Annotated in this window: 51 protein-coding genes and 1 riboswitch (2 of these 52 running past the window's edge); of the genes, 14 read left to right on the plus strand and 37 right to left on the minus strand. The window is 66.2% G+C overall.

Annotated elements, in window-relative coordinates; translation table 11 throughout:
- On the minus strand, window positions 1–285 hold the 5' portion of the coding sequence (locus tag AC07PT_RS03645) for a M20 family metallopeptidase (RefSeq protein ID WP_494655807.1). Its footprint begins 1,191 nt before the window's first position; the window shows 285 of its 1,476 coding nt (coding positions 1–285); it begins with the start codon at window positions 283–285; the stop codon falls past the left edge of the window.
- A 120-nt stretch (window positions 286–405) separates the two neighbouring features.
- Window positions 406–1,446 carry a helix-turn-helix domain-containing protein gene (locus AC07PT_RS03650; protein WP_494655808.1) on the minus strand — a complete coding sequence of 347 codons (1,041 nt, stop codon included), beginning with the start codon at window positions 1,444–1,446 and terminating at the stop codon, window positions 406–408.
- A gap of 208 nt (window positions 1,447–1,654) precedes the next feature.
- On the opposite strand from AC07PT_RS03650, the gene eat reads away from it, so the two are divergent.
- From eat to AC07PT_RS03670, 4 genes are read left to right on the plus strand one after another with little or no spacing between them, the layout of a single operon-like run.
- Window positions 1,655–3,046: an ethanolamine permease gene (eat, locus tag AC07PT_RS03655; protein ID WP_492348545.1), complete on the plus strand. Its 1,392-nt coding sequence runs from the start codon at window positions 1,655–1,657 to the stop codon at window positions 3,044–3,046.
- A gap of 22 nt (window positions 3,047–3,068) precedes the next feature.
- Window positions 3,069–4,469, plus strand: a complete 1,401-nt coding sequence (locus AC07PT_RS03660; RefSeq protein WP_494655809.1) for an ethanolamine ammonia-lyase subunit EutB — start codon at window positions 3,069–3,071, stop codon at window positions 4,467–4,469.
- A complete protein-coding gene (gene eutC, locus AC07PT_RS03665; protein WP_494655810.1) occupies window positions 4,466–5,335 on the plus strand; it encodes an ethanolamine ammonia-lyase subunit EutC in 870 nt (289 codons plus the stop codon). The genes AC07PT_RS03660 and eutC overlap by 4 nt, the downstream gene beginning before the upstream one ends.
- Entirely contained in the window at window positions 5,332–6,630 is a 1,299-nt protein-coding gene (locus tag AC07PT_RS03670) for an HAD family hydrolase (RefSeq protein ID WP_494655811.1), read from the plus strand. The genes eutC and AC07PT_RS03670 overlap by 4 nt, the downstream gene beginning before the upstream one ends.
- Before the next feature lie 6 nt (window positions 6,631–6,636).
- Here AC07PT_RS03670 and AC07PT_RS03675 read toward each other — a convergent pair whose 3' ends face one another.
- The 12 genes from AC07PT_RS03675 to AC07PT_RS03730 form a co-directional block, all read right to left on the minus strand.
- On the minus strand, window positions 6,637–8,097 hold the full coding sequence (locus AC07PT_RS03675) for a methyl-accepting chemotaxis protein (RefSeq protein WP_494655812.1): 1,461 nt from the start codon (window positions 8,095–8,097) through the stop codon (window positions 6,637–6,639).
- 141 nt (window positions 8,098–8,238) lie between these two features.
- A complete protein-coding gene (locus tag AC07PT_RS03680) occupies window positions 8,239–10,179 on the minus strand; it encodes a methyl-accepting chemotaxis protein (protein ID WP_494655813.1) in 1,941 nt (646 codons plus the stop codon).
- A 155-nt stretch (window positions 10,180–10,334) separates the two neighbouring features.
- Window positions 10,335–11,165: a 2-oxo-tetronate isomerase gene (gene otnI, locus AC07PT_RS03685; protein WP_494655814.1), complete on the minus strand. Its 831-nt coding sequence runs from the start codon at window positions 11,163–11,165 to the stop codon at window positions 10,335–10,337.
- Between the two features lie 26 nt (window positions 11,166–11,191).
- The gene (locus tag AC07PT_RS03690) at window positions 11,192–11,878 is read right to left on the minus strand and encodes a class II aldolase/adducin family protein (RefSeq protein ID WP_494655815.1); all 687 of its coding nucleotides are present in this window, start codon (window positions 11,876–11,878) and stop codon (window positions 11,192–11,194) included.
- Between the two features lie 14 nt (window positions 11,879–11,892).
- Complete coding sequence (otnK, locus tag AC07PT_RS03695) at window positions 11,893–13,161, minus strand: 3-oxo-tetronate kinase (protein ID WP_494655816.1); 1,269 nt, start codon at window positions 13,159–13,161, stop codon at window positions 11,893–11,895.
- Between the two features lie 5 nt (window positions 13,162–13,166).
- Window positions 13,167–14,180 (minus strand): D-erythronate dehydrogenase, encoded by a 1,014-nt coding sequence (gene denD, locus AC07PT_RS03700; protein WP_494655817.1) that lies wholly within the window; start codon window positions 14,178–14,180, stop codon window positions 13,167–13,169.
- Window positions 14,181–14,225: 45 nt separating this feature from the next.
- Complete coding sequence (ltnD, locus tag AC07PT_RS03705; RefSeq protein ID WP_494655818.1) at window positions 14,226–15,206, minus strand: L-threonate dehydrogenase; 981 nt, start codon at window positions 15,204–15,206, stop codon at window positions 14,226–14,228.
- On the minus strand, window positions 15,173–16,486 hold the full coding sequence (locus tag AC07PT_RS03710; RefSeq protein ID WP_494655819.1) for an MFS transporter: 1,314 nt from the start codon (window positions 16,484–16,486) through the stop codon (window positions 15,173–15,175). The genes ltnD and AC07PT_RS03710 overlap by 34 nt, the downstream gene beginning before the upstream one ends.
- 130 nt (window positions 16,487–16,616) lie before the next feature.
- On the minus strand, window positions 16,617–17,393 hold the full coding sequence (locus tag AC07PT_RS03715) for a FadR/GntR family transcriptional regulator (RefSeq protein ID WP_492348557.1): 777 nt from the start codon (window positions 17,391–17,393) through the stop codon (window positions 16,617–16,619).
- A 105-nt stretch (window positions 17,394–17,498) separates the two neighbouring features.
- On the minus strand, window positions 17,499–18,083 hold the full coding sequence (metW, locus tag AC07PT_RS03720; protein WP_494655820.1) for a methionine biosynthesis protein MetW: 585 nt from the start codon (window positions 18,081–18,083) through the stop codon (window positions 17,499–17,501).
- Window positions 18,080–19,216, minus strand: coding sequence for a homoserine O-succinyltransferase MetX (gene metX, locus AC07PT_RS03725; RefSeq protein WP_492348559.1), 1,137 nt, complete (start codon window positions 19,214–19,216; stop codon window positions 18,080–18,082). Before metX ends, metW begins: the two co-directional genes overlap by 4 nt.
- Window positions 19,217–19,388: 172 nt before the next feature.
- Window positions 19,389–19,955 (minus strand): TMEM165/GDT1 family protein, encoded by a 567-nt coding sequence (locus AC07PT_RS03730; RefSeq protein ID WP_492348560.1) that lies wholly within the window; start codon window positions 19,953–19,955, stop codon window positions 19,389–19,391.
- A gap of 7 nt (window positions 19,956–19,962) precedes the next feature.
- Window positions 19,963–20,167, minus strand: a riboswitch (yybP-ykoY riboswitch).
- 190 nt (window positions 20,168–20,357) lie between these two features.
- On the opposite strand from AC07PT_RS03730, the gene AC07PT_RS03735 reads away from it, so the two are divergent.
- A complete protein-coding gene (locus AC07PT_RS03735) occupies window positions 20,358–21,560 on the plus strand; it encodes an ammonium transporter (RefSeq protein WP_494655821.1) in 1,203 nt (400 codons plus the stop codon).
- A 61-nt stretch (window positions 21,561–21,621) separates the two neighbouring features.
- Here AC07PT_RS03735 and AC07PT_RS03740 read toward each other — a convergent pair whose 3' ends face one another.
- Genes AC07PT_RS03740 through AC07PT_RS03755 form a run of 4 tightly spaced genes read right to left on the minus strand, consistent with a single transcriptional unit; the run spans window position 21,622 to window position 24,103 of the window.
- The gene (locus tag AC07PT_RS03740; RefSeq protein WP_492348562.1) at window positions 21,622–22,074 is read right to left on the minus strand and encodes a DoxX family protein; all 453 of its coding nucleotides are present in this window, start codon (window positions 22,072–22,074) and stop codon (window positions 21,622–21,624) included.
- Window positions 22,075–22,097: 23 nt separating this feature from the next.
- Window positions 22,098–22,886, minus strand: coding sequence for an HvfC/BufC family peptide modification chaperone (locus AC07PT_RS03745; RefSeq protein ID WP_494655822.1), 789 nt, complete (start codon window positions 22,884–22,886; stop codon window positions 22,098–22,100).
- Window positions 22,883–23,785 (minus strand): MbnB/TglH/ChrH family RiPP precursor modification enzyme, encoded by a 903-nt coding sequence (locus AC07PT_RS03750; protein WP_494655823.1) that lies wholly within the window; start codon window positions 23,783–23,785, stop codon window positions 22,883–22,885. The genes AC07PT_RS03745 and AC07PT_RS03750 overlap by 4 nt, the downstream gene beginning before the upstream one ends.
- A gap of 30 nt (window positions 23,786–23,815) precedes the next feature.
- Window positions 23,816–24,103, minus strand: coding sequence for a BufA1 family periplasmic bufferin-type metallophore (locus tag AC07PT_RS03755; protein WP_494655824.1), 288 nt, complete (start codon window positions 24,101–24,103; stop codon window positions 23,816–23,818).
- Between the two features lie 179 nt (window positions 24,104–24,282).
- On the opposite strand from AC07PT_RS03755, the gene AC07PT_RS03760 reads away from it, so the two are divergent.
- The 3 genes from AC07PT_RS03760 (at window position 24,283) to rbp (ending at window position 25,804) form a co-directional block, all read left to right on the plus strand.
- Window positions 24,283–24,849: a sigma-70 family RNA polymerase sigma factor gene (locus AC07PT_RS03760; RefSeq protein WP_492348566.1), complete on the plus strand. Its 567-nt coding sequence runs from the start codon at window positions 24,283–24,285 to the stop codon at window positions 24,847–24,849.
- Window positions 24,846–25,076 (plus strand): zf-HC2 domain-containing protein, encoded by a 231-nt coding sequence (locus AC07PT_RS03765; protein ID WP_492348567.1) that lies wholly within the window; start codon window positions 24,846–24,848, stop codon window positions 25,074–25,076. Before AC07PT_RS03760 ends, AC07PT_RS03765 begins: the two co-directional genes overlap by 4 nt.
- A gap of 236 nt (window positions 25,077–25,312) precedes the next feature.
- Entirely contained in the window at window positions 25,313–25,804 is a 492-nt protein-coding gene (gene rbp, locus AC07PT_RS03770) for an RNA-binding regulator (RefSeq protein ID WP_492348568.1), read from the plus strand.
- A gap of 134 nt (window positions 25,805–25,938) precedes the next feature.
- On the opposite strand, the gene AC07PT_RS03775 is transcribed toward rbp, so the two are convergent.
- From AC07PT_RS03775 to AC07PT_RS03790, 4 genes are all read right to left on the minus strand, one after another.
- Entirely contained in the window at window positions 25,939–26,730 is a 792-nt protein-coding gene (locus AC07PT_RS03775) for an SDR family oxidoreductase (protein WP_492348569.1), read from the minus strand.
- Between the two features lie 7 nt (window positions 26,731–26,737).
- Window positions 26,738–27,400 (minus strand): LPS export ABC transporter periplasmic protein LptC, encoded by a 663-nt coding sequence (gene lptC, locus AC07PT_RS03780; protein WP_492348570.1) that lies wholly within the window; start codon window positions 27,398–27,400, stop codon window positions 26,738–26,740.
- Complete coding sequence (locus tag AC07PT_RS03785; RefSeq protein WP_492348641.1) at window positions 27,397–27,951, minus strand: KdsC family phosphatase; 555 nt, start codon at window positions 27,949–27,951, stop codon at window positions 27,397–27,399. The genes lptC and AC07PT_RS03785 overlap by 4 nt, the downstream gene beginning before the upstream one ends.
- A gap of 68 nt (window positions 27,952–28,019) precedes the next feature.
- Window positions 28,020–28,997 carry a KpsF/GutQ family sugar-phosphate isomerase gene (locus AC07PT_RS03790; RefSeq protein WP_492348571.1) on the minus strand — a complete coding sequence of 326 codons (978 nt, stop codon included), beginning with the start codon at window positions 28,995–28,997 and terminating at the stop codon, window positions 28,020–28,022.
- Window positions 28,998–29,056: 59 nt separating this feature from the next.
- Here AC07PT_RS03790 and AC07PT_RS03795 point away from each other — a divergent pair, with 59 nt between their 5' ends.
- Window positions 29,057–31,042 (plus strand): monovalent cation:proton antiporter family protein, encoded by a 1,986-nt coding sequence (locus tag AC07PT_RS03795; protein ID WP_492348572.1) that lies wholly within the window; start codon window positions 29,057–29,059, stop codon window positions 31,040–31,042.
- A gap of 39 nt (window positions 31,043–31,081) precedes the next feature.
- Here the strand turns inward: AC07PT_RS03795 and nosR are convergent, their stop codons facing one another.
- From nosR to AC07PT_RS03825, 6 genes are all read right to left on the minus strand, one after another.
- On the minus strand, window positions 31,082–32,389 hold the full coding sequence (gene nosR, locus AC07PT_RS03800; RefSeq protein WP_494655825.1) for a response regulator c-di-GMP phosphodiesterase, NosR family: 1,308 nt from the start codon (window positions 32,387–32,389) through the stop codon (window positions 31,082–31,084).
- A gap of 8 nt (window positions 32,390–32,397) precedes the next feature.
- Entirely contained in the window at window positions 32,398–33,345 is a 948-nt protein-coding gene (locus AC07PT_RS03805; protein WP_492348574.1) for an ATP-binding protein, read from the minus strand.
- Window positions 33,342–34,217 carry an HDOD domain-containing protein gene (locus AC07PT_RS03810; RefSeq protein WP_494655826.1) on the minus strand — a complete coding sequence of 292 codons (876 nt, stop codon included), beginning with the start codon at window positions 34,215–34,217 and terminating at the stop codon, window positions 33,342–33,344. The genes AC07PT_RS03805 and AC07PT_RS03810 overlap by 4 nt, the downstream gene beginning before the upstream one ends.
- The gene (locus AC07PT_RS03815; protein ID WP_492348576.1) at window positions 34,214–34,420 is read right to left on the minus strand and encodes a hypothetical protein; all 207 of its coding nucleotides are present in this window, start codon (window positions 34,418–34,420) and stop codon (window positions 34,214–34,216) included. Before AC07PT_RS03815 ends, AC07PT_RS03810 begins: the two co-directional genes overlap by 4 nt.
- Before the next feature lie 6 nt (window positions 34,421–34,426).
- On the minus strand, window positions 34,427–37,345 hold the full coding sequence (locus AC07PT_RS03820) for an EAL domain-containing protein (protein ID WP_494655827.1): 2,919 nt from the start codon (window positions 37,343–37,345) through the stop codon (window positions 34,427–34,429).
- Window positions 37,346–37,462: 117 nt separating this feature from the next.
- A complete protein-coding gene (locus tag AC07PT_RS03825) occupies window positions 37,463–40,840 on the minus strand; it encodes an EAL domain-containing protein (protein ID WP_494655828.1) in 3,378 nt (1,125 codons plus the stop codon).
- Between the two features lie 173 nt (window positions 40,841–41,013).
- Between AC07PT_RS03825 and AC07PT_RS03830 the strand changes: the two genes are divergently transcribed.
- Complete coding sequence (locus AC07PT_RS03830) at window positions 41,014–41,580, plus strand: adenine phosphoribosyltransferase (protein WP_492348579.1); 567 nt, start codon at window positions 41,014–41,016, stop codon at window positions 41,578–41,580.
- A gap of 25 nt (window positions 41,581–41,605) precedes the next feature.
- Here the strand turns inward: AC07PT_RS03830 and AC07PT_RS03835 are convergent, their stop codons facing one another.
- The 8 genes from AC07PT_RS03835 to rpmH all read right to left on the minus strand — a co-directional run bounded on the left by AC07PT_RS03835 (window position 41,606) and on the right by rpmH (window position 48,733).
- On the minus strand, window positions 41,606–42,340 hold the full coding sequence (locus AC07PT_RS03835; protein WP_492348580.1) for a hypothetical protein: 735 nt from the start codon (window positions 42,338–42,340) through the stop codon (window positions 41,606–41,608).
- Between the two features lie 71 nt (window positions 42,341–42,411).
- Window positions 42,412–42,903 carry a Crp/Fnr family transcriptional regulator gene (locus AC07PT_RS03840; protein WP_492348581.1) on the minus strand — a complete coding sequence of 164 codons (492 nt, stop codon included), beginning with the start codon at window positions 42,901–42,903 and terminating at the stop codon, window positions 42,412–42,414.
- Between the two features lie 77 nt (window positions 42,904–42,980).
- Entirely contained in the window at window positions 42,981–44,489 is a 1,509-nt protein-coding gene (locus AC07PT_RS03845; RefSeq protein WP_492348582.1) for a glycosyltransferase family 2 protein, read from the minus strand.
- Window positions 44,490–44,615: 126 nt separating this feature from the next.
- Window positions 44,616–46,028, minus strand: a complete 1,413-nt coding sequence (gene mnmE / locus AC07PT_RS03850; RefSeq protein ID WP_494655829.1) for a tRNA uridine-5-carboxymethylaminomethyl(34) synthesis GTPase MnmE — start codon at window positions 46,026–46,028, stop codon at window positions 44,616–44,618.
- Window positions 46,029–46,105: 77 nt separating this feature from the next.
- Window positions 46,106–47,767, minus strand: coding sequence for a membrane protein insertase YidC (gene yidC, locus AC07PT_RS03855; RefSeq protein ID WP_494655830.1), 1,662 nt, complete (start codon window positions 47,765–47,767; stop codon window positions 46,106–46,108).
- The gene (gene yidD, locus AC07PT_RS03860) at window positions 47,764–48,060 is read right to left on the minus strand and encodes a membrane protein insertion efficiency factor YidD (protein ID WP_492348642.1); all 297 of its coding nucleotides are present in this window, start codon (window positions 48,058–48,060) and stop codon (window positions 47,764–47,766) included. Before yidD ends, yidC begins: the two co-directional genes overlap by 4 nt.
- On the minus strand, window positions 48,060–48,563 hold the full coding sequence (locus AC07PT_RS03865) for a ribonuclease P protein component (RefSeq protein WP_494655831.1): 504 nt from the start codon (window positions 48,561–48,563) through the stop codon (window positions 48,060–48,062). Before AC07PT_RS03865 ends, yidD begins: the two co-directional genes overlap by 1 nt.
- Before the next feature lie 35 nt (window positions 48,564–48,598).
- Window positions 48,599–48,733 (minus strand): 50S ribosomal protein L34, encoded by a 135-nt coding sequence (gene rpmH, locus AC07PT_RS03870; protein WP_006299042.1) that lies wholly within the window; start codon window positions 48,731–48,733, stop codon window positions 48,599–48,601.
- A 352-nt stretch (window positions 48,734–49,085) separates the two neighbouring features.
- On the opposite strand from rpmH, the gene dnaA reads away from it, so the two are divergent.
- The 3 genes from dnaA (at window position 49,086) to gyrB (ending at window position 54,545) form a co-directional block, all read left to right on the plus strand.
- Window positions 49,086–50,507 carry a chromosomal replication initiator protein DnaA gene (dnaA, locus tag AC07PT_RS03875; protein WP_492348586.1) on the plus strand — a complete coding sequence of 474 codons (1,422 nt, stop codon included), beginning with the start codon at window positions 49,086–49,088 and terminating at the stop codon, window positions 50,505–50,507.
- Window positions 50,508–50,701: 194 nt separating this feature from the next.
- Entirely contained in the window at window positions 50,702–51,808 is a 1,107-nt protein-coding gene (gene dnaN, locus AC07PT_RS03880) for a DNA polymerase III subunit beta (protein ID WP_492348587.1), read from the plus strand.
- Window positions 51,809–51,926: 118 nt separating this feature from the next.
- Complete coding sequence (gene gyrB, locus AC07PT_RS03885) at window positions 51,927–54,545, plus strand: DNA topoisomerase (ATP-hydrolyzing) subunit B (protein WP_492348588.1); 2,619 nt, start codon at window positions 51,927–51,929, stop codon at window positions 54,543–54,545.
- A 127-nt stretch (window positions 54,546–54,672) separates the two neighbouring features.
- On the opposite strand, the gene AC07PT_RS03890 is transcribed toward gyrB, so the two are convergent.
- On the minus strand, window positions 54,673–55,302 hold the full coding sequence (locus tag AC07PT_RS03890) for a LysE family translocator (protein WP_494655832.1): 630 nt from the start codon (window positions 55,300–55,302) through the stop codon (window positions 54,673–54,675).
- A 275-nt stretch (window positions 55,303–55,577) separates the two neighbouring features.
- Here AC07PT_RS03890 and egtB point away from each other — a divergent pair, with 275 nt between their 5' ends.
- A protein-coding gene (egtB, locus tag AC07PT_RS03895; RefSeq protein WP_494655833.1) for an ergothioneine biosynthesis protein EgtB crosses the window boundary here: on the plus strand, window positions 55,578–56,493 show its 5' portion. It continues 374 nt past the right edge of the window; 916 of the gene's 1,290 nt are visible here — the first part of the coding sequence; the start codon lies at window positions 55,578–55,580; its stop codon lies beyond the right edge, outside the window.

A 56,493-nucleotide genomic window follows, 5' to 3' on the forward strand; every position in this document is an offset into this window, starting at 1 on the left:
CTGGGTGGCGGCCACCTCGAAGAACAGCACCGGGGTGCGGCCTTCCAGGCGGATGATCTCCAGCGTGAGGCCTTCGACCTTCTGTGCCTCGACCCATTGCGCGGCATTGCGCAGCACGGTGTCGAGCAGGCCTTGCTGGGCCCAGTCGGCGGCAAAGGCCGGCGACTTGGCGGGAATGGCGATGTAGTCGGTGATCTGGCGCACCAGATCGCTGTCCCAACGCTGGCTGACCTCGGCCAGGGCCTGCTCGGGCTGGAAGACGGAAGAAGGAACACGGGCGTTCATGGGGCTCTCCTGGTTGCACGGTGCGCACGGCGCGAAGCCCGCGGCATGAGGCCGGGACCAGCACAGCGCCTTGATTTTGCCTCAGACCCAGCCGCCCCGCCGGGGCTTAGCTCAGGGCACTCAGCACGCCGCGCCGCGGCGCCGGGTTTCAGAGGGGAGCTCGCCGAACAAGGCCTTGTAGTCCTGCGAGAAGTGGCCCATGTGTGAAAACCCCCAGCAGGCCGCCACGGTCTGCACCGAGGCGTCGGCCGGCCCGGCCCGCAAGGCGCGCCGGCAGGCATTGAGGCGCACGGCCTTGAGGAACTCGGCCGGCGATTCGCCGAGCACGGCCTGGAAATGGTTTTGCAGCGTGCGCCGCGTCAGGTGCAGGCGCTGGCACAGCTCGTCCACGCCCAGGGCCTCGTGGCTGGGTTGCCGGGCCAGCTCGCGGGCGGCCATCACCAGGGCAAAGCGCCGCTGGGCTGCCGCTGGCCGGGGCGCGGCGCCCTCGGCCCCCGGACCAGCGCACAGCAGATGCAGCAACTGCTCAAGCCCGGCCTGCAGGGCCAGTCGGCCCCAGGGCAGGTCGACCTCGCCCGCCTGTCCGAGCTGCAGCAGTTGCTCAAAGGTCTGGCACAGGGCGGCATGCCGCTCTTCGCTCAGGGCGATGGCCTGGGCCGGGTGGGCCAGCCCCCGGGCCGCAGGGCCCAGACCGGCGGCCTCGGCCTGGGCTTGCAGCCAGTCCTGGTCGAGCACCACGCCATAGATGCCGAAATCGGGCGGGGTGCGCAGCTCGAAGCCCTCGCTGGCCCGCGCCCGCAACAAGGCACGCCCCTGGTCGGTGCGCTGGGCCTGCCCACAAAAGTGCAGGGGCTGCCGGCAATGGCGGTCGGCCAGGCCAAACCACACCGAGCCGGACCAGGGCGCGCATTGCTGGCTGGTCTGCCGCGAGGTGTGCTCATGGAACACCTGCAACCGCGGGCCATCCACCCACAGCTCACGCACCCGGCCCGAGAAACGCCCGCCCGAAAGCTGGTCGTACTGCTGCTGCCAGGCCGAAAGGAGGCCGGCGTGCTCGTCCACGTCGTCGCTGGTGCGCACGCGGTACTGCGGCAGGCCCATCGGCCCGCGGGTGGCCGGCGGCGAAAAGGCACGACCGGTAGAGGCCGAAGCAGGGAGCATGGGCAGTCGAACAGCAAAAAGTGATGGGGCCTCCAGTGCAGCAAGAAAAATGCCCGCGGGCAAGCTGCAGTGCAGCACCGGCGCGGGGCGGCACTGTCCCGAATCGGAAAAAATGCGCGCCGCTCCGGGCGGTTTTCCGATTCGGGATAGGACGCTGGCGTCGTCTTTGCTGCAATGGCAGGCAACGACCACCCACCGAGGCCCCACCATGAAACCAGCCGCTGCCGCCCCCACCGCCCACTTGAAAAAAGTGCTCGGCACCTTCCAGCTTTGGGGCATTGCCGTGGGCCTGGTGATCTCGGGCGAATATTTCGGCTGGAGCTACGGCTGGGCCAGCGCCGGTACGCTGGGCTTTCTGGTGGCCACGCTGCTGGTGGCCACCATGTACACCACCTTCATCTTCAGCTTCACCGAGCTGTCCACCGCCATCCCGCACGCGGGTGGCCCCTTTGCCTATGCGCGCCGAGCCTTCGGACCGCTGGGCGGCTTTGTGGCCGGCTTTGCGACCCTGATCGAGTTCGTGTTCGCGCCACCCGCCATTGCGCTGGCGATCGGGGCCTACCTGAACGTGCAGTTTCCGGCCATCGACCCGAAGTGGATTGCGCTGGGCGCCTATGTGGTGTTCATCGCCCTGAACTGGGTGGGGGTGGGCATTGCGGCGGCCTTCGAACTGGTGGTGACGCTGCTGGCCATCTTCGAGCTGCTGGTGTTCATGGGCGTGGTGAGCCCAGGCTGGTCCTGGGCCCAGTTTGCCGCGCTGGGCTGGGCCGGCTCGGACGTGCTCAACGGCACCGCCGTGGCGGGCATCTTTGCCTCGATCCCGTTTGCGATCTGGTTCTTCCTGGCCATCGAGGGTGCGGCCATGGCGGCCGAAGAGGCACGCGACCCGCAGCGCACCATTCCGCGCGCCTACATCGCGGGCATCCTGACCCTGGTGAGCCTGGCCTTCGGGGTCATGATCATGGCCGGCGGGGTGGGCGACTGGCGCAGCCTGGCCAACATCAACGACCCGCTGCCCCAGGCCATGAAGGCCGTGCTGGGAGCCCACAGCGGCTGGCTGCACATGATGGTGTGGATCGGCCTGTTCGGGCTGGTGGCCTCGTTCCATGGCATTTTGATGGGTTACTCGCGCCAGATCTTCGCCCTGGCCCGCGCCGGTTACCTGCCGCGCACCTTCGCGGTGCTCAGCCCGCGCTTCCAGACCCCGCACCGGGCCTTGCTGGCCGGAGGCGCCGTGGGCGTGGCCGCGATCTTCAGCGACAACTGGATCGAGTTCGGCGGCCAGACCCTGACGGCCAACATCGTCACCATGTCGGTGTTCGGCGCCATCGTGATGTACATCCTCTCGATGGCCGCCCTGCTGCGCCTGCGCCGCACCGAGCCCGACATGCCACGCAGCTACCGCGCACCGTTCTACCCCTGGTTCCCGCTGCTGGCATTGGGCCTGGGCCTGATCTGCCTGGGCGCCATGGTGTGGTTCAACCCGGTGCTGGCCGGCCTGTTTGCCGCCCTGATGGGCCTGGCCTGGCTGTATTACATGGCCACCGCCCAGCACCGCGCCGACGCGGCCCCCGACGCCCTGCTGGACACCGGCCGCTGAGCCACCTGCCGGAGCCATTGCCATGCGCTACCACACCACCCTGGGCGGCCAGGGCTTCTTTTTCGAGGACCTGCGCCAGGTGATGGCCATGGCCAGCCCGGCACGCTCTGGCGACTACCTGGCCGGCCTGGGTGCCGCCACCGCGCAGCAACGCATGGCCGCCCGCCATGTGCTGGCCGAACTGCCGCTGACGGTGTTCCTCAGCGAAGCCCTGGTGCCCTATGAAAGCGACAACATCACGCGGCTGATCATGGACCAGCACGATGCCCGGGCTTTCGCGCCGGTGGCCCACCTGACGGTGGGCGACTTCCGCAACTGGCTGCTGGGCCCGGCTGCCGACACCGCCACACTCAGCGCACTGGCGCCCGGCCTGACACCGGAGATGGTGGCCGCGGTGAGCAAGCTCATGCGCAACCAGGACCTGATCGCGGTGGCGCGAAAGACCCGGGTGGTGACGCACTTTCGCAACACGCTGGGCCTGCCGGGCCGGCTGGCCGTGCGGCTGCAACCCAACCACCCGACCGACGACCTGCGCGGGGTGGCCGCCTCGGTGCTGGACGGGCTGATGATGGGTGCGGGCGATGCGGTGATCGGCATCAACCCGGTGTCGGACAGCCTGCCCACGCTGGCCCGGCTGTGCCATGGCTTTGACGAGCTGATCCAGCGCCTGGCGATCCCCACGCAGGCCTGTGTGCTGACCCATGTGACGAACACGCTGCAGCTGATCGAGGGTGGGGTGCCGGTGGACCTGGTGTTCCAGTCGATCGGCGGGACCGAGCTGACCAACCGCAGCTTCGGCGTGAGCCCCGAACTGCTGGACGAGGCCTGCGCCGCTGCCCGCTCGCTGCAACGCGGGACGCTGGGCCAGAACGTGATGTATTTCGAGACCGGCCAGGGCAGCGCCCTGTCGGCCAATGCCCATGGCGGGGTGGACCAGCAGACTTGCGAGGCCCGCGCCTATGCGCTGGCGCGGCGCTACCAGCCCTTGCTGGTGAACACGGTGGTGGGCTTCATCGGGCCCGAGTACCTGTACGACGGCAAGCAGATCATCCGCGCGGGCCTGGAGGATCACTTCTGCGGCAAGCTGCTGGGCCTGCCCATGGGTTGCGACATCTGCTACACCAACCATGCCGAAGCCGACCAGGACGACATGGACACGCTGAGCGTGTTGCTGGCCAGCGCCGGGCTGAACTTTCTGATCGGAGTGCCCGGGGCGGACGATGTGATGCTCAACTACCAGAGCACCTCGTTCCACGATGCGCTGTTCCTGCGCGAGACCCTGGGCCTGCGGCGGGCCCCCGAATTCGAAGCCTGGCTGCAAGCCCAGCAGATCACCGACGCGGCCGGGCAGTTGCTGAACCCGGCCCAGGGCCATCCCTTGCTGAGCCACTTGGGCAGCCTGGGCCTGGAGGGCGGCGCATGACCCCCCCGGCACAAGCCCCCATGGATCCTACGGCACCGGATCAGTCCGAGGGCGTGACCCCCATGCCCTGGACCGCCTGGCGCCGCAGCACACCGGCGCGCATCGCGCTGGGCCGGGCGGGGGTGGCCATCCCGACCGACGAGACCCTGCGCTTCGGCCTGGCCCACGCCATGGCGCGCGACGCCATCCACACACCACTGGACACCCACGCCCTGCAGACCGCCCTGGAGCAAGCCGGCCACGCCGTGCTGCAGGTGCGCAGCCAGGCCGGCGACCGAACCCAATACCTGCGCCGCCCCGATCTGGGCCGCCGCCTGGACCCGGCCGACGCACAGCGCCTGCGTGCCCTGGCCGTCACCGGGGGCCCGCCGCCCGAGGTGTGCGTGGTGGTGGGCGATGGCCTGTCTTCGCTGGCGGTGCAGCGCCATGCCGCCCCGTTGCTGGCGGCCTTGCTGCCGCACCTGGCGCCGGGCTGGCGCCTGGCGCCGGTGGTGCTGGTGCAACAGGCCCGGGTGGCCGTGGCCGACGAGGTGGGCGAGGCCCTGGGTGCCCGCCTGAGCGTGATCCTGATCGGCGAACGCCCCGGCCTGAGCTCGCCCGACAGCCTGGGCATCTACCTGACCCATGGGCCCCGGGTGGGCCGCCACGACGCCCAGCGCAACTGCATTTCCAACGTGCGCCCAGAGGGCCTGGCCTACCCGCAGGCCGCGCACAAGCTGGCCTGGCTGATCCGCCAGGCGCTGCAGCGCGGCTTGAGCGGCGTGGACTTGAAGGACGAGAGCGAGGCCGAGGCCTGGCTGCCCGGCACCACGCCGCCCACCGATTCACTTGTCAGCGTTCCCCCCTCATCCCAGGAGAAAACATGAAGACCCCTGCCTTGCTCCGCCTCGCCCCCCTGACTCTGGCCCTGAGCCTGCTGGCCGCCCTGGCCAGCACCGGCTGCAGCAGCCCCCCGACCGCCGTCCAGGCCGCCGCCCAGACCCTGGCCCCCGGACAGTGGGAGAGCTTCAACCGCCAGCAGATCAACGATTTGATCGCGCGCCTGGGCAAGACCAGCGCCGGCTACAACCCGGCCAAGCCGCCCTATGTGGTGTTCGACTGGGACAACACCAGCGTGTTCCTGGACATCGAAGAGGCCGCGCTGATCTACCAGCTCGAAAACCTGCGCTTTGGCGCCAGCCCCGAGCAGCTGGAAGTGGCCTTGCGCCGAAACATCCCGGCCACCCCCTTCAAACCCGCCAACAACAACGCGGCGGGTCAGTTGGTGAGCATTGAGACCATCGTGCCGGACATCCTGGACAGCTACCGCTGGCTGTACACCCACTACAGCGGACTGAAGGGCCAGCAGCCCCTGGCTGAAGTGAAGCGCAGCCCGCACTACCAGGCCTTCCTGACCAAGGTGCGCTACCTGTACGAGGCCATCGGCGACACCTTCGACCACGACACCGCCTACCCCTGGGTGACCTATCTGTTTGCCGGCATGACCGAGGCCCAGGTGCGCCAGCTGACAGTGGACACCGTGCAGTGGCAGCAGACCCAGCCGGTCGAGAAGGTGAAGTGGAGCACCCCGGCCGAGCTGCCGGGCCGCGCCGGGCTGGTGTCGGTGAGCTGGAAGAACGGCCTGCGCCTGGTGCCCGAAATGCAAGACCTGTACGGGCGCTTCAAGGCCGCCGGCTTTGACGTGTGGGTGTGCTCGGCCTCCTTTGTGGACGTGATCAAGGAGATCTCGTCCAACCCGGCCTTCGGCTACCAGGTGAAGGAAGGCCATGTGCTGGCCATGGAGCTGGAGCGTGACGCCCAGGGTCGCATCCTGCCCGATTACCGCCATGGCTATGACCAGACCCAGGGCCCGGGCAAGACGCGCAGCATCCAGCGCTTTCTGGTCAGCCGCTACGGCTACGGGCCCGCGTTCATCGCGGGCGACAGCGAGGGCGACCAAAACATGATGGCCGACTTCAGCGAGACCCAGAAGGTGCTGATCGTGAACCGCCTGCGCGCCCCCAAGAGCGCCATCGGCCAGTTCTCGGCGATGGCGGTGCAGAACTACGGCAAGCCCGACACACGCTACCTGCTGCAGGGCCGCGACGACAACACCGGCCGCTTCGTGCCCAGCCAGTTGCACACCCCGCTGGGGGCGACGGTCGCCAAGGCGCTGAAGTAACGCCGATCAGCGCCCGAGCAGCGGCTGAGAGGATTGGAAAATGACCACCGCCTGCGCCAGCCGCTCCGCCTGATCGGTGAGGCTGGCGGCGGCCGCGGCCGACTGCTCGACCAGCGCGGCATTCTGCTGGGTCATCTGATCGAGCCCACCCACGGCGGTGTGCACCTGGCTCAAGCCCTGGGACTGTTCACCGGCCACCAACGAGATGTCGGCAATGATGTGCTTGACGCGCTGCACCGAGGCCATGATGTCGTCCATGGTGCGGCCCGCGACATGCACCTGCTGGGTACCGGCCTCGACTTTCTCGGCCGATTGACTGATCAGCGATTTGATCTCACGGGCGGCCTCGGCGCTGCGCTTGGCCAGGTTGCGCACCTCGCTGGCCACCACCGCGAAGCCGCGGCCCTGCTCGCCGGCCCGTGCCGCCTCGACCGCGGCATTGAGTGCGAGCAGATTGGTTTGAAACGCAATGCTGTCGATCACGCCCGTGATGTCGGCGATTCGGCTGGAACTGGCGTGGATCGCCTCCATCGTGCTGACCAGACGGCGTACCGCCTCGCCGCCACGCTCGGCCACCTGGGCGGCGGAACCCGACAGGTCGTTGGCCTGCCGCGCTGACTCGGCCGAGTGCTGCACCGTGACGGTCAGCTCCCCAAGGCTGGAAGCAGCCTGAGCCAGGTGGCTGGCCGTCTGCTCGGTGCGGTGGCTGAGATCGAGGTTGCCAATCGAGATCTCCCGGCTGGCCGCCTCGATGCTGCTGGTTGACGCATGCACCTGGGAGACCGCGTTGTGCACACGCTGCAGTGCCTGTTGCAAGACCTGGGCGGCCGGGGTTTGGAAGACCAGACCGGAGACATCGAGTCGAAGCCGGTCGCCGTCCCGGACCTGCGCCACCAGCCGGGCCAGTTCGGCCCCCTCCAGGCCGGCACGGCGCATGGCCACCGCGAACACCACCTCGAGAGAGGTCTGGATCACCACGTAGACGGCATGCAGCACGACACGGGCGAAATCGGGCTGGGTCACGCAGTAGACGCCGAAACCCGCCGCCTGCAGACGGTCAAAGAGCACGTGATGCACGGCAAAGAGCAACGCCGCCAGAACGATGGGGCGCCAGTCGCGGTACACCAGCAACAGCGCCAGCGTCACAAACACTCCGAAGTGGTATTCGACCTGCCCCTGGGCCAGTTGGATGTGCAACATGACCAGCGCGGCCAACCCGACGGTGAGCAGCAAGCGCGACAACAGGGTGGCCGGGGCCAGGGCCGACCCCATGACACCCACCAGCAACAAGGGCAGGGCCACGCTCAGTGCCAGCCACAGCGTGCCATGGGCCCAGCCCAGCACCAGCGCAGCCACCGCGCTCAAGGCCATGGCCGCCAGGATCATGCGGTCCGGCCAGCGTGGCTGGGCGCCACTGGAGGGGTCGATTCGACGGAGATCAGCGGACCGTTCGAGTTCGTTGCTCATGGAAACAACCTTTGAGGACGTTTGTGAATGTGACCGAATGGATCACATTGTGACTATTTAGTCTCGAACGGTGGTGATAAGCCGCCCAACGGTTGTTGGCTTGTCAACGGTGCCAGGGTTTGCCCCCAGGCAGGCTGGGGCTCACCCCAGATGGAAGGCCTGGATGGCCTCGGACAGGCGCGTGGCCTGGTCGCGCAGGCTGGCGGCGGCGGCGGCCGACTGCTCCACCAAGGCCGCGTTCTGCTGGGTCATCTGATCGAGCTGGTTGACCGCCCCATTGACCTGGCCGATGCCGTTGGACTGCTCGACCGCGGCCGACGAGATCTCGCCCACGATGTCGCCGACCCGGTGCACCGAACTGACGATGTCGCTCATGGTGGTGCCGGCGCTGCCGACCAGTTGGGCCCCGGATTCGACGGCCTCGACCGAGTTGCCGATCAGGGACTTGATCTCGCGCGCAGCCTGGGCGCTGCGCTGGGCCAGGGTGCGCACCTCGCCGGCCACCACCGCAAAGCCCCGCCCCTGCTCACCGGCGCGCGCGGCCTCGACCGCGGCATTGAGCGCCAGGATGTTGGTCTGGAAAGCGATGCCGTCGATGACGCCGATGATGTCGGCGATCTTGCGCGAGCTGTGGTGGATGGCGTCCATGGTCTTGACCACCTCGCCCACCACCGCACCGCCTCGGGCCGCCACCTCGGCGGCGGAGGCCGCCAGTTGGTTAGCCTGGCGGGCGGCATCGGTGGAGTGTTGTACGGTGGCGGTGATCTGCTCCATGCTCTGCGCGGTCGACTGCAGGCTGCTGGCCGTCTGCTCGGTGCGCATGCTCAGGTCCTGGTTGCCGTTGGCAATCTCGACGCTGGCGTTGGTGATGCCCTCGACGGCCGAGCGCACCTGCAGCAACAGGCGCAGATAGAGCTGGCGCATGGCGTCGACCTCGCGCACCAGGGCGCCGATCTCGTCCTGCCGCTCACTGCTGAAACTGCGGGTCAACTCGCCCTGCGCCACAGTGGTGACCGCCGCCGTGAGTTCGCGCAGGGGCTGGCTGACACGCCGGCGCAGCAGCCAGAACAGGCCGCCCCCCAGCCCCAGCACGGCCAGGGCGATCACGCCCCAAACCCAGCCCATGGTGGCACGGTGACCCGCCATGGCCTCGCGATCGGAGACCTCGGCCACCACCCACCAACCGTGGGTCTTGACGATCTGGCGCACAGCCCACGGGTTGACCAGATCAACACCGCGCAGCGGAACCGCATCGTCGAGCACCACCTCACTGCTGTCGGCCTGGCGCAGCCGATCCAGAAAGGAGCCCGCCTGGGCCACCACTTCGAGCACCCGCTTGCCCGAGGCCTGGGGATGTGCCAGGAAGCGGGCCTCCTCGCTCGCCTTGCCCGGGTCAATCACGTAAATGCCACCGCTGTCGAAGAAGCGGGTTTCCTGGGCCTGTTTGAACACCGCGTCCTCGAAGATCGAGATGTCATTGCCCACGAACAGGGCGCCCACCACCTTGCCGGCGTCGTCCTTGACCGGCTCGTAGTGCGTCATGTAGGGCTTGCCGAACAGCACGGCACGGCCGGTGTAGGACTGACCGGACTGCAGACGGGCATAGGCCGGGTGCTTGCGGTCCAGCAAGGTCCCCATGGCACGTTCTCCGTCGGGCTTTTTCAGCGAGGTGGTGATGCGCAGGAAGTCATCCCCCTTGCGCGCAAAGACGGTGGCCACCCCCCCGGTGTCCTTGGTGAACTTGTCGACCTGACTGAAGTCGTTGTTAAGCGCAATCCCGTAGCTCTGCAGTTCACCGTTCTCCTCATTGAGGCTCATGGTGGGCTGGAAAGCCAGCTTGAAGGACTTGAAGGAGCGGCGCACCAGTTCGCGGGCGGTGGCGTCTTGCGACTCCAGCACCTGCACCACGTTGTCGGCCTTGTCGGCCGCCAGAGCCTGCACCTGCTGGCGGGCCGTGCGTGCGGTGATGGTGCTGATGGCCAGACTGGCCGCCACCAGCACCCCGGTCAACATGACAATCGCCAGCAAGGAGACCTCGCGGGCCACGGATCGTTGAGCGCTGGAAGACGTGAGTTTGGCCATGGGGATTCCCTGTTCCAGGTCAGTGGGCTGATGCGAAGTCTGTTACCCGGTCGAAGCATTCTGAAACACCGGAACCAACCCAGACACTGAGGGAATCCCGTAGCAATTCACAGATCGGGCGATCACAATGATCAGATCGCCCACCTGCCACGGGTTCAGGCCGTGGCGCGGCGCAACCAGCCCAGGCCCTCGGAGGTACCGCCCGGGGTGGCGCCGCGGGCCGGGCGGTATTCGCAGCCCACCCAGCCCTGGTAGCCCAGCTCGTCAATGACGCTGAACAGGTAGTCGAAGTTGAGTTCGCCCAGATCGGGTTCGTGGCGTTGCGGCACGCCCGCGATCTGCAGGTGGCCGACGCGGCCGGTGGGCAGGTACTGGCGCAGCTTCATGGCCACGTCGCCTTCGACGATCTGCAGGTGGTACAGGTCCATCTGCACCTTGAGGTTGGGTGCGCCCACCTCGGCGATCACGGCGTGGGCATCGTCCTGGCGGCTGAGGAAGAAGCCGGGCATGTCGCGCTGGTTGATGGGCTCGATCAGCACGTCGCGGCCCTCGCGCGCGGCTTCGGCCGCGGCCCAGCGCAGGTTGGCGACGTAGGTGGCCTGGTGCAGGGCACGGTCGGCGCCGGCAGGCAACATGCCGGCCATCAGGTGGATGCGCGGGCAGTCGAGCACGCGGGCGTACTGCAGCGCCAATGCGATGCCGGCGCGGAACTCGGCCTCGCGGCCCGGCAGCGAGGCCGTGCCACGGTCGCCAGCCACCTCCCAGGCCTGGGCGATGCTGGCCGCATCGGTGCCGCCGGGCGGGGCGTTGAACAAGGCCTGCGTGAGGCCATGGGCCTTCAGCTGGGCCAGGATGTCTTCGGCGGCAAAGGCGTAGGGGAACAGGTACTCGACCGCCTTGAAGCCGTCACGGGCGGCGGCGCCGAAGCGCTCCAGAAAGGGCAGCTCGGGGTAGAGCATCGACAGGTTGGCGGCAAAGCGGGGCATGGGCGGGATCTCCGGACAGGAACAAGTTACCAACGCGCACCGAATGTGGTGCGCAATTCATCAATCTGCGAGGCACTCAGGGGGCCCGGGCGGCCGGCACTGAGCAGCCACAGTCGGGCGGTCTCCTCCAGCTCTTCGAGCGTGGCCATGGCGGCCTCGGGGCTGTCGTGCCACACATTGGGGCCCAGGCGCTCCAGCATCACGGCGCGGATGGGCGCACCCTGCTCACCTTGACGGACGATGGCCTGGGCCACGGCCTGGGCCGCCTCGGGGGCACCGGGTCGGTGGTACGGAATCAGGGGCACGTGGCCGACCTTCATCACGAAGTAGGGCGTGAGGGCCGGCAACAGCTCCAGGCCTGTGAAAGGCGCCACGGCGGGCAGGCCAGGCTGCAGGCTCAGGGCCACGCAATGGGTGCTGTGGGTGTGGATGACGCAGCGGGTGCCCGGGTCGAATCGGGTGGCGGCGTCATAGATCTGCCGGTGCAGCACGAGGGTTTTGCTGCCCCGGTCGCCCGACAACTGCTGGCCCTGGGCGTCGAGTCGGGCCAGGCGGGCCGGGTCGAGCGTGCCCAGGCTGGCGTCGGTGGGGGTGATGAGGTAGCCGTCGTCCAGCCGCACGCTGATGTTGCCGGCGGTGGCATGCACGTAGCCACGCTCGAACAGGCTGCGGCCGACGCGGCAGATGGCCTCGCGGGCCTGGTTCTCGTTCATGGGCGGGCTCCGGTTCAGAGCAGGGCGAAGGCCTTGCTGAAGAAATCAAGCGAGCCGAAGTTGCCCGACTTGAGCGTGAGGTGCAGCCCCCCCTCGCCAGCCACCGGCGAAGCGGCATGGCACCAGGGCACGCCCGGGTCGATCTGCGGGCCGATCTGCATCTGGGCGATCTCGAGCGCCTGCACGCAGGCGCCCGAGGTCTCGCCCCCGGCCACCACCAACTGGCGCACGCCCAGGGCCACCAAGCCACGGGCGATGGCGGCCACGGCGTGCTCGACCATGGCGCCGGCCTCGGCCACGCCCAGTTGGCCCTGCACGGCCTTGACGGCAGCGGGCTCGGCGGTGGAGTACACCAGCACCGGGCCGCTGGCCAGCAGGGGGGCGGCCCAGGCCAGGGCCTGGCCGACCACGTCTTCACCGGCGGCCAACTGAATCGGGTCGAGGGCCAGCGCAGGGCGGCCGCTGGCGATGAAATGCGCCACCTGCTGGTTGGTGGCCACCGAGCAGCTGCCCGAGACCACGGCCTGCAGGCCTTGCGCGGCCGGCAGGGCCGCAGCCTGCGGCGAAGGGGCCAAGCCGAAGTTGTGCGGCAGGGCAATCGCCACGCCGGAACCTGCCGTGAGCAGGGGCAGATCGGCCAGGGCCGGGCCCATGCGCAGCAGGTCGTCGTTGGAGATGGCATCGACCACGGCCACGCCCACGCCTTCGGCGCGCAGGGCAGCGATGCGCTCACGCACGGCCTCTGCACCCCGGGCCACCACGGCATAGTCGATCAGGCCGACCCGGCGTTGGGTCTGGGCCTGCATGACGCGCACCAGGTTGGCGTCGGTCATGGGGGTGAGCGGGTGGTTCTGCATGCCGCTCTCGTTGAGCAGGCCGTCACCGGCAAACAGGTAGCCCTTGAACACCGTGCGCTTGTTGTCGGGGAAGGCCGGGGTGGCGATGGTGAAATCGGTGCCCAGCGCATCCATCAGGGCCTCGGTGACGGGGCCGATGTTGCCCTCAGGGGTGCTGTCGAAGGTGGAGCAGTACTTGAAATAGATCTGGCGCGCGCCCTGGGCCTGCAGCCATTGCAGCGCGGCCAGCGATTGGGCCACGGCCTCGGACGGGGCGATGGTGCGTGACTTGAGGGCCACGACCACGGCGTCCACCTCGGCGGCCAGGGGCCCGGTGGGCACGCCGATGGTCTGCACCACGCGCATGCCGGCGCGCACCAGGTTGTTGGCCAGGTCGGTGGCGCCGGTGAAGTCGTCGGCGATGCAGCCGAGGGCGATCTTGTTCATGGGGTTCAGGCCTTCAGGGGCAAGGTCACGGCGCCAGGGTTTTCGCGCACGTAGTCTCGGATGATGGTTTCGAAATCGGCGTCGGGCAGCAGGCCCAGGGCCTGGGCCCGGCGCGCCGCGATGCGGCTGGGCCAGCTGGTGACGATGGCGGCTACGCGCGCGTCGGGCAGCCAGTCGATCAGGGCGGTGGCGGCCGGGCCGGCCACGCGCTCCAGGGCCTGGGCCATCTCACCCACGGTGGTGGTGATGGCCGGCAGGTTGAGGGCCACACGGGGGCCCCACTCGGCATCGCTGGCCTGGGCCGCGCGCAGCAGCCCGGCGATGGTGCGCCCGGGCGACGACAAGGCCACCGGGGTGTCGGGCGACACCGGGCAGTTGGCGCGCTGACCGGCCAGGGGCTCGCGGATCATGCCGCTCAGGAAGCTGGAGGCCGCACCATTGGGGCGGCCAGGGCGCACGCTGACGGTCATCAGACGCACGTTGCGGGCACGGATGAAGCCCTTGCGACCAAAGTCGGCCACCAGTTGCTCGCCAACAAACTTCTGCACGCCATAGCTGCCTTGGGGTGTGGGCAGGGTGAGGTCTTCGATGACCTCGGGCAGGGGCAGCTCGGGCGAGCTGCCGAACACCGCCACCGAGCTGGAGAACACCAGCGTGGGCACGGTCTTCAAGGCACGGCAGGCCTGCAGCAGGCCGAGGGTCGCGTCAAGGTTGCTGCGCAAGCCCAGATCCATGTCGGCCTCGCACTCGCCACTGACGGCCGCGGCCAGGTGGTAGACCAGCGCGGTGTCGGCCGCGGGCAGCAGGCCGGCGGCCAGTTGCTCGTTGAGGTCGCCACCCAGGTAGGCAATGCGCGGGTCGACGGCCAGGTCGGCCGGCGGCGGCATGCGGTCGGCCAGGGTGATGCGGGTGATCGCGGCCGCGGGGGCGCCCGCCAGGCTGAACGGGCCGGCAGCCAGCAGGGTGCGGGCCAGGCGGGCGCCGAGGAAGCCGCAGCCGCCGGTGATGAGGATGTGCATGAGGGGTACTCCGAAGCAAGCAGGGGGTGAAGGCTCAGCCGATTGTCATTCGGCGCCCGGCAACTGGATGCCCGGGAAAATCTTGATGACCGCACTGTCGTCCTCACGACCGTAACCCGCGGTAGAGGCCTGCATGAACATCTGGTGCGCGGTGCTGGACAGAGGCAGCGGGAATTTGCTGGCGCGCGCGGTGTCGAGCACCAGGCCCAGGTCCTTGACGAAGATGTCGACCGCCGACAAGGGGGTGTAGTCGGCCGCCAGCACATGCGCCATGCGGTTTTCGAACATCCAGCTGTTGCCGGCGCTGTTCGTGATCACCTCGTACAAGGCCTTGGCCTCGACGCCTTCGCGCAGGCCCAGGGCCATGGCCTCGGCGGCGGCGGCGATGTGCACGCCGGCCAGCAGCTGGTTGATGATCTTGACCTTGCTGCCGGCGCCGGCGCGCTCGCCCAGGCGGTAGACCTTGGCGGCCATGGCATCGAGCAGGGGGCCAACCTTGTCGTAGACGGCCGGCCGGCCGGCGGTCATCATGGTCATCTGAGCACTGGCGGCCTTGGCGGCACCGCCCGAAATGGGCGCATCGAGGTAGCCCAGGCCCAGGGCCTCCAGCCGGCCTTCCAGGGCGGCCGACCAGTTGGGGTCGACGGTGGAGCACATCACGAACACGGCGCCGGGCGACATGGCGGCGGCGCAGCCGCCTTGTCCGTCAGCGCCGAACAGCACGGCCTCGGTCTGGGCCGCGTTGACCACCACCGAGACCACCACGTCGGCCCCTTGCGCCGCCTCGGCCGGCGAGGCGCAGGCCCGGCCACCCTGGGCTGCAAAGGCGTCGGCCACCTCGCGGCGCACGTCAAACACCTGCAAGTCGTGGCCGGCACGGCGCAATGATGCGGCCATGCCGCTGCCCATGGCGCCCAGGCCGATGAATCCGATGGTGCTCATGTGAAGGTTCCTTTTTGACTTGTCTGGAAGGGGTGAAAAGAGGGGCTGGCTCAGCGGTTGACCAACTGCCTGGGTGTGAGCCACACCAGCACGGCGCCCACCACCAGTGAGGCTGCCAGCACGTACATGCCGATGGCGGTGCTGCCGGTCAGGTCTTTCAGATAGCCGATCAGGTAGGGGCTGGCAAAGCCGGCCAGGTTGCCGACCGAATTGATGGCGGCGATGCCGGCAGCGGCAGCCGTGCCCGATAAAAAGGCCGTGGGCAAGGACCAGAACAAGGGGGCGCAGGTCAGCACGCCAGCCGCGGCCAACGACAGGAAGACCAGCGAGACCACGGTGTTGTCGGCAAACGAGGCCGCCACGGCAAAGCCCACCGCGCCCATCAGGGCCGGGATGATCAGGTGCCAGCGGCGTTCGCGCAGGCGGTCGGCGCTGCGGCCGAACAGGTTCATGGCCACGATGGCGCACAGGAAAGGGATGGCGCTGAGCAGGCCGATGTTGAAGTTGCCTTTGACGCCGGTGGCCTTGACCAGGGTGGGCAGCCAGAAGGTGAGGGCGTACTGGCCCATCACGAAGGCGAAGTAGATGGCAGCCATCCACCAGATGCGGGCGTCGGTGAAGACGGCGGCCACGGTGTGCGGGCCCTTGCTGCCATGGGCCTGATCGAGGTCGATCTCATGCTGGATCAGGCGCTTTTGCTCTGGGCTGAGCCATTGGGCCTCGGCCACGTTGTTGTCCAGGTAGGCCAGCACGGCCAGGCCGATCACCAGGGCGGGCACGGCCTCGATGACAAACATCCACTGCCAGCCACTGAGGGCGGCCGTCTGGTGGAAGGACTCCATGATCCAGCCCGACAGCGGGTTGCCGAAGATGCCAGCCACGGGAATCGCCGACATGAACACGGCCACGATCTTGGCGCGGCGGTGCGCCGGGTACCACAGCGTGAGGTACAGGATCACGCCAGGGTAGAAGCCCGCCTCGGCCAGGCCGAGCAAAAAGCGCAGCACATAGAACTGGGTGGGGGTCTTGACGAACAGGAAGGCCGCCGAAAGCAGGCCCCAGGTGATCATGATGCGGGCAATCCAGATGCGCGCACCCACCTTGCTCATGAGGATGTTGCTGGGCACCTCGAACAGAAAGTAGCCCAGAAAGAAGATGCCGGCGCCCAGGCCGAACACGGTTTCGCTGAAGCCCAGGTCCTGTGCCATCTGGAGCTTGGCAAAGCCCACGTTGACGCGGTCCAGGTAGGCCACGACATAGCACAGCATCAGAAAGGGCACCAGGCGCCAGAACACTTTGGCGTAAGTCTGGCGTTCGAGATCGGGCGGCACAGCGTGGGCGCCAGCCAGGGTTTGGGCGGTCATGAGGGTTGTCTTCCGTGGTTGGAACGCCGGGCTGCAGCGGGCAGGATCACCCCTCGGCGTTATTCATATGGTTATCATACAAATTTAAGCGAGGCTCGAAGACAAGGGTTTTCCCTGGGACGTCAGGCCCTCAGGCCGGCGGTGTCAGCGCCTTGATCAAGGGCTGGGCCAGGGCCTCGCCCTGCTGTTGCCAGAAGGCGGGGTCGGCCTGCTCGATGCGGCGGATGGCGTTGTCCATGTGGCCTGCCGCGGCGGCGCGGGCGGCCTGGGGGTCGCCGGCCTCGATGGCACGCCAGATGCGCTGATGCTCCTCGGCCACCTCGCGGACAAAGTCGGCGCGGCGGGCCTCATTGGCCCGGGTGACCTGGGTGGCCCCCCGCAGGAACTGGCTCAGGTATTCCAGCGTCCCGATCAGAAAAGGGTTGCGCGCGGCATCGGCGATGGCGCGGTGAAACAGCACGTCTTCATTGACGCCATCGCCCCCGGATTGGACCGCGGCATCCAGGGCCTCGATGGCCTGGCGCACGCGCAGCACATCGCCCGGGGTGCGGCGTTCGGCGGCCAGGCCGGCCACCTCGGCCTCGAGGGCCCGGCGCACTTCGGCCATCTGAACCACCGCGCTCTTGGAGACGGCATGGCGTGCATCAAAGTTGAGGGGTTGAAAGGACTTTTCGCGCACATAAACGCCGCTGCCCTGACGCGAATCGACCAGGCCCAGTGATTTGAGGCGCGACACGGCCTCGCGCACCACGGTGCGGCTGACCGCGAACTGAGCCACCAGCACGGCCTCGGTGGGCAGCTTGGCCCCCACCACCAGCCGCCCGGCCCGGATCTCGGCCGCCAGTGCCTCGGCCACCTGGTCGGACAGGCGAGCGCCGGGGGTGATGGTCTGGAACTGGGGGGTCATGGGCAGGGCGCGTTGGCGCGCAGGGAAGAAAATTGATCGTACAACTTTAGCCCAGGCCTGAGGCCTTGCGGGCTGCGGTTTACCCGGCCAGAAAACGGCCTCGCATCAGGCCCGCACGAACTTGAAAACAGCGGTTCCGGCCCGCGCATTGGGCAGCCAGCGCACTTCGCGCCCTTGCTGCAGGCCGAAGCCGTCGACGATGCGCAGCGCGTTCTTGTGCGCCAGGTCGATGAAGTCGGCAAAGGTGCCGACGCGGATGTTGGGCGTGTCGTACCACTGGTAGGGCAGGCGCTTGGTGACGGGCATGCGCCCGCGCAGCACGCTCAGGCGGTTGGGCCAGTGTGCAAAGTTGGGGAAGGCCACGATGCCGGTCTTGCCCACGCGGGCGGTCTCGCGCAGCATCACCTCGGCGTTGCGCAGGTGTTGCAGGGTGTCGATCTGCAGCACCACATCGAATGAGGCGTCGTCGAACATCGACAGACCTTCGTCGAGGTTGAGCTGGATCACATTGACACCGCGCTTGACGCAGGCCAGCACGTTGGCGTCGTCGATCTCGATGCCATAGCCGGTGCAGCCGCGCTCGCGCTGCAGCACATCGAGCAGGGCGCCGTCCCCGCAGCCCAGATCAAGCACGCGGGCGCCGCGGGGCACCAGGGCGGCAATGCTTTGGAGGTTGTGGGCGTCGCTCATGCCGGCACCTTGTGGTTGAAATAGGCGCGCACCACATCCAGGTAGCGCGGGTCTTCGAGCAAAAAGGCATCGTGGCCGTGCGGCGCATCGATCTCGGCATAGCTGACGTCGCGGCGGTTGTCGAGCAGGCCCTTGACGATCTCGCGGCTGCGCTGGGGCGAAAAACGCCAGTCGGTGGTGAAGCTGACCAGCAGAAAGCGGCATTGCGCCTGGGCCAGGGCCGCGCTGAGGCTGCCGCCATGGGCGCGGGCCGGGTCGAAATAGTCGAGCGCCCGGGTGATCAGCAAGTAGGTGTTGGCGTCAAAGTATTCGCTGAACTTGTCACCCTGGTAGCGCAGGTAGCTTTCAATCTGGAACTCGACATCCTGGGTCGAATATCGGTAACCGGTGGCGCTGTCGACCACGGCCTCGCGCAGCTGGCGACCGAACTTCTCGTTCATGACGTCGTCGCTCAGGTAGGTGATGTGACCGATCATGCGGGCGATGCGCAAGCCACGCTTGGGCACCACGTTGTGCTCGTAAAAGTGACCGCCATGGAAATCGGGGTCGGTGACGATGGCGCGGCGCGCCACCTCGTTGAAGGCGATGTTCTCGGCGTTCAGGTTGGGCGCGCTGGCCACCACCACGGCATGGCGCATGCGCTCGGGGTATTGCAGGGTCCAACTGAGGGCCTGCATGCCGCCCAGACTGCCGCCCATGACCGCCGCCAGTTGCTGAATGCCCAGGGCATCGAGCAGCCGCGCCTGGGCATTGACCCAGTCTTCCACCGTGACCACGGGGAAATCAGCGCCGTAGACGCGGCCGGTGTCGGGGTGGATGTGCATGGGCCCGGTGCTGCCAAAGCACGAACCCAGGTTGTTGACGCCGATCACGAAGTAGCGGTTGGTGTCCACCGGCTTGCCGGGGCCGATCATGTTGTCCCACCAGCCCTCGGACTTGGGCTGGCCTTCGTACACCCCCGCCACGTGGTGCGAGGCATTGAGGGCGTGGCAGATCAGCACGGCATTGGAGCGCTCGGCATTGAGCGTGCCGTAGGTCTCGTAGGCGAGGGTGTAATCCCGTATCGAGGCACCGCTTTGCAGAGGCAGCGGCGCCTCGAAGGTCATGAACTGAGGTGTGGCTAGAAAACTCATGGCAACAAAAAACCCGGTTCGCCAAAAACGAGACCGGGTTGAGCCTATCTGTCTTTAGCTGAATTTCGAAACACGGTGGTTTCGGCGCCCGCAAGCTGGAATCAAATCGGCGCCCTGTGAACAGGTGCCCGAAGTATAGCAAGGACCCTTGCCCGGCAGCGCCCCCCCGACATCAAGCCGGGGCGAACAGGGCGAGCAGCCCCAGCACAGCAAAGATCAGCGCCGACACCAGGTGCACCACCCGGAGCGGCACCCGCCGCGTGAGGCGGTCGCCCAGCCAGACCACCGGGGCGTTGGCCAGCATCATGCCCAGGGTGGTACCGGCCACCACCGCGGCCCAGGCCTGGTATTGCGCGGCCAACATCACCGTGGCGATCTGGGTCTTGTCCCCCATCTCGGCCAGAAAGAAGGCCACCACGGTGGTGCCGAAAATGCCCAGGCGGGGCGAGGCACCACCGGTGTCGTCATCGTCGAGCTTGTCAGGGATCAGCATCCACACCGCCATGGCAATGAACGAGGCACCCAGGATCCAGCGCAGCCATTGGGGCCCGAGCACGGTGGTGACCCAGGTGCCGACGGCGCCAGCCAGGCCATGGTTGACCACGGTGGCCACGAGGATGCCCAGCACGATCGGCCAGGGCTTGCGGAAACGGGCGGCGAGGACCAGCGACAGCAACTGCGTCTTGTCGCCCATTTCAGCGAGGGCGACGATGCCGGTGGAGACAAGAAAGGCTTCCATGGGGAAAAAGAACTCCGGCCGGACAAAACCCATGACTGCGCTGCACCCCCCGGCCAAAAACGGGGGCTGCGCAGTCAAAGGTCTCGCCAGGTCCGCAAACCGTTTGCGCCATGGGCACTCACCTGGATGGCGGCGCACAAGTCTGTTGACGCAAACCCCTCTCGCAGGCCTTTGATGGCCCGGAAGGGAGGCTACTCCCCCTTGAACAGGGCGCCAGTGTACCCAATCCGCAAGGCCCGCTGCGGGGTGTGGCGATGCACCGAATCGGGATGACCCTGTCTGGTGCGCACCATCATCAGGCAATCATCACCGTTATGGCGCATTTATTGCTTTCTCCTGGTGCGCATTCGCATGCAAAGCATCGAATGCACCATTTCAGTTCATTTTCTCCACGAGGACACTATGGAAGCACTAAAACAGGGCGCTGACGCCTTGTTCATTCTGCTGGGCGCCGTGATGGTTCTGGCCATGCACGCCGGCTTTGCCTTTCTTGAGCTGGGCACGGTCCGGCAGAAAAACCAGGTCAATGCCCTGGTGAAGATCCTGGTGGATTTCTCGATTTCGACCGTGGTGTATTTCGGGGTGGGCTATGGCGTGGCCTACGGCACCCATTTCTTTGTGGGCGCCGAGGAACTGGCCGCGAAGAACGGCTATGAGCTGGTGAAGTTCTTTTTCCTGCTGACCTTTGCCGCCGCCATTCCGGCCATCATCTCGGGCGGCATTGCCGAGCGGGCCCGCTTCTGGCCTCAGCTGATCGCCACCGCCGTGATCGTGGGCTTCATCTACCCCTTCTTTGAAGGCATCGCCTGGAACCAGCACTTTGGCGTGCAGGCCTGGATCAAGACCCTGACGGGCGAGGAGTTCCACGATTTCGCCGGCTCGGTGGTGGTGCATGCCGTGGGCGGCTGGATCGCCCTGCCGGCGGTGGTTCTGCTGGGCTCGCGCGCCAACCGCTACCGCAAGGACGGCGCGATCTCGGCCCACCCGCCCTCGAACATCCCGTTTCTGGCGCTGGGCGCCTGGATTCTGGTGGTGGGGTGGTTCGGCTTCAACGTGATGAGCGCGCAGACCCTGGACAAGATCTCGGGCCTGGTGGCCGTGAACTCGCTGATGGCCATGGTAGGTGGCACCTTGGCCGCCCTGGTGATGGGCAGAAACGACCCGGGCTTTGTCCACAACGGCCCGCTGGCTGGCCTGGTGGCGGTGTGCGCCGGCTCGGACCTGATGCACCCACTTGGGGCATTGGTGGTGGGCGCCGTGGCCGGCACGATCTTCGTGCTGATGTTCACCCTGACCCAAAACAAATGGAAGATCGATGACGTGCTGGGCGTGTGGCCACTGCATGGCCTGTGCGGCACTTGGGGCGGCGTGGCCGCCGGCCTGTTCGGCAGCAAGGCATTCGGTGGCCTGGGCGGCGTGAGCCTGAACGCCCAGTTGATCGGCACCGCCATGGGGGTGATGTGGGCCGCGGTGGGCGGCCTGGTGGTTTATGGACTGCTCAAGGTCACGCTGGGGCTGCGCCTGTCGCAGGAAGAGGAGTTCGAGGGCGCCGACCTGTCGATCCACAAGATCCGCTCCACCCCGGACCGCGAAGTCAGCTGGTAATGGGCCGAACGCCGGGTGGTCCGAGCCAGAGCGCGCCCCCGGGGCGCGTTTTGGGGGGTGCTCAGCGTTGAAACCAGCGTGCCAGGAGCCCATCGAGGGTCCAGCGGCCGGTGCCGAAGATGGCCAGCGCCGCCAGCAGGCTGGCCCAGAACACATGGCCTTGCAGCGCCTCGGACGAAATCTCGGACAGGGACAGCACGGCCACGGCGTTCACCACCAGCAAGCCCAGCGCCGGAATGCGCCCACCCAAACCCAGAACCAGCAACACCGGCAACCCCACCTCGCCCAGGGTGCCCATCACCGCCGCCCAGGCCGGTGGCAGCAAGGGCACGTGGTACTCGTCCTGGAACAGGGCCAGGGTGATCTCCCAATCACGCAGCTTGGTCAGACCGGATAGAAAAAACACCCGCGCCACATAGAGACGTGCCAACAGGGCCGCCAGGGGCTGCAGGGCATCCAGCCCGCGCACCAGCAAGGCATAGGGCTTCAGGATCAGGGGGCAGGTCGGGGTCATGACAATCTCCTAGGAATCGTTGTTCAGTGGGGGTGGGCGTCGCCCACGGCCAGCACCAGGCCTTGGGTGACGGCCTCTTGCAGCCAGGCCCCCAGGTCCATGCCCGGCGGTTGCAACTCCAGCCAGTGCAGGGCCGCGCCCAGGCTGGGCTGGGTGTGCAGCGCCTGCAGCCAGGCGGCTTCGGTGGCGTCGATCAGGCGCACGCGGGGTCGCCAGCCCTGGCGCCAGAAAACGGCCAGCTCACGCTCACCGGCCTGCAGACGGTGACCGGCGGCCTGCAACGCCTGGGCCGATGGCTCACAGCCCCCCTCAACACCGCCGTGTGCCAGCAGGACGGAGATCACCGCAGACTCGAAAGCCAGCACCTGCGTGCCTGCGGGCATCTCCAGGCGCAGTTGATCGGGGTCTTCCTGCACCAGGCGCGCCAGCGTGGTGGGCTGGGGCAGCGGGTCGGGTGCGGTGACCAGTTGGTGCAACACCCACTCGGCCCGTGCCAACTCAGGCAACCAGGCCGGCAGCTCGTGCTCGGGGCCCAGGTGGCCCAGCCAGGCGGGTAGATCTGCGCCCCAATGGGCCAGATCGCCGAGCACGGGCGGGCAATCCAGCCAATGGTCGCGGGCCAGGGCGGCCAGGGTGGCTTCGCCTACACATTGGCGCAGCACGGGGTAGGCGGCGGCCAGGGCGCGCTCGGCCACGGCCCGCGCGTTGCGCTGGTAGGCGGGCAGACCGGCTTCACCCGCAGGTGGCGCCGCCGTCGGCGACCACAGCGCGGCCAGCAAGGCCGACTGCTGCTCGAGCAGGGTCTGGCTCATGGGGCACACTCCGCCAAGGCGTCGGCAGCCAGCCGGGCCTGATCCATCAGCACGGCCCAGGGCGGCAGATCGGTGTCCCATTCAACCAGGGTGGGGCGCGGGCCCCAGCGCGACACGGCATGCCGGTAAAGCGCCCAGACGGGCTCGCTGATGAGGCTGCCATGGTCGTCGATCAACCATTCACCGGTGTCGGCGTGGCCGGCCAGGTGAATTTCGGCCACGCACTCGGCGGGCACCGCATCCAGCCAGGCCCGCGAGACATCGAGCAAAGCCTCCACCGGCTCGGGCACCTGGGCGCCGTGCTGGCGACGCCAGGCATTGCGGGCATTGACGTGCAGGTTGTTCACATCGACCAACAGCCCGCAGCCGGTTCGGCGGGCCAGTTCAACGAGGAACTGCACCTCGGAAAAATCATGGTCGGCCCAACTCAGGTAGGCCGACAGGTTCTCGACCGCCAGCGGGCGGCGCAGCCGGTCCTGCACCTGCTGCACATGGCTGGCCATCAGCTTGAGGGCTTCGGTGGTCCAGGGCACGGGCAGCAGGTCGGCGGCGTGCACCGCCTGGCCCCGCAGCAAACCACGCGAAAAGCTGGCATGGTCACTCACGCGCACCGGATCGACCCGCGCCACCAACTCGGCCAGTTGGTCCAGGTGCCAGGGATCCAGCCCAACGGCCGAGCCCAGCGACAGGCCCACCCCATGCAGGCTGATGGCGTGCTGCTCGCGGGCCTGCATCAACACCCCGAGGGCGGCGCCCCCGGTGCCGAAGAAGTTCTCGGAGTGCACCTCCAGAAAGCCCGGGGCGGGCGCGCCTTGCAGCAGCTCGGCATAGTGGGGCTGGCGCCAGCCCAGCCCCACCCAGGGCATGGGCGAACGCAGGGCTTGCGAGGGCTCGGACATGGATAGCTCCTGCTCAGGCAACACTCAACCTCAGCCCTTCTTGCCGGCAGCCATCTTGGCTTCGTCGGCGGTCAGACCGGACATCTGCTTGCACGTGCCCTTGGCCACGTACTTCCAGTCGGCCTTGGACATGTCCTCCTTGGCCTGGCCGGCACACGAATGGCTGCCACTGAGGTTGGCACAGTCGTTCTGGCCCGCCTTGGCAATGCCGAAGCACTTTTCCTTGGCCGTGTCTTGCGCCAGCACGGGGCTGGAGGCCAGCAGGGCCGAGGACAACAAAGAAGCGGCAGCGGCGGCAAACAAAGCACGTTGGTTCATGGAAATCTCCTGGTGTGACGTTGAAAAAATTGACTTGCAACCGGGGCCCGGTCGGGCCATTCAGATCACCGGTTGAGGGTGAGTCGGCCTGGCTCGGTCATTCTTACAAGCTTGGTGAAATATTTTTTTGCAATACTTTCCAGACAACGCAATCGGCGCCCTTTCAATACACTTGACCCATGAGTTTTGAACATCAGTTGGCCGCACACCGGCCCTACCTGCTCAAATTTGCGCGACTGCAATTGCGCAATGAGACCTGGGCTGAGGACGCGGTTTCAGAGACGGTCCTCGCCGCCCTGAACCGACCGCAGGCTTTTCAGCAGCAGTCGCAATTGAAGACCTGGCTGGTGGGCATCCTGAAACACAAGGTGGTCGATCAGATGCGTCAGCGCGCCCGCGAGGTGGTGCTGGATATCAATGACGACGAGGGCGACGAACTGGAAGCCCTGAGCTTCACCGCCAATGGCCACTTTGCCCAAACACCGATGGACTGGGGCAATCCCGAACAGCAATTGCAATCCCGCCAATTCATCGAGGTGCTTGAAACCTGCTCCGAACGCCTGCCTGCCGCCATGGGGCGGGTATTTCTGATGCGCGAATGGCTGGAACTCTCGTGCGAAGAAATCTGCCTGGAACTCAAGCTCAGCCCCAACCACCTGTATGTGCAATTGCACCGGGCCCGCTTGCGATTGCGCGAATGCCTTGAAATCAATTGGTTCGGCCTGCCCCGGGGGGCCAAGCCATGATCTTGAGGCGCAACTGCAAAGAAGTGGCCGCCTTGCTGCTGGCCCGCGAAGACCGCCGACTGGGCCTGGAGGAAAAGCTGGCACTGCGCCTGCACCTGGCCGCCTGCGAAGCCTGCCCTTTGTTTGCCAAGCAGGTGCTGACGATGCGCAGCGCCTTCACCCAGTGGCGCCACCAGGCGGACGCGGGCGAAGGCGATGCCCCACACCCGCCAGACGACCCACCCTGATGCAGAAATGACACGTCGCCTGCGGTGCTGATATTGGAATGGAATTGAATTTGTTTTTTCGATTCATTTCCAGCAAAAAAACAAAAAACACTTGCATTTTTCAATACACCATGGTTTTAATACAGAAGCATGGCTTCGATTCCATGCAAGCTTGCGGTGATCGGTCAGGTTCGCGTCCGAAGTGTGCGTTTTCGGGACTCCATCGCTTTGTTAATGTGTTTTTGAGGAGTCCCTTGATGGGCAACAAACTGTACGTCGGCAACCTGCCTTACTCGGTGCGCGACAACGACCTGGAACAGGCTTTTGGCCAATTTGGTGCTGTGACCAGCGCCAAGGTCATGATGGAGCGTGACACCGGCCGCTCGAAGGGTTTCGGCTTTGTGGAAATGGCGAGCGACGCCGAAGCACAATCCGCCATCAACGGCATGAACGGTCAATCCCTCGGTGGCCGCAGCGTGGTGGTCAACGAAGCCCGCCCGATGGAGCCCCGTCCCCCGCGTAGCGGTGGCGGCTTCGGCGGCGGCGGCGGTGGTGGTGGCGGCTACGGTGGTGGCGGCCGCAGCGGCGGCGGTGGTGGCGGCTTCGGCGGCGGCCGCAGCGGTGGTGGTGGCGGCGAAGGCGGCTTCCGCAGCCCCTACGGCGCTGGCCCGCGTGGTGGCAACGGCGGTGGCCGTGGCGGCTACGGCGGTGGTGGCGGCGGCGGCTACGGCGGCGGCAACAGCTACTGATCGGTTTTGAACCGCATGCACCTGGGCGTTCAACCAGGCAAGCAAAAGGCTCCTCAGGGAGCCTTTTTCATTGGGGGCGCCCAATACCGGGCCTCAGCAGCCCCAGAAATACCCTTGCATTGAACGGTTTACGCTCAGCCTTGCGATGGCTGCCGGTGCTTGCGAGGGCGCCCGGCCAGCAGGCGATCAAACCAGGCATTGGGCAGAATGCGCAGCAACGCGGCCACCCATCCCATCTGCCACGGAATGACGCGGTAGCGCACGCCCCCGATGATGGCTCGGTAGGCGCGCTCGGCAAACGCCTCGGGGGTCATGAGAAACGGCATGCCATAGCGGTTCTGGCGGGTCAGCGGGGTGTCGACATAGCCGGGGCAAATCGTGACCACCTTGACGCCAAACGGGCGCATCTCGCCACGCAGGCTCTCGCAGTAACTGATCACGCCGGCCTTGCTGGCGCAATACCCACCATGGCCAGGCAGACCACGGATGCCCGCCACGCTGCCCACCCCGACCAGGATGCCCTTGCGGCGCTGGACCATGCCTGCCACAAAGGGGTGGAAGGTGGCGGCCAGACCGATGTTGTTGGTGGCAAAAATGCGGGCCAGCACCGCCAGATCCTCGCGCTCCGCGGTGTCCACCCCCACACTGATGCCGGCATTGGCCACCACCACATCGGGCAGGCCCTGTTGCTGCAAGCAGGCCTGGCCCGCCGCCACGATCTCGTCGGTGACCGACACATCGGCGGCGTAGAGCGCATAGGCATCTGAGGGCAGCCCTTGTTGCTCGGCCCAGGCCTGCATCTCGGCATGGCGCCGCGCTACCAGGGCCAGGCGCCAGCCGGCTTGGTGAAAACGCAAGGCCAAGGCCTGTCCGATGCCACTGGAGGCACCGGTGATGAACACCAGGGGTCGCTGTTGCGGGCTCATGCGGGTCTCAGCGCCGGGGTTTGACCGCCACACCGGGCACCAGCGTACCGTGCACATGACCGCGCAGTTCAAGGGTACGGGCCAGGTTGTCGAAGTCCATGGCATCTCCTGTGAAGCGATCGTCGCCACGGATCAGCACCACCGGCAGGTGGCTGCGCACTTTCTCGGTGTCGGTGAAGGCGTGCAGGAATTCGCTGCGGAACTCCATGCGCGGGGCCACCCGCCCGCCAGGGTCGGTGAAAGGCTCGCGCACCACCACGGCATTGCCGAACAACTGCACCTCGGTGCTGTCGCTGTTGCTCAGGGCGCGCTTGGCGGTGGCCACGGTGACCTGCCCCTCGGCGCTGTACGAGCGCAGATGGACCTGATCAATTTCCAGGGTATCGGTATCAGGGTAATGGCGGGCCTCGGTGCCACGCACCTCGCTTTTCAGGCGGCCCTGCGGATCAAAGGTTTTGACGGCAAAGTCGCGCATGAAATAGTCAGGCTCGTGACGCGGCGCCTGCTGGGGGCCAGCCGGGGCAAACACCGGGGTGGTGCGCACCAGCCAGTAGGTGCCCAGGGCCAGCACGCCCATGAGGATCACCGGCAGGTAGATGGACAGGTGATCGAGCAGCAGGCGCACCAAGCCCAGGGCCGGCTTGCGCCGAGGCAGGGTGGCGCTGCTCATGAGGCGGCATCCTGCAGCAGGCCTGCGTAGCGGCCGCTGGCCACCAACAACAGGTCGCAGAACTCACGCCCAGCCCCTTCGCCACCGCGCAGCCGGGTGACATACCGGGCACAGGCCAGGGCTTCGGGATGGGCATTGGCCGGCGCGGCGGCCAAGGCGCAGCGGCGCAACACAGGCAGGTCGGGCCAGTCGTCACCGATGGCGGCAGCTTGCGACCAATCCAAGCCCAGGGCCTGCAGGGTCTGCTCGGCGGCCGGCCGCTTGTCTTCTGTGCCGTAGTGCACATGGGTGATGCCCAGGGCCTGCAGGCGCCGGCGCAGCGGCTGTGAATCGCGGCCAGTGATGACCACCGGGGTGATGCCGGCCCGCGGCAGCAGCTTCAGGCCATGGCCGTCGAGGGTGCTGAAGCGCTTGAGCGTCTCGCCCGCCTCGCTGAAGTACAGGCCGCCATCGGTGAGCACGCCGTCGACATCGAAAAAAGCCACCTTGATCCCCTGGGCGGCCAGCAGCAGCTCGGGATCGAAACGCAGGGCGGGGCTCAGGGGCGCCAGGGTGGCCAAAGAGGCGGGGGAGGATGCGGGGGCAGAAGCGCGGACAGAGGGGTTCACGGCAGGCTTTCTCAGATGACCTTGGCGCGCATCAGGTCGCCAATGTGCACGATGCCCACCAGGACATCACCGGGTTCGCAGACCAGCACGCTGGTGATGCTGTGCTGCTCCATCAGGCTGGCCGCATCCACGGCCAGGGCATCGCTGCGGATGCGGCGCGGGCGGGGGTGCATGACCTCGCGGGCCACAACCCCACGCAGATCAACGCCCTGTTCGATGAGGCGGCGCAGATCACCATCGGTGAAGATGCCCACGACAGCACCGGCCTCGTCGACCACGGCCGAGGCCCCCAGGCCCTTGCCGCTCATCTCACGCATCAAGGCCAGGAATGGGGCATCGGGTCGGACGCGGGGCACGGCATCGCCGCGGCGCATGACGTCACTCACATGGGTGAGCAGTCTGCGGCCCAGAGCCCCGCCGGGATGAGAACGTGCAAAGTCTTCCGCGCCAAAGCCCCGGGCTTCCAGCAAGGCCACAGCCAGGGCATCGCCCAGGGCCATCTGGGCGGTGGTGCTCGCGGTGGGCGCCAGGTTGAGGGGGCAGGCTTCGGTTTCAACACCGCTGTCGATCACCAGATCGGCATGCCGCGCCAGCGAAGACTGGGCGCCACCGGTCATGCCGATCAGCAAGGCGCCCAGGCGCTTGACCACAGGCAGGATGGCATCCAGTTCGGCCGACTCGCCGCTGTTGGAAATGGCCAGCACCACATCGGCCGCCGTGATCATGCCCAGGTCGCCGTGGCTGGCCTCGGCCGGGTGCACAAACAGGGCCGGGGTGCCGGTGGAGGCCAGGGTGGCGGCTATCTTGCGGCCCACGTGGCCGCTCTTGCCCATGCCGGTGACCACCACGCGCCCCTGCGTGGCCAGGATGCGCCGGACCACCTCCACAAAAGCGGCTCCGGTGCGGGCCTTGAGGCCTTGGACTGCAGCGGCCTCGATGTCGAAGGTTTGCAAGGCGCGGCTCAGCACCTGTTGGGGATCAAATGTCATGACGGCGATTTTATCGACCGCACCATGCCCGCAGCGTCTGTGGGCTAGTATCGAACGCTATGACTTCACTGGAACTCACGCTGCTTTACCTGCTGGCCGCCGTGCTGGGCGTGGTCGGCTGCCGCAGCTTGAAGCTGCCGCCGATGCTGGGCTACCTGATCGCGGGGGTTCTGATCGGGCCCCACGCGCTGGCCCTGGCCCAGAACTCGGAAGGGGTGCGCCACCTGGGCGAGTTCGGAGTGGTGTTCCTGATGTTCGCGATCGGGCTGGAATTCAGCCTGCCCAAGCTGCGCGCCATGCGCCGCCATGTGTTCGGCCTGGGCCTGCTGCAGGTGTTGCTGACCCTCGGCCTGGGCACCCTGGGCTCGCTGTTTCTGGCAGCGCTGGCGCCGACGCTGTGGAAAATGGGCTGGCAGACCGCCCTGGCCTTGTCCGGGGCCATGGCCATGAGCAGCACGGCCATCGTGGTCAAGCTGATGGCCGAACGCCTGGAGCTGGAGAGCGAGCACGGCAAGCGCGTGATGGGTGTGCTGTTGTTCCAGGACTTGGCCGTGGTGCCCTTGCTGGTGCTGATCCCGGCCCTGAGCAGCCCGCCCAACCAGCTGCTGGCCGAGCTGGGGGTGGCCATGCTGAAGGCCGGTGCCCTGGTGGCCCTGCTGCTGGTGGGGGGCCAGCGCGTGATGCGTTGGTGGCTCACCCTGGTGGCGCGGCGCAAAAGCGATGAGCTGTTCATGCTCAACCTGCTGCTGATCACCCTGGGTCTGGCTTGGCTCACCGAAACTGCCGGGCTGAGCCTGGCACTGGGCGCCTTCATTGCCGGCATGCTGGTGTCCGAGACCGAATACAAGCACCAGGTGGAGATCGACATCCGGCCCTTTCACGACGTGCTGTTGGGGCTGTTCTTCATCACCATCGGCATGATGCTGGATTGGCACATCGTGCTCGAACGCTGGGGGCTGGTGCTGGTGCTGCTGTTGCTGCCGGTGCTGCTCAAGCTCACGCTGGTGGCGGTGCTGGCCCGCACCCTGGGCGCCACGGCCGGGGTGTCGCTGCGCACCGGCCTGTACCTGGCGCAGGCCGGCGAGTTCGGATTCGTGCTGCTGTCGCTGGCCCTGGAGCACAAGCTGCTGTCGCCCGATCTGACCAACCCGATCCTGGCAGCCATGGTGCTGTCGATGCTGGCCACGCCCTTCCTGATCATGTACAGCAACCGGATCGTGATGAAGCTGGTGGCCAGCGAGTGGCTGCAACAGTCGCTGCAGATGACCACCATCGCCCGCAAGTCGATCAACACCAGCAAGCACGTGATCATCTGCGGTTACGGGCGGTGCGGCCAGAACCTGGCGCGCATGCTGGAGCGTGAAGGCATTCCCTACATGGCCCTTGACCTTGACCCCGACCGGGTGCGCAAGGCGGCTGCGGCCGGTGACTCGGTGGTGTTCGGAGATGCAGCGCGGCTGCAGGCCCTGATGGCCGCCGGCCTGGCCCGGGCCAGCGCGGTGGTGGTGACCTACCTGGAGGTGCCCAGCGCCCTCAAGGTGCTGGCCAATGCCCGCTCTCACGCGGCGCATGTGCCGGTGATCGTGCGCACCCAGGACGACCATGATCTGGAAAAGCTGCAGGCTGCCGGGGCCACCGAGGTGGTACCCGAGGCGATCGAGGGCTCGCTGATGCTGGCCAGCCACGCATTGGCCCTGGTGGGGGTGCCCATGCGCCGGGTGATCCGCGTGGTGCAGGATCAGCGCGATGCGCGCTACAACCTGCTACGGGGCTACTTCCACGGCGCCGATGACGACACCGGGCTGGAGCGTGACCAGGAACGACTGCATACCGTGACCCTGCCTGAGGCGACCCGCCAGGCCGGTCGCCAGCTGGGCCAACTGGCCTTGCTGGCCATGGGGGTTCGGGTGCTCAGCCTGCGCCGGCACGGGGGTCAACTGGCGCCGATAGCGGACGACACGCCCCTGCTGCCGGGCGACACGCTGGTGCTGTCGGGCCGCCCCGAGCCCCTGGCCCTGGCCGAAGAAAAGCTGTTGCGGGGCTGAAAACGCATTCACGCATTGACGTGTTGAGGCGCAACAGCCTCAGGCCGCCTCGCGCACCATCAGATCGAGCGGCCGGCCCTCGGATTGTTCATAGCGACGGATGCGGTCGACCAGGCCTTGGGTCAGCTTCTGGCCCGCCGCAAGCAAGACCACCCCTTCGGGGGTGGTCAGGTCCTTGCCCAGCACCATGCCCGGCGCCAGGCCATCGGTCGCGATGGCCTGAAGCTTGGTCGTGCGCGGTGTTTCGACCTGCGTGACTTGCAGGATCACGTCGACCACCTCGGGGTCGAACTGGACACCCCGGGCCCGCTGCATCAGGGTCTGCGCCTCCGTCTGCTTGAGCTGGGCGCCGGTCAGGTGCCCGTGCAGGAAGTCGTCCCAGGTGTCGGCCACGGCCAGGATGCGGCTGCCCAAGGGGATGGCACTGCCTGCGATCTTGTCAGGGTAGCCCTTGCCGTCAAATCGTTCGTGGTGTGAGCGGATCAGGCCGGCCACGGCCTGCATGTCGTCCAGCGCCATCAGGGACTGCGCCCCCAGCACCGCATGCCGCTGGTAGAGCTGCATCTCGTCCGCGGTGTAACGGCCCACGGGCTTGGCCAGCAGCGCGTCGGGCACGGCCATGAAGCCGATGTCATGCAGCAGGCCCGCCACAAAGATGTCCTGAACCTGGTCGCTGGGCACTTCCATGGCCACCGCGATGCGCCGCGCCAGATCGGCCACCCGCTTGCCATGCCCGCCGAGCTGGCCACTGCGCATTTCCAGCAGACCCGCAAACACGCGAATGGTGGTGAGGTAGTTTTTCTTGAGTCGGTCGTTGGCCTGGCCCAGCTCGGCCGTGCGTTCAGCCACCCGCTGCTCCAGGCCGGTGTTGAGCACCTGGAGTTCTTCGTTCTGCACCTGGGTGAGTTGCTGCAGGCGATCACGCTCGCGTCGAAGCACCTGGCGTTCGGCCGCCTGGCGCACGGTCAGGCGCAGCTCGGTCTCGTCCCAGGGCTTGTGGATGTAGCGGTAGATCTGGCCCTCGTTGATGGCCAGGATGGTGGCGTCCATGTCGGCATAGCCCGTCAGCAACACGCGCGCGGTGCCGGGCCAGCGCGCGCGCACCTCGGCCAGCAGGCGGGCGCCGTCCATGACCGGCATGCGCATGTCGCTGACCACCACATCCACCGGCTCGGTTTCGAGCAGTGCCAGCGCCTCGGCGCCACTGTTGGCGGTCAGGATGCGGCAGCCCTCGACGCGCAGCACCCGGCGCAGGGCCGACAGGATGCTGGGCTCATCGTCCACGCACAGCACGCTCCAGGACGACAACAGGGCGCTGTCCGGCTGGGCGACAGGGGTTTCTTCCATGGTGGTCCTCAGGCTGGCTGCGCCTGGCGCACCGGCAGGGTGATGCGAAAACAGGTGCCTTGCCCCAGGTGGGAGCTGACCTCCATGCGTCCGGCATGCTTCTGAATGATGCCGTAGGACAGCGAAAGCCCCAGGCCCGTGCCCTGCCCCACCGGCTTGGTGGTGAAGAAGGGGTCGAAGATGCGCGACAGGTTCTCGGGGGCGATGCCACAGCCGTTGTCGGCCACCTCGACCCACACCTCGGCCCCCTCCAGCCCCGTGCGCAGCGTGATCGTGCCGCGCTCGGCGGTGATGGAATGGGCCGCATTGACCAGCAGGTTCATGAACACCTGGTTGATCTCCGAGGGCAGGCACTGCACCTCGGGCAGGTCGCCGAACTCACGCACCACGTCGGCCTTGTACTTGATCTCGTTGTTGACGATGTTGAGCGTGGAGTTGAGGCCGTTGTGCAGATTGGCCCACTCCCACTCCTGGCGCGCATCGACGCGAGAGAAATCCTTCAGGTCCTGCACGATCTTGCGCACACGCTGGATGCCGTCGCGCGACTCGTTCATCAGGCTGGGGATGTCGTCCTTGAGGTATTCAATTTCAAGTTCTTCGTACAGGGCACGCAGCCTGGCAGCCACCGGGCTGCTGCCCAGCTCGCTTTCAGCCTGCTCATAGGCCGACAGCATCCGGAACAGGTCCTGCAAGTACTTTTCGAGGGTGCCGAAGTTGGAGAAGATGAAGCCGATGGGGTTGTTGATCTCGTGCGCCACGCCCGCGGCCAGTTGTCCGATGGAGGCCAGCTTCTCGGACTGGATCAGCTTGCTGCGGGCATCCGACAACTTACTGTTGAGTTCCTTGAGTTCCTCATTGGCCTTGAGCAGCTCATTGACCATCGCATGGACCTGCTCCATGGACATCTGGTCCAGCAGGACATCGGGCAGGCCGTTTTCGGGGGATGCGGGGGTCATGCCGGACTCTCCTGGGTGGGGCGCAGGATCGCCCGCAGTTGTTCGAACTCCTGCTCGATGCGGGGCAGCAGGCGCGGCAGGTGCTGGCGCACGGGGGCCATCCGGCCCCAGGCCCCCGACTGCAGCGGGGGCACAGCCTCATGGGCCACGCCAGCCAGGTCCAGGGCATGGACCAGCGCGTTGGCACCATGCACCAGGTCCGTGAGGTTGAGCTGCACACTGTCAGGGGGGCTGTGGTGCCCCGCAATGGCGGCCACCACCTCAGGCGCAAAATGCCAGTGCTGGGCGAGCCAGGCCCCCACCTCGGCATGCGACACCCCCAGCAAGGCCTGCTCGGCTTGCAGATGCGGGGCATCGTGTTCGACCGCCCACGCCAGGGCCTGAGCCATCTCGATCGGGTAGAGGCTGTCCAGGACCAGCAGACCGACATCGTGCAGCAAGCCGGCGGTGAAGGCCGAGGCTTCGTCCAGGCCTTGCGCTTCGGCCAGGGCACGTGCCGCCACGGCACTGGCGATGGAGTGGGACCAGAACTCATCCAGGTGCAGGGCCTTGCCATGCATCTGGTCGAACTGCACGGTCAGCACGGCCGCCAGCACCAGGGTGCTCAGCGGGCGCAAACCCAGGATGTTGATGCCGTTGCGGATCGAGGTGATGCGGCCGGACATGCCGTAAAACGGGGAATTGGCCAGTTGCAGCACCTTGGCCGCCAAGGCCTGATCCAGCGACAGGGTTTCGGCAATCGGATCCAGGTTGACGTCCTGCTGCTGCAGCAAGGACATGAGCTGAAGCACCGCCGCCGGCAGCGATGGCAAGGCGCGCACCTGCTCGATGCACTGCGCCCGATCCAGCGGCAGAACGTTGGGCAGATTCATTCGTGGACTCCGCGGTGGTCGGCCAGGATCTGGCGCAAGGGGTGCGCCTGGCAGCGGCGAAACAGGTAGGCCAGCCGGGCACCTGGAGAGGACGGGGACTCCGGCAGGCCGGCGGTGTCAAGCAGCACCGCCGGGCTGGCTGGCAGCAAGGCTGGCGGAGGCAGGGCCGCTTCGTCAAGCGGGATCAGGGTCTCTGCGGGCATGGGTCGTCAAGCCAATGGGTTGAACACCAGCAAATGCCCCCGGGGGGCAGATGCACCAAAAGATCGGGTGCAGGCGCGCCAGCGCCGCCCGGACCATTCAAAATCAAGGGACTGCTCGCCCGGCTGCTCCCACAGCGAGGCCAGCGGCGCAGGCAGCACCCCCGCGGCACACTGTCCCAGCAGCAGGCGATCGGCGCCCAACAACTGCTGCGCCGCCAGGTTGGCCATCACCAACATGCCCGCCGGGTCGATGCCAAAGGCAGGGACCGGCAGCAGATCCAGCATGTCGCGTGCCGCCGTGGCCCGCGAAGCTTCAAGGTCGAGCTGGGCCTGCTGGTTGTTCAGCACGCGCTCCAGGCGTCCATTGAGCACGGCCAGCTCTTCGTTGGCCTCGCGCACCTCCAGGGCAAGACGCCGATTTTCGTCGGCCATGCCCTTCTGACTGAAGGCCTCTTGCACATGCACGCGCAGACGTTCATCGTCCCAGGGTTTGGTGAGAAAGCGGTAGATGGCGCCTTCATTGACGGCATCAGTGATGGACTGCAGCTCGGTGTAGCCCGACAGCACCATGCGCACGGTGTCGGGATACAGCTCTTTGGCCCGGCGCAGAAACTCGACCCCGGTCATGCCCGGCATGCGCTGGTCGGACAACACCACATCGACCTCGTACTCGGCCATGCGCTGCAGGCCTTCGGCGCCGCTGGTGGCCGTGACGATGCGGTAGCCATCACGGCGGAACAGGCGCTTGAGCGCCGCCACGATGTTGGGCTCATCGTCCACCAGCAGCAGGGTGCGCTCACGCTGGCGGCGCATGAAGCGCTCTGAAAGCCGCACGGCGCCGGCACGCAGCTGGCTTTCCAAGGTGGCCAGGTCGACCACCGGGCTGAAGGCCGGGCCCTGGATGCGATCGCAGCCGTTGGCGACCAACAGGGCCAGTTGCCCGTCGGTCTCGACGCCCTCGGCCAGCACCTTCATCTGCAGGCTGTGGGCCATGTTGATGATGGCCCGCGTGAGCGACACCGCGCCCGAAGCCGCCGTGACGTCGGGCACACAGGAGCGATGCACCTTGAGCACATCCACCGGCAGGCTGCGCAGCAGACTCAGGTTGGAGGAACCGGTACCAAAGTCGTCCAGCGTGATCTCGATGCCCAGGGCGCGCAACTCGGCCAGCTTGCGCGCCATGTCGGCCGACCCCGCCATCAGGGCCTGCTCTGACACTTCCATGCCGATCAGCACCGAGGGCAAGCCATGCGCCAGCAGGGCGTTCTGGAACTTGGCCACCAGATCCGGCTGCTGCAATTGCAGCGCCGAATGGTTGAGCGCCAGGCGCAGGGGCTTGACGCCTTCATGCAACCAGTTCTGCAACACGGTGCAAGCAGCTTCACGCTGCCAGTCGCCCAGCATCACGATCAGGCCGGTGTGTCGGGCCACGGGCAGGAACTCTTCGGCAGGCACCTCGCCCAGCTCGCGGCTGTGCCAGTGCAGCAACACCTCGGCGCCCACGGCCAGACCGCTGGCCAGGTCGATCTGCAACTGGTAGCGCAGCTGCAATTCATCATGCTCGACGGCATGACGCAATCCGGCCTCGATGGCGAGGCGACGCTTGGCCTGCTCATTGATCTGTGGCGTGAAGAAGGCAATCTGGTCACCTGTGGCCCGCACGCCCTGGCGGGCGGTCTGGGCCGCCTCCAGCAAGCGGCTGGCCGTGTCCGCATCGGCCGGAAAACGGGCCACACCCACTTGCGGCACCGGCACGATCTCGGCAAAGCCCAGGCGCTCTGGCCGGCTCAGGGCCTGCACCACACGCTGTGCCAGCTCGCGCCCGGCGGTGCCTTGATCACCCTGCCCGGCCGGCCCCTCGCCCATCAGCAAGGCAAACTCGCCACCGCCCACTCGGGCCACCACATGCTCGGCCCCGCCCAGGGCACTCAGGCGGGCCGCCACGGCCATGGCCATGGCGTCGCCTGCGCCATAGCCCATGGATTGCGAGAGCTGGTCGATCTGCTCGATGTGGATGGACAGCAGGGTGATGGGACGCGGGTCCCAGCTGGCCGCATGGACGGCAGCGTCCAGCCGGTCCAGCAGTTGATTGCGGTTGGCCAGGCCGGTGACCTCGTCTTGGTTGGCCAGTTCCTGGATGCGGTGCTCCGCCTCGCGCTGGGCGGTGATGTCCTGCAGGATCAGGTAGCCATGGCGGCGGCCGTCAGGCCCGGTTTCGACCATGCCGCGGTGCAGGATCTCCAGGCGCGATCCATCGGCCCGCACCAGGCGGTGCTGGAACTCGAAGGGCTCATCGTCGATGGCAGCGCCCCAGATGGAGGCCACGTAGCCCCGCTCTTCAGAGGGCACCCAACGCAGCAGGCGCCAGGCGGCGATGCCGCCCACGGGCAGGGTGCGCCCGATCAGCTCCCCCAGCCCACGCGAGACCACGGCCAGGCCTTGATCCAGATCCAGCTCGGCCGATCCGGTGCGGCACATGCCCTCGGCCTGCGCCAACATGCGCGCCTGCCAGTCGGCTGAAAAGCTGATCCAGTCCAGCTGGCTGGCGTTGACCAGGGTCACGATCTCGGCATCCGGCCCGAGAGCCGGAATGCGCCAGGAAAAGGCACGTCCATTGAACTGCACGCCATTGGCGAGATCGCAGGCCACGATGCGATGCTCTTCGCCCAGGCCGCGCAACTGAGGCCAGAACGTGGGCCAGCATTGGCGCAGCAGGCCCGGCTCCATCGTGGCCTCAACGCCATCCCCGCCCAACATGCGGGCAAAGCGGCGGTTCACCAGCCGGGGTTGCCCGGCCACCAACAGACACAGACCCAGCGGGGCCTGATCGAACAAGGTGGCCCGCAGCGAAGACTCGTCGCAGGCTGGGCCTGACGCACAGGGCGGCAGACTGCACTCGCTGGATGGAAGGCCTTCGCTTGACATGGGGGTCCTTTACAACCCCTGGAAACAGTTTTCCAGCTGGGCTCTGGATCACATATTACGAGCGGAAATGAGCCCGATCAAGCATTTTTAACAAATAATTCAAATTTCAAACGATATTTATGATTTATCGCGCCCCTCAAGCACCAGGGCGTCAAGGGCCACGGCGGGGACGGGGCGGCTGAACAGGTAGCCCTGGAAGGCTTCACAACCATTGCGCATCAGGAATGCGCGCTGGCCCTCGGTCTCGACGCCTTCGGCCACCACCGCTAGGCCCAGGCTGGCCGCCAGCGCAATGATGGTGCGGGCAATGGTGGCGTCGTTGGGATCGGTGAGCACGTCGCGCACAAAGGACTGGTCGATCTTGAGCTGGTCCAGCGGCAGGCGCTTGAGGTAGCTGAGGCTGGAGTAGCCGGTGCCGAAATCGTCCAGCGAGAAGCCCACCCCGCGCATCTGCAGCCGGGTCATCTTGGCGATGATGTCTTCGACATCGTTGAGCAGCAGGCTCTCCGTGAGCTCCAGCTTGAGCAGGCTGGGCTTCGCCCCGGTGTGAGCCAGCACAGCCACCACGGCCTCGACGAAAGCCGGGTCGCGGAACTCGCGCGCGCTGACGTTGACGGCCATGGTGAGGTGCGCCATGTCGGGGTTGTCGGACCAACTCACCAACTGACGGCAGGCCGTTTGCAGCACCCAGCGCCCCAAGGGCAGGATCAAGCCGGTCTTTTCGGCCAGCGGGATGAACTCGGCCGGCGAAATGTGGCCGCGCTGCGGGTGGTTCCAACGAACCAAGGCCTCCACGCCCTGGATGCAGCCGCGCCCATCCACCACGGGCTGGTACAGCAGGCGGAACTCACCGCGCTGCAGGGCCTGGCGCATGTCGGACTCCATGGCCGAGCGGGCGCTGACGGCCTCCTGCATGCCGGGGTCAAAAAAGCACAGGGTGTTGCGTCCGGCGGCCTTGGCCTGGTACATGGCCAGGTCGCCCCGCTTGAGCAGCTCATCAGGGGTCAGGCGCGAATCGCTGAACAGGGCAATGCCGATGCTGGGCGTGCTGTGGTGCAGGCTGTCGCCGATCGGATACGGTTGATTGAGGGCTTGCAGGATCTTTTGCGCCACTCCCTCCGACACGGCCACGGCCTCGGCGGGCTTCGGCCCCAGGTCATCCAGAACCACCACAAACTCGTCGCCGCCCAGACGGGCCACGGTGTCGTCGGGGCGCACGCAAGCCACCAGGCGCGTGGCCACCTGGCTCAGCAGTTGGTCGCCGCGATCATGGCCGAGGGTGTCATTGAGGTCCTTGAAGTTGTCGAGGTCCAGAAACAGCAGCGCCCCGTGCCGCTCGCCTTGTCCGCAGGCGCGCAAGCCATGGCCCAGGCGCTGCAACAGCAGGCGCCGGTTGGGCAGGCCGGTGAGCTCGTCATAGAACGCCAGCCGCTCGATGATGGCCTCGTTGCGCTTGCGCTCCGTGATGTCACGCCCCACCCCCAGGTAGCCCTTGAACTGACCTTGCGCATCAAACAGCGGCGCACCACTGACCGACACCCAGCGTCCCAGGCCGTCACTGCTGCCGATGCGCTGCATCTCGAAGTCGTAAAAGGGTTCATGCGCTTCCAGGGCGCGGCGGTGCTCCGCCCATTGGGCCGCGTCCAGGTTGGCCGCATCGATCTCCCAGCGGGTGCGACCCAGGGTCTGCTGCTCGCTCAGGCCGCTGCGGCCGTCATGATGGCCATCAATGCGGACAAATCGGAAGTCGGCATCCTGCTCCCAGTACCAGTCGGAGGACAGCAGACTCAGGTGGCGCCAGCGCTCCTCACTCTGACGCAGGGCCTCCTGGGCGTCGACGTAGGGGGTCACGTCATTGAAGGTACGCACCCAGCCGCCCCCCGGCTGCGGGCGCGAGCGCACCTCCAGCACGCGGCCCGAAAGGGTGCGTCGCAGGTACTGATCGGGCAGATCACGGCCGTCGGTGTGAGGATTGGCCACCAGGCCCGCCCGGGCCTCTGGCGAGAGCAGTTCAAGTGCAGGCCCCAGATCCCCGCGCATGACCTGGAAGCGAAGCAGCTCCTCCGCCGTGACACCCGGCCGGAGCACGGGCTCGGGCACGTCCACGAGCTCCTGAAATCGGCGGTTGTAGAACCGGAGCACGCCCTGTTCATCAAAGCTGGCGATCCCCTGGCTGATGGTGTCCAGCGTGAGTTCCAGGGCCCGGGTTTTCTGGGCCAGTTGTTCGGTGGCCTCGCGCAGTTGCTCCTGAGCCTGGCGGCGCTCCAGGCGGGCTCGCCAAGCCAGCATCAGGTGGCTGGCGGTGTTGAGCAAGGGATCGAGTTCCACCCAGTCGGGACTTGCCACCGAGGCATCGAACACCAGCCCGACGCAGGCCACCACACGCCCGTCGGAGGCCATCGGAATCACTTGCCAGCGCCGATCGCCCACCTCAGCCTCGGTGCTCATGGTCTGCTGGACGCGCCCCGGCTGCGGCCCTTGGGCCAGGGCTTGGGTCATCCACGTGCGGAAGGCCTCAGGCAAGGTACCGACCACGGCCTGCGCGGACCACACCGGGTCCTGCCGCGGCCCGGGCGTGCGCTCGAACACCCCGGCGGCCCGGGCTCCGGTGATCTCGAGCACAAACCCCATCAACCCTTCGAAGGCCGAATGAGGTTCGGCATTCGCGATGAAGGCACTCTGGGCCCGCGACAAGGCCTGCAACAGCCGGTGCTGGCGGTTGAGGGCCACATCGGCGCGATGGCGGGCTGTGACGTCCATGTAGGTGCCACTGATCAGCCGGGCCTGTCCCGTCGAGGACCAATCGACCACCCGGCCGCGGCTGGCCACCCAGATCCAGTGCCCGTCGCGGTGGCGCATGCGGTACTCGGCTTCATACGCGGCTTGTGTGCCAGCCAGGTAGTCGTTCAGTGCGTCCTGGACCAAGGACCAATCGTCTGGGTGGACCAGGCCTTGCCAGGTGTGGATCGAGTTCTGGGCCTGGGGGTCATCCAGGCCCAGCATCTCGAGCCAACGCTGGCTGAGCCGGACCTCGCCGGTGAGCAGGTTGCGCTGCCAGAAGCCGAGGCCAGCCCCTTCCAGCGCCATCTCGGACAGGGCCGCGGATTGCTGGAAGGCCTGCTCCAGCCGGGCCTTGTCGACCGCCCCCAGCACCTGACCCGGCACCGTGAGCAAGTAGCCCAGCCGCGTGTCCTGGATCAGGTAGTCGACGAAGCCTTCACGCAAAGCCCTGGCGGCAGCCCCTTCGCCGCCTTCTTCAACCATGATCACCGCCGGGATCTGCCCCAGTGCCTCGAGCAGATCGAAAGCAGAGCCGTCCGGCAGTTGGTTGCCGACGAGGGCCGCGTCGAAAGGCCCCTGTTGCAGCCGGCCCAGCGCCTGCGCCACAGAGCCCGCCAGCACCACGCGCCAGGACGGGTGCTCGCGCGTCAGCATGGCGCACAAGGCGGTCCGGTGCGCGCCATCACGCTCAATCAACAACAGGGCGATCGCCATAGGGTAGGAAGTGGCTGGGTCAGCCAGAGGGTTTCCCTTGGATTATGAGCGCGACTTTGAAAGGGAATGCAAGCGGCCCGCGGCAGGACAAGACGCGAAGACTGAGCCAGCAAGGGCAGAATGCGGGCCACATTCATCAACAGACAGGTGCTTCTTGCGAAGCCCGCCAAGCCATGAACCGCACCGAATCCTCGCTGCATGTCAGCCAATACCTCAAAGACCACATCCGGACCGTGCCCGACTGGCCCGCCCCGGGGGTGCAGTTTCGTGACATCACCCCCTTGCTGCAGAACCCTCGGGTGTTCCGGGTACTGATCGACGCCTTTGTGCACCGTTACCTGGACCCGGCGCTGCGTCCGGACGTGGTGGCCGGCCTGGACGCACGTGGCTTCATCCTGGGGGCCGTGGTGGCCTACGAATTGAATGTGGGCTTCGTGCCCATCCGCAAGAAGGGCAAACTGCCGTTCACCACGGTCGAGGAGACCTACGAACTGGAGTACGGCAGCGCCACGGTGGAACTGCACACCGATGCGGTCAAGCCTGGCGACCGGGTGTTGCTGATTGACGACCTGATTGCCACGGGCGGCACCATGATGGCCGGCCGGCGACTGCTGGAGAAACTGGGTGCGGTGGTCACGGAGGGGGCAGCCATCGTGGACCTGCCCGAACTGGGCGGATCACAACGGCTGGTGGACAGCGGACTTCCGCTGTTCACGCTGGTGGATTTCGAAGGCCACTGACACCCGGCCTGGTCAGGCCTGGGCGTCACAGATCGCCGTACTGCGTATTGCTCAGGGCCTGCGGGCGCGAATCATCGGAGTCGTGCCCGGGAATCCGTTCGGTGTCCTCAAACCCCGTGGCCTGGGCGGACATGCGCGGCCCGCTTTGCAGCGTCTGCCCGAGCGCGGGCTGCGCCGCGCCGATCTCGGCCAAGGCCTTGTGAAAGGCGGCCACTTCGTCAGACTGGATCGGCTCGAAACGTGGGGCTTGGGGCGCCGACGCCGGAACGGCCGGGACCGCCGCGGAACGCCGCTCTGGCGCCAAGCCGGTGGAGACATGGTTGTTCAGGCGCCAGTACACCGCGGTGACCAGGATCTGATGCCGTGCCCTGGCCGTCTGGGCCAGCAACACCTCGATTTCGCTCAGGCGCATGTTGTCGCTGGTCACGTCGGGCGAGATGTCCATCATCACCAGGAACTGACGCCCTTGCTGGTCCAGCGAGAGCACCTTGAATTTGTAGCGCGAAGACAGCACCCCGACACGGGCCATGGTGTCTCGCACCACGCCGTACAACAATTCACGGCGGCCGTGCCGTTCACTCTTGCGGTGTGGGGCCTGCGCCTCATCGACCGCTGGCGCTGAACGGGCCTTGTCTTTCGGTGGAGTGGCATGCCCCGGCCTGGGGTGCAGCGGGCGTGTGTGGTCCATGTGCTGCAGGCCCGAGGAATCAGGCAAGGCACGCGGGGGCTTTTTGCCAAACAACCACGCAAGCAGGGACATCGACGCATTCCTTTACAAAGTGGCCAAGGGTAGCCCGAAAACCTGACTTGGAGATGAAAAAGAGAGGGCGCTCAAGTGCTGGCCACGCGGCGGCGGCGCTGCCGCATGCGGCGCGCCATCACCGAGCCCAAGGCGAGGCTCAAGGCCAGCGCGAGGGCCGACTGGCGATTGGCCAGCTCAACAAAACGCAATGGATTCAGGGCCCACAACTGGCAGGCGTTGTTCGCCTGCACGGTGGCGCTGCGGGGTTGATGGGAAAAAAACGCCCCCTCACCGACCACCGACCCCGCCCCCACCATGGCCAGGCGCAGGCGGCCCTTGTCGTCCTCCAGGTGCACGCTGAGCGTGCCCCGCTCGACCAGGAACAGCGTGCGATCGAGCACACCCTTCTGAAACAGCACCTCACCCGAGGCCAGGGTCAGGGGTTGCAGGTAAGCGGCCAGGGTGTCCCACTGCAAGGCAGACAGGTTCAGCTCCAGGCGGTCTTCTGGCGGAGCATGGGCCAGGGCCGCCAACAGGCCCTGAAGATCGGCTTTGGCAACAGCGGGCAAGGGTGGATACATGATGCGGCGAAGTTAACGCCGTAACAAAAAGCGCACAAGGCACACCACGCCTCAAAGCACATTCGGAAACACTTGTTTCAGGTCTCGCCCTCCGGCGGCGTGATCAAGACCAGGGTGGCAGCCGGGAGGTCTGACGGCCAGGCCAGGCCCAGCTCTCGGGCGATCAGGAGCTTGAGGGCCAGGGTGTCGAAGAACTGGCCGGCCAGGGCCTGATGGTGGTGCTGGAGGCGCTGCAGATCGATCTCGCCCGCCTGGATCTCCAGCGTGGCGAGCAGAGCAGCGGCACCATCCTGCCCCGGCAGCAGGGCCGACTGCGCCAGGGTGTGGGCCGTGGGCAGGTCGCCCGTGAGCTCAGCCAGTCGGGCACTGACGCGCAGCCGTTCACTGAGCGCCGCCGCCGGGGCCTGCGGGCCGGCCTGCATGGCCCCGATGGCCTGGGCAGCGGCCACCCATTCGAACTGGGCCAGCAGGATTTCAACGCCTTCCCCCTCCAGCGCAGCGCGTTGCAGGGGCGTGGCGGTGCGCAGCCCCTGCTGCACGTGGGCCTGCGCCTGTGTGAAATCACCCTGCTGCCGGGCCATCCAGGCCAACCACCAGCAGGCCTGGGCCGGGCTGGCCAGAGGGTCGGCCTGCCAGGCAGGGTGCGGGGCCTTGGCCGGTGCGGCCAGGTATCGAAGCAGGCTGTGGCGCGCCAGCACCCACTCGCCAGCACGGGCCCAGGCACAGCCGGTGGTGAAGTCGAACACCGGGCCATGCAGATCGAGCATTCGTTGGCAGGCCCGCGCAGCGTCCAGCAGGCATCCCTGATTCACCCAGGCGTCAACCGCACGGGCCAGCAACTGGGGCAGAAAGGGCAACGTGCTTTGCTCGGCCACCGGCAATTGCAGGACGCGCCCCAGGGTGGCCTGCAGCAGCGCCGCCTGTTCGACCCGCTGGTGGGCCGGCAGCGACATTGCCAGCTTGAAGGCTGGGTAGAGGGCATCGGGGGCCTCCTCGTGCACCCGCTGCAGCAGGGCCAGGTTGCGTTCGCGCTTGCGTTCACGCTCGCTGGCCTGCACGTAGCCGTGATCGCACAGAGCGACGCCCGACTCAGGCCAATGGCTGCTGCCGATGGCCAGCAGGCTGTCGGCCACATCCTCGTGCACCCGGCCCTGGAAACGGATGCGGGCATCACGCCGAAACAGGCGCAGTTGCGGAAACGACTGCAACACGGCCAGGGCACGCCCGTCATGCAGTGGATTGGCCAGGTCATCAGCCGCCGCCGTGAGCAGTTGGATGGTGACCATCTGGGCCAGAACATCCTGCCGCTGCAGGGCCCACTCCAGAGCGGGCAGGCTGGCTGGGTCGAGTTGCTGGTCAGCATCCAGGCACAGCACCCAGTCGCCCGTGGCAGCTTCGAGGGCCACGTTGCGGGCACGCGCAAAGTCATCGCACCAGGCAAAGTGCAGCACCCGAGCGCCCAGGGCCTGGGCGATCGCAGGGCTGTCGTCGGTGCTGCCGGTGTCGACCACGATCAGCTCTTGCGCCAAGCCCCGCACCGAGCCCAGGGCACCGGGCAGGTTGGCAGCTTCGTCACGGACGATCATGCACACGCTCAGACGTGGGCGCTGTGAAGGCAAAGAAGTGGGCATGGCGGAGCAGGGCGGTGAAAGTGCCCCAGTCTAGAACGGTGGCCGCGCCCCGAAGCCTGGGACAGACGGCACTGTGCCGTCTTATTTGCCGATGCAGAACTTGGAAAAGATCACGCCCAGCAAATCGTCAGGCGTGAATTCGCCGGTGATCTCGTTCAGGGCGCCCTGCGCCAGGCGCAGCTCTTCGGCCAGCAGGTCCAGCGCCTGGGCCTGAGCGGCCAGACAGGCGTGGGCCTGGTCGAGGTGCGCCTGCACCCGCAACAAGGCCTGCACGTGGCGCTCGCGCGCGATGTAGACCCCCTCGGGGGCTGACTGCCAGCCGGCCATCTGCAACAGTTGCTGGCGCACCAGGTCCAGGCCCTGGCCGGTACGGGCCGACAGCCGCAAACCCGACAGTTCTCCGTCGGCCGAGTCAGCGGCCTGGTCGACCTTGTTCCAGACATGCAGCACAGGAACCCGGGCCGCCAGGGTGCTGGCCAGGGTGTCGGCAATGGCCTGATCGGCGGCCTGGTAATCGACCTGCTCGGCCCGGGTGAGGTCGTGCAAGAAAAGCACGGCATCGGCCGCGGCGATCTCGCCCCAGGCGCGCTCGATGCCGATGCGTTCCACCTCGTCCTGGCTGTCACGCAGGCCGGCGGTGTCGATCACATGGATGGGCACGCCTTCGATCTGGATGGTCTGCTCCACCTTGTCGCGGGTGGTGCCGGCAATCGGGGTGACGATGGCCAACTCAGCCCCGGCCAGGGCATTGAGCAGGGAGGACTTGCCCGCGTTGGGCTGACCTGCGATCACCACCTTGATGCCCTCACGCAGCAAGGCACCTTGGCGGGTGCGCTGCTGCACGCGTTGCAGGCTGGCACGCAGTCGGTCCAACTGGCCCTGGGCATCGGCTTTTTGCAGAAAGTCGATCTCCTCTTCGGGGAAGTCGAGCGTGGCCTCGACCAGCATGCGCAGGTGGATCAGCGCGTCGCGCAGTTGTTGTACCTCACGCGAGAACTCGCCCGACAGCGATCGCCCGGCGCTGCGGGCGGCGGCTTCGGTGCTGGCGTCGATCAGGTCGGCGATGGCCTCGGCCTGGGCCAGGTCGATCTTGTCGTTCAGGAAGGCCCGCTGGGTGAATTCGCCCGGCTGCGCCACCCGCAGGCCCGGCAGGCGTACGCGTCCGGTGGCAGGGTCGGTCTCGGCGGCAGCCTGAAGGCAGCGTGCCAACAGCAGCTGCAGCACCACCGTGCCGCCGTGCGCCTGCAGCTCCAGCACATCTTCGCCGGTGTAGGAGTTGGGTGCTGGAAAGTGCAGCGCCAGGCCATGGTCAATGGGCTGGCCCTGCGCATCGCGCAGGGGCAGGTAGGTGGCCTCGCGGGGGCGCAAGGCGCGCCCGCACAGGGCCTGCACCAGCGGCCTGACGTCGGGGCCACTGATGCGCACGATGCCCACGGCCCCACGCCCGGGGGCGGTGGCAATGGCAACGATGGGGTCGGATTGGCGGGCCAGCATGGCGGGGCTCCTTCATCAAAAAAGGCCGGCCAACTTGCGCTGGACGGCCTCGATCGAACCGAAGTTCAGGGCTGGGCTCAGTTCACGCCGAGCCGCTTGTTGATCACCCATTGCTGGGCGATGGACAGGATGTTGTTGGTGATCCAGTACATCACCAGACCGGCCGGGAAGGCAAAGAACATCACGCTGAAGACCAGGGGCATGATCCACATCATCTTGGCCTGCATCGGATCCGGCGGGGTGGGGTTGAGCCAGGTCTGCAGCAGCGAGGTGCCGGTCATGATGACGGGCAGGATGTACAGCGGGTCTTTGGCCGACAGGTCAGTGATCCACAGCATCCAGGGCGCATTGCGCATCTCGACACTGGACAGCAGCACCCAGTACAGCGCAATGAACACCGGGATCTGGATCATGATGGGGAAGCAGCCCCCCATGGGGTTGACCTTTTCCTCGCGGTAGATGCGCATCATCTCCTGCTGCATCTGCTGCGGCTTGTCTTTCAGGCGCTCGCGCATCTCGGTGATCTTGGGGTTGATCGCCTTCATCTTGGCCATGCTCGAATAGGCCTTGGCGTTGAGCCAGAAGAACGCCGCCTTCAGCAGCACCACCAGACCCACGATCGACCAGCCCCAGTTGCCCAGCAGGCCATGAATCTTGTCGAGCAGCCAGTACAGCGGCTTGGCCAGGATGGTCAGCCAGCCGTAATCCTTGACCAGTTCCAGGCCAGGGCTCAGGGCTTCGAGTTTCTTTTCTTCCTCAGGGCCGGCATAGAAGCGGGCGTCCAGCGACTGGCTGGCGCCTGGCGCGATGCTGGGCAGGGTGGTGATCATGCCCACCGAATACAGGTTGGTGTCCACCTTGCGCATGAACAGGTCGCGCTGCACACCATCCGCCAGCAGCCAGGCGCTGGCAAAGTAATGCTGCACCATGGCGACGTAACCATTGGCCGACTCTTTCTGGATGTCGGCCTTGCCGTTTTCGATGTCCTTGAACTCGACCTTCTGGTACTTCTTGGCTTCGGTGTATGCAGCCGGGCCGGTGAAGGTGGAATAGAACGAGGATTCGCCTGGCGGCTTGTTGCCATCGCGCACCAGTTGGAAGTAGATCTGCGGGGTCACAGCGGCGCTGCCGGTGTTCTGCACTTCGTGCTTCACAGCCAGGTCGTAGGCGCCACGGCGCAGGGTGTAGGTCTTGATCAGCTTCACGCCGCCCAGGTCAGGCGACTCAAAGCGCACGGTCAGCTCGCTCTCGCCGTCCTTGAGGGTGCGCGGGCCGGGCACGACGTTCATCGGGGTCTTGTGGGTGGGGAAACCGCCACCGATCAGGCCCGTCTGGGCCACGTAGACGCGGTCCTTGCTGTCGTCCAGCAAGACCACAGACCGGTCCTTGTGCTCAACGTCCGAATACTTCAACAGCTCGGCCTTGACCAGCGAACCACCCTCGCTGTCAAAGGTCAGCTTGAAGACGTCCGTGGTGACCTCGACCGACTGACGGGGCGCCGGTGCAGCCACCGTGCCAGCAGCCGGCAACTGAGCCGTTGCGTTGCTGACGCTGGTGGGCACAGCCGCACTGCCAGCCACCGCGGGCTTGGCCGCGCCTTCTGCCGCAGCCGTGGCCGCGGGGGCGCTGCTCGGGAAGAACATGGCCTTGTTGCCGTTGTGGACTTGCCATTTGTCCCACAACAGGACCATGGAGAACCCGAAGATCACCCACAAGATGGTGCGGCGAATGTCGTTCATGAAGACTTCTTTTGCGAAGAATGTTGGGAAATGGGGGCACAAGCAGAGACGCCCCCCAGCCTGAACAGCCGGGGACGTTCGGCGGGGACCGGATCGGCTCCACCGGCACACCAGGGGTGGCAGCGTACCAGACGCCGCAGGGTCAGGTAACTGCCGGCCGCAGCACCGTGCTGCTCAAGGGCCTGCAATGAATAGACAGAACAGGTCGGCTCGAAGCGGCAGGCAGAGCCCAGCCAAGGACTCAACAGCAGGCGATACGCGCGAACCAGACCGATCAGCACACGCTTCATCATCATGCAACTCCTGGCTCACCCGCGGCTGAAGCAGGGGCCAAAGGCGCCGCGCGAGACGGCGAGACACATGCGCGCCGAAACAGCTGATTCAGCTCGGCACGCACGGCTTGGCGCAGTACATCGGAAGTGGCGCTGACAAATTGCTTGCGGTCAAAGCTGGAGCGCAAACGCACCACATGGGCGGCAACCATCAGGCGAGGCTCGAATTCCGCCCCCAGCGCGTAAATCTGGCGCTTGATGGTGTTGCGGGTCACGGCCCGCTTGGCCCAGCGCTTGGGCACCATGGCGCCAAGCCAGGGCTGCCCTGAAACGGAGCCAGGAACGACAAAAAGAGCCTGATCATTTCGCACTGGCGAAACATCAGGCCCTTCTTGAGGCCGAACCGTCGACGCCGCAGCGTCGGCGGAGAGCACCAGGCGGTGCAAAGCAAAGTGCGGTGTGCGAGACACCGTACCACCCGCCATCGCGGCCTGGAACTGCGGACGGGTTTTCAGCCGTTGCACGAGAGCAGCCCGGAGTTCACCAGGCAATGCCTGGCTTAGACAGCCAGACGCTTGCGGCCCTTGGCGCGGCGTGCGTTGATCACGGCACGACCACCACGGGTCTTCATGCGGACCAGGAAGCCATGGGTGCGGGCGCGACGGATTTTGGAAGGTTGGTAAGTGCGTTTCATGATGAATTCCTAGAGGTTCAGTTCTGGCCATTCGTTCATGCACTGCTCGTGCAACGCCGTCAAACCTGCGCCTGACAACCTTGCTGCAAACCGCGCCCAAACCAGGGGCCTTGTTCTAATCGCCCGACTGAAGCAACTACCGTAGCAGCTACCGCATTCGGGGAAACCCATGATTATCGCAACATTTCATGACCGCGACAAGTACAAGCACATTTTGAAGGTCTTTGCCAGTTGCCGCCATGCCGTGATCCGAGGGCAGGGGCTTCAGCGCTTCAGGTTGTGGATAACCATTTGACAAACTAGAATCCAGCCCGCTGTCCGCAATTGACTATCCACAGAAAACAGACCAAGAATGACCGAGGGAAACCTGAACAGCGCCACCGAGAGCGCATCCCCGAACGCAGGACACAGCCTCTGGCAGGCATGTATCGAGCAACTCGCCCAAGAACTGCCTGAACAGCAATTCAACACCTGGATCAAGCCCCTGGTGGCCCAGGCTCCGGACGACCTGTCCAAGATCACCATCTACGTTGCCAACCGCTTCAAGCTCGACTGGATCCGCGCCCAATACGCCAGCCGCATCGCCCAGATGCTGGAGCGCCTGTATGGCCAAGCCGTCCCCATCGAGTTAGCGCTCACTCAGCGAGAACCCGCGGCCAGAGCTTATTCTGCGCCCACTGCATCGATGGCCTCCGAGCCTCAGCAAGCCCCTGAACCGACCGCCCCCAGCGAAGACCCGGGCGCCGGCACCTTCAAGAACCGACTCAACGCGGCCCTGACTTTCGACACCCTGGTGGAAGGCACGGCCAACCGCATGGCACGGGCCGCCGCCATGCACGTCGCCGGCACGCCGGGCCACCTCTACAACCCCCTGTTCATCTATGGTGGCGTGGGCCTGGGCAAGACCCACTTGATGCATGCGGTGGGCAACCGCCTGCTGGCCGACAAGCCAGACTCGAAAGTTCTCTACATCCATGCCGAACAATTCGTGTCGGATGTGGTTAAAGCCTATCAGCGCAAGGCTTTTGACGAGTTCAAGGAGCGCTACCACTCGCTCGATCTGCTGTTGATCGATGACGTGCAGTTCTTCGCCAACAAGGACCGCACGCAAGAAGAATTCTTCAACGCCTTCGAAGCCTTGCTGGCCAAGAAATCACACATCGTGATGACCAGCGACACCTACCCCAAGGGTCTGGCAGATATCCACGAGCGCCTCGTCTCACGCTTCGACTCGGGCCTGACCGTGGCCATCGAGCCCCCTGAGCTCGAAATGCGGGTGGCGATCCTGATCAACAAATCACGCGCCGAAGGCACCGAAATGCCCGAAGAAGTGGCGTTCTTTGTGGCCAAGAACGTGCGCTCCAACGTGCGTGAGCTCGAAGGCGCACTGCGCAAGATCCTGGCTTACTCGCGTTTCAACCAGAAGGAAATCTCGATCCAGCTGGCCCGCGAGGCCCTGCGCGACCTGCTGTCAATCCAGAACCGCCAGATCAGTGTCGAGAACATCCAGAAGACCGTCGCCGATTACTACAAGATCAAAGTGGCCGACATGTACAGCAAGAAGCGCCCGGCCAGCATCGCCCGCCCGCGCCAGATCGCCATGTACCTGGCCAAAGAATTGACCCAGAAGAGTCTGCCCGAGATCGGCGAACTGTTCGGTGGCCGCGACCACACCACCGTGCTGCACGCGGTGCGCAAGATTTCGGGCGAGCGCCAGCAGCTGACCGAACTCAACCAGCAGCTTCACGTGCTGGAGCAAACCCTGAAGGGCTGATGTGATGAAATGCGCACCGGGCCAAGGCGTGCCCCCAGAAGCCCGAACAAGCGGGGCCTTGACTCAAAAACGCCCCGAAAAACGGTGAAAATGGCGTGTTTCCAGGGAGGGCCTCGGGTCGGTGCTGTGCCGAACCGCCCCGGCACCGGAATGTCGCTTGAAGCTGCTACAAAGAATTTGAACTAGAGGTTGACATGATCGTCCTGAAGGCCACACAAGACAAAGTCCTGTCGGTTCTGCAATCGGTTGCAGGCATTGTCGAGCGCCGCCACACCCTGCCCATCCTCGCCAACGTGCTGATCCGCAAGACCGGCAGCGCGCTGCAACTGACCACGAGCGATCTGGAAATCCAGATCCGCACCACCGCCGAGCTTGACGGTGATGCCGGCAACTTCACCACCACTGTGGGGGCTCGCAAGCTGATCGACATCCTGCGCACCATGCCGGGCGATCAGACCGTGAGCCTGGAGTCCAGCCAGAACAAGCTCATTCTCAAGGGTGGCAAGAGCCGTTTCACTCTGCAGACCCTGCCGGCAGAAGACTTCCCGCTGGTGCAAGAGGCCGCCAACTTCGGCCCCGAGTTCAGCGTGCCGCAAAAGACACTCAAGAGCCTGCTGGGTCAGGTGTCCTTTGCCATGGCCGTGCACGACATCCGCTACTACCTCAATGGCATCTTGTTCGTTGCCGAGGGCAAGACCCTGAGCCTGGTCGCCACCGATGGCCACCGCCTGGCCTTCGCCTCGGCCACCCTGGACGTGGAAGTGCCCAAGCAGGAAGTGATCCTGCCGCGCAAGACCGTGCTCGAACTGCAACGCCTGCTGTCCGATGCCGAAGGTGGCATCGAGATGCAGTTTGCCAACAACCAGGCCAAATTCAGCTTCGACGGCATGGAGTTCGTCACCAAGCTGGTCGAGGGCAAGTTCCCCGACTACAACCGGGTGATCCCCAAGGGCCACCGCAACAGCCTGACCCTGGGCCGCACCACCTTGCTGGCCAGCCTGCAGCGCACCGCCATTCTGACCAGCGACAAGTTCAAGGGCGTGCGCCTGAACCTCGAGCCTGGCACCCTGCGCATTGCCTCCAGCAACGCCGAACAGGAAGAAGCGGTCGACGAACTCGACATCGACTACGGCGGCGACACCATCGAGATCGGGTTCAACGTCACCTACCTGATCGATGCCCTGGGCAACATGGACCAGGACATGGTGAAGATCGAGCTGTCCGACTCCAACAGCTCGGCCCTGGTCACCATCCCCGAAAACGACAGCTTCAAGTACGTGGTGATGCCGATGCGCATCTGAGGCCCCTCCAGCAGAACCAAGGCCTTGCGCACAACGCCACAACCCTGAACCCGACCCGCGCTGAACCAGCTGTGTTCTGCGCGGGTTTGGTCCATCAAGAGATTGAGAAAAACGCACCATGACCGAACCAAACAAGCCGCTGTCCGACGCTGAAACCAGCTCCAACGAAGCCTTCAGCGACCTGCCGCAAACCAAGATCGACACCAACCAGGCAGGGGCGTCCGAGGGCTATGGCGAAGGTGCCATCCAGATCCTCGAAGGCCTGGAGGCCGTGCGCAAGCGGCCCGGCATGTACATCGGCGACACCTCGGACGGCACCGGCCTGCACCACCTGGTGTTCGAAGTGGTCGACAACTCGATCGACGAGGCCCTGGCCGGCCACTGCGACGACATCGTCGTCACCATCCACAGCGACAACTCGATCAGCGTCACCGACAACGGCCGCGGCATCCCGACCGGCGTCAAGATGGACGACAAGCACGAGCCCAAGCGCAGTGCCGCCGAAATCGCCCTGACCGAGCTGCATGCTGGCGGCAAGTTCAACCAGAACAGCTACAAGGTGTCGGGCGGTCTGCACGGCGTGGGCGTGAGCTGCGTGAACGCCCTGTCCAAGTGGCTGCGTCTCACCGTGCGCCGCGAAGGCAAGGTGCATGAGATCGAATTCGCCAAGGGCTTTGTGCAGCACCGCCTGCTCGAGACCGTCGACGGCTTCGAGGTCTCGCCCATGAAGGTCACCGGCGCCACCGAGAAGCGCGGCACCGAGGTGCACTTCCTGCCCGACACCGAGATCTTTCAGCAAAACAACGATTTCCACTACGAAATCCTGTCCAAACGCCTGCGCGAGCTCAGCTTCCTGAACAACGGCGTGCGCATCCGCCTGAAAGACGAGCGCAGCGGCAAGGAAGACGACTTCTCGGGCGCTGGCGGCGTGCGTGGCTTTGTTGAATTCATCAACAAGGGCAAGCAGGTCCTGCACCCCAACATCTTCTACGCCCACGGCGAACGCCCCGCCGAGACCTACGGCGGCATTGCCGGCACCCACATCGGGGTGGAAGTGGCCATGCAGTGGAACAGCGGCTACAACGAAAGCGTGCTCTGCTTCACCAACAACATCCCTCAGCGTGACGGTGGCACCCACCTCACCGGTCTGCGCGCGGCCATGACCCGCGTCATCAACAAGTACATCGAAGAGCAGGAATTGGCCAAGAAAGCCAAGGTCGAGGTCAGCGGTGACGACATGCGTGAAGGCCTTTGCTGCGTGCTCAGCGTCAAGGTGCCTGAGCCCAAGTTCAGCAGCCAGACCAAGGACAAACTGGTGTCCAGCGAAGTGCGCGCTCCGGTCGAAGACATCGTCAGCAAGCTCCTCACCGACTACCTGCAAGAGCGCCCCAACGACGCCAAGATCATCTGCGGCAAGATCATCGAAGCCGCCCGCGCCCGTGAAGCCGCCCGCAAGGCCCGCGAAATGACCCGCCGCAAGGGTGTGCTCGACGGCATGGGCCTGCCCGGCAAACTGGCCGACTGCCAGGAAAAAGACCCCGCGATGTGCGAAATCTACATCGTCGAGGGCGACTCCGCCGGCGGCTCGGCCAAGCAAGGCCGCGACCGTAAGTTCCAGGCCATCCTGCCCCTGCGCGGCAAGATCCTGAACGTCGAAAAGGCCCGCTACGAGAAGCTGCTCACCAGCAACGAAATCCTCACGCTCATCACGGCCCTGGGTACCGGCATCGGCAAGGCCGGTGGCAACACCGGCGGAGACGACTTCAACGTCGCCAAGCTGCGCTACCACCGCATCATCATCATGACCGATGCCGACGTCGACGGCGCCCACATCCGCACCTTGCTGCTCACCTTCTTCTACCGCCAGATGCCTGAGTTGGTCGAGCGTGGCCACATCTACATCGCCCAGCCGCCGCTCTACAAAGTCAAGGCCGGCAAGGAAGAGCTGTACCTCAAGGACGGCCCGGCACTCGACGGCTTCCTGCTGCGCATCGCCCTCAAGGATGCCAGCATCAGCACCGGTGGCGCAGCCCCGCAAACCCTCAACGGCGACACCCTGGCCGAACTGGCCCGCAAGCACCAGATCGCAGAAAGTGTGATCGCCCGCCTGAGCAATTTCATGGACGCCGAGGCCCTGCGCGCCATCGCCGACGGTGTGGCCCTGAACCTCGACAGCGTGGCCGACGCCGAAGCCAGCGCCGTGACCCTGCAAGCCAAGCTGCGCGAGCTGACCACCACCGGCGTGCCCGCCGAAGTGGCCGGCGAGTTCGACGCCCGCACCGACAAGCCCGTGCTGCGCATCAGCCGCCGCCACCACGGCAACATCAAGAGCAGCGTGCTCACGCAAGACTTTGTGCGCGGCGCCGACTACGCCGCCCTGGCCGAAGCCGCCGAAACCTTCAAGGGCCTGCTCTCCGAAGGCGCCAAGGCCACCCGTGGCGAAGGCGAACGCCAGAAGGAAGAAAAGGTCAGCGACTTCCGCCAGGCCATGAAGTGGCTCATCGCCGAAGCCGAACGCACCACCAGCCGCCAGCGCTACAAGGGCCTGGGCGAGATGAACCCCGAGCAGCTCTGGGAAACCACCATGGACCCCAACGTGCGCCGCCTGCTGCGCGTGCAGATCGACGACGCCATCGAAGCCGACCGCGTCTTCACCATGCTCATGGGCGACGAGGTGGAGCCGCGCCGCGACTTCATCGAGACCAACGCGCTGCGGGCGGGGAATATTGACGTTTGAGACGTCTGCTCACGCACCCAATGCAAGCCAAGGCCAGTCCCTGAAACGCTTGCGCCCCAAAAAGTGAAATGGCCCGGAATCACCGGGCCATTTTTTTGTTTGGGACGGTGTTCGCGCGCACGCGAGCCTAGCGCCGCTCCAGCACCAAGCGGGTGGCCAATCCCGCCAACACGGTGCCCATCAACCAACGTTGAACCCTTTGCCAACGGGGCCGGGTGGCGAGAAAGACGGCCATCGAGCCCGCCAACAGGGCCACCATGGCATTGACGCTGAGGCTCACCACGATCTGGGTGAAGCCCAGCACCAGGGATTGCAGCAGCGGGCTGCCATGTTCGGGCTGGATGAACTGCGGCAGCATGGACAGGTAGATCATCGCGATCTTGGGGTTGAGCAAGTTGGTGAGGAACCCCATGGTGAACAGCTTTCGCGGGCTGTCCTTGGGCAACTGGCGTATTTCGAAGGGTGAGCGCCCGCCGGGCCGGATGGCCTGCCAGGCGAGGTAGAAAAGATAGACAGCACCGCCCATCCTCAAGGCGTCATAGGCATAAGGCACCGCCATCAGCAAGGCCGTGATCCCGAATGCAGCGAACACCATGTAGAACACAAAGCCGAGTGCGACCCCGCCCAGGGAGATCAGGCCGGCGCCCCGCCCCTGGCAGATGGCGCGCGAAATGATGTAGACCATGTTCGGCCCGGGTGTGAGCGCCATGCCCAACGAGATCAGGCCGAAGGCAAACAAACTGGCAATTTCTGGCATGGGCAGGTCCTGTGTCGAGGCAAAACGCTCAAGGTTGGGTATGCCCCCAAGGATAGGGACAGCCCCAGCACCTGAAAAGATACAGATCCAAGCGGATGGGTGCGATACAGAAGCCCGATTCGCCAACACAGACCGGAGACAAGGTCCTGCAGCGTTTGTCACCTCACTGGCACTGTGCTGTAATAAATTGCAGGTCGGGCACGACTCACGCGAGACAAGAGTCGGCCCGACGGCGTCGCACGACGCCGGCTGTGACGCCCACCAGGAGCCCATGCATGCCGCCTTTCTCGCCCACCGCCGTGGATCAGCCCGGCGAAGACGCCTATTGGTCTGCGCGACAAAATTCCATTGAACGCTACCAGGCCGTGCGGCAGCGCAGCCTGGCCTTGTGCAAAGACCTGGGTGCCGAGGACCTGTGCGTCCAGTCGATGCCGGATGCCAGCCCGGTCAAATGGCATCTCGGGCACGTGAGCTGGTTTTTTGAAGCCGTGGTGCTGCTGCCTCACGAGCCCGGTAGAAAGCCCTATGACGAGCGCTTTCTGCGCCTGTTCAACAGCTACTACGAAGCGCTGGGGCCGCGCCACCCCAGGCCGCAACGCGGCTTGCTGACCCGGCCCGACCTGGTCGAGGTGCTGGCCTACCGCCAACATGTTGATCGGGCCATGCTGGCGTTCATGCAGGGCTGCGAGCCCAGCACCTGGCAACAGGCTTGGCCTCTGATCGAGCTGGGCCTGCACCACGAGCAGCAGCACCAAGAACTGATGCTGACCGACCTGCTGCACGCATTCTCGTGCAACCCCCTGCTGCCGCGATGGTTTCAAGAGGCCCCAGCCCGCGCTGACAGGGCCATCGCGGCTGAGCCCGCCTGGCAGCGGCTGGAGGAGGGGATGGTCGCCATCGGGGCCGGTGAACAGGGCTTTCATTTTGACAACGAAGGCCCGCGCCACCAGGTCTGGTTGCAGGGCTTCGAGATCGCGACCCGCTTGGTGAGTTGCGGCGATTTTCTGGCCTTCATCGAGGATGGCGGCTACCAGCGTCCGGGCCTGTGGCTGTCGGATGGCTGGGCCACTGTTCAGGCCCAGGGCTGGACGCAGCCGCCTTACTGGCTGGCGCCCGGCGATGCCAGAGCCCCCGCTCCCCACTGGCAGGTTTTTGGTTTGCACGGCGTGCAGGCCTTGGACCCGAACGCCC

Source organism: Curvibacter sp. GW821-FHT09D12 (assembly GCF_059416245.1).

Bases quoted from the DNA above. Each gene is read 5' to 3' on its own strand.
- AC07PT_RS03650 (WP_494655808.1), bottom strand. From the start codon at position 1,446: ATGCTCCCTGCTTCGGCCTCTACCGGTCGTGCCTTTTCGCCGCCGGCC.
- eat (WP_492348545.1), top strand. From the start codon at position 1,655: ATGAAACCAGCCGCTGCCGCCCCCACCGCCCACTTGAAAAAAGTGCTC.
- AC07PT_RS03660 (WP_494655809.1), top strand. From the start codon at position 3,069: ATGCGCTACCACACCACCCTGGGCGGCCAGGGCTTCTTTTTCGAGGAC.
- eutC (WP_494655810.1), top strand. From the start codon at position 4,466: ATGACCCCCCCGGCACAAGCCCCCATGGATCCTACGGCACCGGATCAG.
- AC07PT_RS03670 (WP_494655811.1), top strand. From the start codon at position 5,332: ATGAAGACCCCTGCCTTGCTCCGCCTCGCCCCCCTGACTCTGGCCCTG.
- AC07PT_RS03675 (WP_494655812.1), bottom strand. From the start codon at position 8,097: ATGAGCAACGAACTCGAACGGTCCGCTGATCTCCGTCGAATCGACCCC.
- AC07PT_RS03680 (WP_494655813.1), bottom strand. From the start codon at position 10,179: ATGGCCAAACTCACGTCTTCCAGCGCTCAACGATCCGTGGCCCGCGAG.
- otnI (WP_494655814.1), bottom strand. From the start codon at position 11,165: ATGCCCCGCTTTGCCGCCAACCTGTCGATGCTCTACCCCGAGCTGCCC.
- AC07PT_RS03690 (WP_494655815.1), bottom strand. From the start codon at position 11,878: ATGAACGAGAACCAGGCCCGCGAGGCCATCTGCCGCGTCGGCCGCAGC.
- otnK (WP_494655816.1), bottom strand. From the start codon at position 13,161: ATGAACAAGATCGCCCTCGGCTGCATCGCCGACGACTTCACCGGCGCC.
- denD (WP_494655817.1), bottom strand. From the start codon at position 14,180: ATGCACATCCTCATCACCGGCGGCTGCGGCTTCCTCGGCGCCCGCCTG.
- AC07PT_RS03710 (WP_494655819.1), bottom strand. From the start codon at position 16,486: ATGACCGCCCAAACCCTGGCTGGCGCCCACGCTGTGCCGCCCGATCTC.
- AC07PT_RS03715 (WP_492348557.1), bottom strand. From the start codon at position 17,393: ATGACCCCCCAGTTCCAGACCATCACCCCCGGCGCTCGCCTGTCCGAC.
- metW (WP_494655820.1), bottom strand. From the start codon at position 18,083: ATGAGCGACGCCCACAACCTCCAAAGCATTGCCGCCCTGGTGCCCCGC.
- metX (WP_492348559.1), bottom strand. From the start codon at position 19,216: ATGAGTTTTCTAGCCACACCTCAGTTCATGACCTTCGAGGCGCCGCTG.
- AC07PT_RS03730 (WP_492348560.1), bottom strand. From the start codon at position 19,955: ATGGAAGCCTTTCTTGTCTCCACCGGCATCGTCGCCCTCGCTGAAATG.
- AC07PT_RS03735 (WP_494655821.1), top strand. From the start codon at position 20,358: ATGGAAGCACTAAAACAGGGCGCTGACGCCTTGTTCATTCTGCTGGGC.
- AC07PT_RS03740 (WP_492348562.1), bottom strand. From the start codon at position 22,074: ATGACCCCGACCTGCCCCCTGATCCTGAAGCCCTATGCCTTGCTGGTG.
- AC07PT_RS03745 (WP_494655822.1), bottom strand. From the start codon at position 22,886: ATGAGCCAGACCCTGCTCGAGCAGCAGTCGGCCTTGCTGGCCGCGCTG.
- AC07PT_RS03750 (WP_494655823.1), bottom strand. From the start codon at position 23,785: ATGTCCGAGCCCTCGCAAGCCCTGCGTTCGCCCATGCCCTGGGTGGGG.
- AC07PT_RS03755 (WP_494655824.1), bottom strand. From the start codon at position 24,103: ATGAACCAACGTGCTTTGTTTGCCGCCGCTGCCGCTTCTTTGTTGTCC.
- AC07PT_RS03760 (WP_492348566.1), top strand. From the start codon at position 24,283: ATGAGTTTTGAACATCAGTTGGCCGCACACCGGCCCTACCTGCTCAAA.
- AC07PT_RS03765 (WP_492348567.1), top strand. From the start codon at position 24,846: ATGATCTTGAGGCGCAACTGCAAAGAAGTGGCCGCCTTGCTGCTGGCC.
- rbp (WP_492348568.1), top strand. From the start codon at position 25,313: ATGGGCAACAAACTGTACGTCGGCAACCTGCCTTACTCGGTGCGCGAC.
- AC07PT_RS03775 (WP_492348569.1), bottom strand. From the start codon at position 26,730: ATGAGCCCGCAACAGCGACCCCTGGTGTTCATCACCGGTGCCTCCAGT.
- lptC (WP_492348570.1), bottom strand. From the start codon at position 27,400: ATGAGCAGCGCCACCCTGCCTCGGCGCAAGCCGGCCCTGGGCTTGGTG.
- AC07PT_RS03790 (WP_492348571.1), bottom strand. From the start codon at position 28,997: ATGACATTTGATCCCCAACAGGTGCTGAGCCGCGCCTTGCAAACCTTC.
- AC07PT_RS03795 (WP_492348572.1), top strand. From the start codon at position 29,057: ATGACTTCACTGGAACTCACGCTGCTTTACCTGCTGGCCGCCGTGCTG.
- nosR (WP_494655825.1), bottom strand. From the start codon at position 32,389: ATGGAAGAAACCCCTGTCGCCCAGCCGGACAGCGCCCTGTTGTCGTCC.
- AC07PT_RS03805 (WP_492348574.1), bottom strand. From the start codon at position 33,345: ATGACCCCCGCATCCCCCGAAAACGGCCTGCCCGATGTCCTGCTGGAC.
- AC07PT_RS03810 (WP_494655826.1), bottom strand. From the start codon at position 34,217: ATGAATCTGCCCAACGTTCTGCCGCTGGATCGGGCGCAGTGCATCGAG.
- AC07PT_RS03815 (WP_492348576.1), bottom strand. From the start codon at position 34,420: ATGCCCGCAGAGACCCTGATCCCGCTTGACGAAGCGGCCCTGCCTCCG.
- AC07PT_RS03820 (WP_494655827.1), bottom strand. From the start codon at position 37,345: ATGTCAAGCGAAGGCCTTCCATCCAGCGAGTGCAGTCTGCCGCCCTGT.
- AC07PT_RS03825 (WP_494655828.1), bottom strand. From the start codon at position 40,840: ATGGCGATCGCCCTGTTGTTGATTGAGCGTGATGGCGCGCACCGGACC.
- AC07PT_RS03830 (WP_492348579.1), top strand. From the start codon at position 41,014: ATGAACCGCACCGAATCCTCGCTGCATGTCAGCCAATACCTCAAAGAC.
- AC07PT_RS03835 (WP_492348580.1), bottom strand. From the start codon at position 42,340: ATGTCCCTGCTTGCGTGGTTGTTTGGCAAAAAGCCCCCGCGTGCCTTG.
- AC07PT_RS03840 (WP_492348581.1), bottom strand. From the start codon at position 42,903: ATGTATCCACCCTTGCCCGCTGTTGCCAAAGCCGATCTTCAGGGCCTG.
- AC07PT_RS03845 (WP_492348582.1), bottom strand. From the start codon at position 44,489: ATGATCGTCCGTGACGAAGCTGCCAACCTGCCCGGTGCCCTGGGCTCG.
- mnmE (WP_494655829.1), bottom strand. From the start codon at position 46,028: ATGCTGGCCCGCCAATCCGACCCCATCGTTGCCATTGCCACCGCCCCC.
- yidC (WP_494655830.1), bottom strand. From the start codon at position 47,767: ATGAACGACATTCGCCGCACCATCTTGTGGGTGATCTTCGGGTTCTCC.
- yidD (WP_492348642.1), bottom strand. From the start codon at position 48,060: ATGATGAAGCGTGTGCTGATCGGTCTGGTTCGCGCGTATCGCCTGCTG.
- rpmH (WP_006299042.1), bottom strand. From the start codon at position 48,733: ATGAAACGCACTTACCAACCTTCCAAAATCCGTCGCGCCCGCACCCAT.
- dnaA (WP_492348586.1), top strand. From the start codon at position 49,086: ATGACCGAGGGAAACCTGAACAGCGCCACCGAGAGCGCATCCCCGAAC.
- dnaN (WP_492348587.1), top strand. From the start codon at position 50,702: ATGATCGTCCTGAAGGCCACACAAGACAAAGTCCTGTCGGTTCTGCAA.
- gyrB (WP_492348588.1), top strand. From the start codon at position 51,927: ATGACCGAACCAAACAAGCCGCTGTCCGACGCTGAAACCAGCTCCAAC.
- AC07PT_RS03890 (WP_494655832.1), bottom strand. From the start codon at position 55,302: ATGCCAGAAATTGCCAGTTTGTTTGCCTTCGGCCTGATCTCGTTGGGC.